The sequence below is a fragment of the Streptomyces sp. NPDC090127 genome (assembly GCF_044746945.1).
In the GTDB taxonomy this organism is placed as follows: domain Bacteria; phylum Actinomycetota; class Actinomycetes; order Streptomycetales; family Streptomycetaceae; genus Streptomyces.
The window spans coordinates 1-56,599 of sequence record NZ_JBIVDE010000002.1 but is presented as its reverse complement, the minus strand read 5'-3'; the positions used below and the strand labels follow the sequence as shown (position 1 = coordinate 56,599).

At 69.4% G+C, this 56,599-nt stretch carries 49 protein-coding genes and 7 pseudogenes (1 of these 56 cut by a window edge); 24 read left to right on the top strand and 32 right to left on the bottom strand.

The genetic code is table 11. From position 1 onward, the window contains the following. Together ACIPPS_RS05905 and ACIPPS_RS05900 are read right to left on the bottom strand one after the other, a co-directional pair. On the bottom strand, nucleotides 1–431 hold the 5' portion of the coding sequence (locus ACIPPS_RS05905) for a response regulator (RefSeq protein WP_401427357.1). The gene continues 238 nt to the left of window position 1, outside the view; only the first 431 of its 669 coding nucleotides appear in the window; the start codon lies at nucleotides 429–431; the stop codon falls past the left edge of the window. Then, nucleotides 428–1,555, bottom strand: a complete 1,128-nt coding sequence (locus tag ACIPPS_RS05900; protein WP_401427354.1) for a sensor histidine kinase — start codon at nucleotides 1,553–1,555, stop codon at nucleotides 428–430. Before ACIPPS_RS05900 ends, ACIPPS_RS05905 begins: the two co-directional genes overlap by 4 nt. 196 nt (nucleotides 1,556–1,751) lie before the next feature. Here ACIPPS_RS05900 and ACIPPS_RS05895 point away from each other — a divergent pair, with 196 nt between their 5' ends. After that, nucleotides 1,752–2,174, top strand: coding sequence for a DUF6223 family protein (locus ACIPPS_RS05895; RefSeq protein ID WP_401427351.1), 423 nt, complete (start codon nucleotides 1,752–1,754; stop codon nucleotides 2,172–2,174). A 264-nt stretch (nucleotides 2,175–2,438) separates the two neighbouring features. Here the strand turns inward: ACIPPS_RS05895 and ACIPPS_RS05890 are convergent, their stop codons facing one another. From ACIPPS_RS05890 to ACIPPS_RS05855, 8 genes are all read right to left on the bottom strand, one after another. After that, nucleotides 2,439–3,710 (bottom strand): APC family permease, encoded by a 1,272-nt coding sequence (locus tag ACIPPS_RS05890; RefSeq protein ID WP_401427348.1) that lies wholly within the window; start codon nucleotides 3,708–3,710, stop codon nucleotides 2,439–2,441. A gap of 172 nt (nucleotides 3,711–3,882) precedes the next feature. Next, on the bottom strand, nucleotides 3,883–5,400 hold the full coding sequence (locus ACIPPS_RS05885) for a SpoIIE family protein phosphatase (protein ID WP_401427345.1): 1,518 nt from the start codon (nucleotides 5,398–5,400) through the stop codon (nucleotides 3,883–3,885). A 247-nt stretch (nucleotides 5,401–5,647) separates the two neighbouring features. Beyond that, on the bottom strand, nucleotides 5,648–6,091 hold the full coding sequence (locus tag ACIPPS_RS05880; protein WP_401427343.1) for a hypothetical protein: 444 nt from the start codon (nucleotides 6,089–6,091) through the stop codon (nucleotides 5,648–5,650). Nucleotides 6,092–6,616: 525 nt separating this feature from the next. Beyond that, entirely contained in the window at nucleotides 6,617–8,842 is a 2,226-nt protein-coding gene (locus ACIPPS_RS05875) for an FG-GAP repeat domain-containing protein (protein ID WP_401427340.1), read from the bottom strand. Between the two features lie 502 nt (nucleotides 8,843–9,344). Next, complete coding sequence (locus ACIPPS_RS05870) at nucleotides 9,345–10,577, bottom strand: aromatic acid exporter family protein (RefSeq protein ID WP_401427337.1); 1,233 nt, start codon at nucleotides 10,575–10,577, stop codon at nucleotides 9,345–9,347. Between the two features lie 8 nt (nucleotides 10,578–10,585). Next, nucleotides 10,586–11,770, bottom strand: a complete 1,185-nt coding sequence (locus ACIPPS_RS05865; RefSeq protein ID WP_401427335.1) for a zinc-dependent alcohol dehydrogenase — start codon at nucleotides 11,768–11,770, stop codon at nucleotides 10,586–10,588. Between the two features lie 271 nt (nucleotides 11,771–12,041). Then, nucleotides 12,042–12,266, bottom strand: a complete 225-nt coding sequence (locus ACIPPS_RS05860) for a DUF6480 family protein (protein ID WP_401427332.1) — start codon at nucleotides 12,264–12,266, stop codon at nucleotides 12,042–12,044. Nucleotides 12,267–12,466: 200 nt separating this feature from the next. Continuing rightward, nucleotides 12,467–12,955 (bottom strand): hypothetical protein, encoded by a 489-nt coding sequence (locus ACIPPS_RS05855; protein WP_401427330.1) that lies wholly within the window; start codon nucleotides 12,953–12,955, stop codon nucleotides 12,467–12,469. Here ACIPPS_RS05855 and ACIPPS_RS05850 point away from each other — a divergent pair. After that, a complete protein-coding gene (locus ACIPPS_RS05850; RefSeq protein ID WP_401427328.1) occupies nucleotides 12,916–13,479 on the top strand; it encodes a pentapeptide repeat-containing protein in 564 nt (187 codons plus the stop codon). The genes ACIPPS_RS05855 and ACIPPS_RS05850 overlap by 40 nt on opposite strands. A gap of 468 nt (nucleotides 13,480–13,947) precedes the next feature. On the opposite strand, the gene ACIPPS_RS05845 is transcribed toward ACIPPS_RS05850, so the two are convergent. Next, a complete protein-coding gene (locus ACIPPS_RS05845) occupies nucleotides 13,948–17,850 on the bottom strand; it encodes an SNF2-related protein (protein ID WP_401427326.1) in 3,903 nt (1,300 codons plus the stop codon). A gap of 685 nt (nucleotides 17,851–18,535) precedes the next feature. Next, nucleotides 18,536–19,180, bottom strand: coding sequence for a hypothetical protein (locus ACIPPS_RS05840; RefSeq protein WP_401427324.1), 645 nt, complete (start codon nucleotides 19,178–19,180; stop codon nucleotides 18,536–18,538). A 222-nt stretch (nucleotides 19,181–19,402) separates the two neighbouring features. Here ACIPPS_RS05840 and ACIPPS_RS05835 point away from each other — a divergent pair, with 222 nt between their 5' ends. Further along, a complete protein-coding gene (locus tag ACIPPS_RS05835; RefSeq protein ID WP_401427321.1) occupies nucleotides 19,403–19,891 on the top strand; it encodes a GNAT family N-acetyltransferase in 489 nt (162 codons plus the stop codon). Here the strand turns inward: ACIPPS_RS05835 and ACIPPS_RS05830 are convergent. The 5 genes and pseudogenes from ACIPPS_RS05830 to ACIPPS_RS05810 form a co-directional block, all read right to left on the bottom strand. Next, nucleotides 19,875–20,273 (bottom strand): annotated as a pseudogene (locus ACIPPS_RS05830) (hypothetical protein); the annotation flags it as partial. The gene ACIPPS_RS05835 and the pseudogene ACIPPS_RS05830 overlap by 17 nt on opposite strands. Nucleotides 20,274–20,315: 42 nt before the next feature. Then, nucleotides 20,316–20,726 (bottom strand): RidA family protein, encoded by a 411-nt coding sequence (locus tag ACIPPS_RS05825; RefSeq protein ID WP_401427319.1) that lies wholly within the window; start codon nucleotides 20,724–20,726, stop codon nucleotides 20,316–20,318. Between the two features lie 292 nt (nucleotides 20,727–21,018). Beyond that, on the bottom strand, nucleotides 21,019–21,480 hold the full coding sequence (locus tag ACIPPS_RS05820; RefSeq protein ID WP_401427317.1) for a DUF4279 domain-containing protein: 462 nt from the start codon (nucleotides 21,478–21,480) through the stop codon (nucleotides 21,019–21,021). A gap of 597 nt (nucleotides 21,481–22,077) precedes the next feature. Next, the gene (locus ACIPPS_RS05815) at nucleotides 22,078–22,338 is read right to left on the bottom strand and encodes a hypothetical protein (protein WP_401427315.1); all 261 of its coding nucleotides are present in this window, start codon (nucleotides 22,336–22,338) and stop codon (nucleotides 22,078–22,080) included. A gap of 759 nt (nucleotides 22,339–23,097) precedes the next feature. Then, nucleotides 23,098–23,544, bottom strand: a complete 447-nt coding sequence (locus ACIPPS_RS05810; protein WP_401427313.1) for a PRC-barrel domain-containing protein — start codon at nucleotides 23,542–23,544, stop codon at nucleotides 23,098–23,100. A 352-nt stretch (nucleotides 23,545–23,896) separates the two neighbouring features. On the opposite strand from ACIPPS_RS05810, the gene ACIPPS_RS05805 reads away from it, so the two are divergent. After that, a complete protein-coding gene (locus ACIPPS_RS05805; RefSeq protein ID WP_401427310.1) occupies nucleotides 23,897–24,316 on the top strand; it encodes a PRC-barrel domain-containing protein in 420 nt (139 codons plus the stop codon). Between the two features lie 178 nt (nucleotides 24,317–24,494). On the opposite strand, the gene ACIPPS_RS05800 is transcribed toward ACIPPS_RS05805, so the two are convergent. Then, the gene (locus ACIPPS_RS05800; protein ID WP_401427308.1) at nucleotides 24,495–24,824 is read right to left on the bottom strand and encodes a hypothetical protein; all 330 of its coding nucleotides are present in this window, start codon (nucleotides 24,822–24,824) and stop codon (nucleotides 24,495–24,497) included. A 154-nt stretch (nucleotides 24,825–24,978) separates the two neighbouring features. Here ACIPPS_RS05800 and ACIPPS_RS05795 point away from each other — a divergent pair, with 154 nt between their 5' ends. Then, entirely contained in the window at nucleotides 24,979–25,818 is an 840-nt protein-coding gene (locus ACIPPS_RS05795) for a YihY/virulence factor BrkB family protein (protein WP_401427305.1), read from the top strand. A 355-nt stretch (nucleotides 25,819–26,173) separates the two neighbouring features. Here ACIPPS_RS05795 and ACIPPS_RS05790 read toward each other — a convergent pair whose 3' ends face one another. Beyond that, nucleotides 26,174–26,683, bottom strand: a complete 510-nt coding sequence (locus ACIPPS_RS05790; protein ID WP_401427303.1) for a MarR family transcriptional regulator — start codon at nucleotides 26,681–26,683, stop codon at nucleotides 26,174–26,176. A 53-nt stretch (nucleotides 26,684–26,736) separates the two neighbouring features. Between ACIPPS_RS05790 and ACIPPS_RS05785 the strand changes: the two genes are divergently transcribed. Continuing rightward, nucleotides 26,737–27,915: a PP2C family protein-serine/threonine phosphatase gene (locus ACIPPS_RS05785; protein WP_401427301.1), complete on the top strand. Its 1,179-nt coding sequence runs from the start codon at nucleotides 26,737–26,739 to the stop codon at nucleotides 27,913–27,915. A 105-nt stretch (nucleotides 27,916–28,020) separates the two neighbouring features. Here ACIPPS_RS05785 and ACIPPS_RS05780 read toward each other — a convergent pair whose 3' ends face one another. The 5 genes and pseudogenes from ACIPPS_RS05780 to ACIPPS_RS05760 all read right to left on the bottom strand — a co-directional run bounded on the left by ACIPPS_RS05780 (nucleotide 28,021) and on the right by ACIPPS_RS05760 (nucleotide 32,958). Beyond that, complete coding sequence (locus tag ACIPPS_RS05780) at nucleotides 28,021–28,455, bottom strand: STAS domain-containing protein (protein ID WP_401427299.1); 435 nt, start codon at nucleotides 28,453–28,455, stop codon at nucleotides 28,021–28,023. Between the two features lie 44 nt (nucleotides 28,456–28,499). Continuing rightward, nucleotides 28,500–28,856 (bottom strand): annotated as a pseudogene (locus ACIPPS_RS05775) (cobalamin-binding protein); the annotation flags it as partial. A 50-nt stretch (nucleotides 28,857–28,906) separates the two neighbouring features. Next, on the bottom strand, nucleotides 28,907–30,487 hold the full coding sequence (locus ACIPPS_RS05770; protein WP_401427297.1) for a PP2C family protein-serine/threonine phosphatase: 1,581 nt from the start codon (nucleotides 30,485–30,487) through the stop codon (nucleotides 28,907–28,909). Nucleotides 30,488–31,002: 515 nt separating this feature from the next. Next, a pseudogene (locus ACIPPS_RS05765) lies at nucleotides 31,003–31,083 on the bottom strand (plasmid stabilization protein); the annotation flags it as partial. A 315-nt stretch (nucleotides 31,084–31,398) separates the two neighbouring features. Continuing rightward, entirely contained in the window at nucleotides 31,399–32,958 is a 1,560-nt protein-coding gene (locus ACIPPS_RS05760) for an FAD-dependent oxidoreductase (protein ID WP_401427294.1), read from the bottom strand. A gap of 294 nt (nucleotides 32,959–33,252) precedes the next feature. Here ACIPPS_RS05760 and ACIPPS_RS05755 point away from each other — a divergent pair, with 294 nt between their 5' ends. Further along, nucleotides 33,253–33,390, top strand: a complete 138-nt coding sequence (locus tag ACIPPS_RS05755; RefSeq protein WP_401427292.1) for a hypothetical protein — start codon at nucleotides 33,253–33,255, stop codon at nucleotides 33,388–33,390. A gap of 26 nt (nucleotides 33,391–33,416) precedes the next feature. On the opposite strand, the pseudogene ACIPPS_RS05750 reads toward ACIPPS_RS05755, so the two are convergent. Continuing rightward, nucleotides 33,417–33,464, bottom strand: a pseudogene (locus tag ACIPPS_RS05750) (hypothetical protein); the annotation flags it as partial. Between the two features lie 890 nt (nucleotides 33,465–34,354). Then, entirely contained in the window at nucleotides 34,355–35,164 is an 810-nt protein-coding gene (locus ACIPPS_RS05745; protein WP_401427290.1) for an SDR family oxidoreductase, read from the bottom strand. Between the two features lie 671 nt (nucleotides 35,165–35,835). Here ACIPPS_RS05745 and ACIPPS_RS05740 point away from each other — a divergent pair. The 5 genes from ACIPPS_RS05740 to ACIPPS_RS05720 all read left to right on the top strand — a co-directional run bounded on the left by ACIPPS_RS05740 (nucleotide 35,836) and on the right by ACIPPS_RS05720 (nucleotide 40,022). Beyond that, a complete protein-coding gene (locus ACIPPS_RS05740) occupies nucleotides 35,836–36,417 on the top strand; it encodes an SMI1/KNR4 family protein (protein ID WP_401427287.1) in 582 nt (193 codons plus the stop codon). An 80-nt stretch (nucleotides 36,418–36,497) separates the two neighbouring features. Then, nucleotides 36,498–36,701 carry a cold-shock protein gene (locus tag ACIPPS_RS05735; protein ID WP_030556983.1) on the top strand — a complete coding sequence of 68 codons (204 nt, stop codon included), beginning with the start codon at nucleotides 36,498–36,500 and terminating at the stop codon, nucleotides 36,699–36,701. A 378-nt stretch (nucleotides 36,702–37,079) separates the two neighbouring features. Further along, nucleotides 37,080–38,312: a PP2C family protein-serine/threonine phosphatase gene (locus tag ACIPPS_RS05730; protein ID WP_401427285.1), complete on the top strand. Its 1,233-nt coding sequence runs from the start codon at nucleotides 37,080–37,082 to the stop codon at nucleotides 38,310–38,312. Nucleotides 38,313–38,919: 607 nt separating this feature from the next. Next, nucleotides 38,920–39,135, top strand: a complete 216-nt coding sequence (locus tag ACIPPS_RS05725; protein WP_401427282.1) for a hypothetical protein — start codon at nucleotides 38,920–38,922, stop codon at nucleotides 39,133–39,135. A gap of 611 nt (nucleotides 39,136–39,746) precedes the next feature. After that, nucleotides 39,747–40,022 carry a hypothetical protein gene (locus tag ACIPPS_RS05720; protein WP_401427280.1) on the top strand — a complete coding sequence of 92 codons (276 nt, stop codon included), beginning with the start codon at nucleotides 39,747–39,749 and terminating at the stop codon, nucleotides 40,020–40,022. 379 nt (nucleotides 40,023–40,401) lie between these two features. Here ACIPPS_RS05720 and ACIPPS_RS05715 read toward each other — a convergent pair whose 3' ends face one another. Next, complete coding sequence (locus ACIPPS_RS05715) at nucleotides 40,402–40,911, bottom strand: hypothetical protein (RefSeq protein WP_401427277.1); 510 nt, start codon at nucleotides 40,909–40,911, stop codon at nucleotides 40,402–40,404. Between the two features lie 728 nt (nucleotides 40,912–41,639). Between ACIPPS_RS05715 and ACIPPS_RS05710 the strand changes: the two genes are divergently transcribed. The 6 genes and pseudogenes from ACIPPS_RS05710 to ACIPPS_RS05685 all read left to right on the top strand — a co-directional run bounded on the left by ACIPPS_RS05710 (nucleotide 41,640) and on the right by ACIPPS_RS05685 (nucleotide 46,392). Next, nucleotides 41,640–42,716: a lipocalin-like domain-containing protein gene (locus ACIPPS_RS05710; RefSeq protein ID WP_401427275.1), complete on the top strand. Its 1,077-nt coding sequence runs from the start codon at nucleotides 41,640–41,642 to the stop codon at nucleotides 42,714–42,716. 30 nt (nucleotides 42,717–42,746) lie between these two features. Continuing rightward, nucleotides 42,747–43,775 carry a zinc-binding dehydrogenase gene (locus tag ACIPPS_RS05705; RefSeq protein WP_401427273.1) on the top strand — a complete coding sequence of 343 codons (1,029 nt, stop codon included), beginning with the start codon at nucleotides 42,747–42,749 and terminating at the stop codon, nucleotides 43,773–43,775. Between the two features lie 50 nt (nucleotides 43,776–43,825). Beyond that, nucleotides 43,826–44,464, top strand: coding sequence for a TetR/AcrR family transcriptional regulator (locus ACIPPS_RS05700; protein WP_401427271.1), 639 nt, complete (start codon nucleotides 43,826–43,828; stop codon nucleotides 44,462–44,464). A 158-nt stretch (nucleotides 44,465–44,622) separates the two neighbouring features. Beyond that, nucleotides 44,623–45,201 carry a VOC family protein gene (locus tag ACIPPS_RS05695; protein ID WP_401427269.1) on the top strand — a complete coding sequence of 193 codons (579 nt, stop codon included), beginning with the start codon at nucleotides 44,623–44,625 and terminating at the stop codon, nucleotides 45,199–45,201. Beyond that, nucleotides 45,198–45,449 (top strand): annotated as a pseudogene (locus ACIPPS_RS05690) (sigma factor); the annotation flags it as partial. The gene ACIPPS_RS05695 and the pseudogene ACIPPS_RS05690, both read left to right, overlap by 4 nt. Before the next feature lie 412 nt (nucleotides 45,450–45,861). Continuing rightward, nucleotides 45,862–46,392 carry a hypothetical protein gene (locus tag ACIPPS_RS05685; protein ID WP_401427266.1) on the top strand — a complete coding sequence of 177 codons (531 nt, stop codon included), beginning with the start codon at nucleotides 45,862–45,864 and terminating at the stop codon, nucleotides 46,390–46,392. A 487-nt stretch (nucleotides 46,393–46,879) separates the two neighbouring features. Here the strand turns inward: ACIPPS_RS05685 and ACIPPS_RS05680 are convergent. The 3 genes and pseudogenes from ACIPPS_RS05680 to ACIPPS_RS05670 all read right to left on the bottom strand — a co-directional run. Further along, a pseudogene (locus ACIPPS_RS05680) lies at nucleotides 46,880–47,003 on the bottom strand (excisionase); the annotation flags it as partial. After that, nucleotides 46,996–47,307 (bottom strand): replication initiator, encoded by a 312-nt coding sequence (locus ACIPPS_RS05675; RefSeq protein WP_401427264.1) that lies wholly within the window; start codon nucleotides 47,305–47,307, stop codon nucleotides 46,996–46,998. The pseudogene ACIPPS_RS05680 and the gene ACIPPS_RS05675, both read right to left, overlap by 8 nt. After that, nucleotides 47,304–47,576 carry a replication initiator gene (locus ACIPPS_RS05670; RefSeq protein ID WP_401427262.1) on the bottom strand — a complete coding sequence of 91 codons (273 nt, stop codon included), beginning with the start codon at nucleotides 47,574–47,576 and terminating at the stop codon, nucleotides 47,304–47,306. Before ACIPPS_RS05670 ends, ACIPPS_RS05675 begins: the two co-directional genes overlap by 4 nt. A gap of 587 nt (nucleotides 47,577–48,163) precedes the next feature. On the opposite strand from ACIPPS_RS05670, the gene ACIPPS_RS05665 reads away from it, so the two are divergent. Further along, the gene (locus tag ACIPPS_RS05665) at nucleotides 48,164–48,967 is read left to right on the top strand and encodes a DUF6042 family protein (RefSeq protein ID WP_401427259.1); all 804 of its coding nucleotides are present in this window, start codon (nucleotides 48,164–48,166) and stop codon (nucleotides 48,965–48,967) included. A gap of 363 nt (nucleotides 48,968–49,330) precedes the next feature. Here ACIPPS_RS05665 and ACIPPS_RS05660 read toward each other — a convergent pair. After that, nucleotides 49,331–50,175 (bottom strand): IS5 family transposase gene (locus ACIPPS_RS05660; protein ID WP_401429481.1). Its coding sequence is split into 2 segments (ribosomal slippage): nucleotides 49,331–49,846 and nucleotides 49,849–50,175, totalling 843 coding nucleotides; the frame shifts between segments, so codons are not numbered across the junction. A 979-nt stretch (nucleotides 50,176–51,154) separates the two neighbouring features. Here ACIPPS_RS05660 and ACIPPS_RS05655 point away from each other — a divergent pair. The 4 genes and pseudogenes from ACIPPS_RS05655 (at nucleotide 51,155) to ACIPPS_RS05640 (ending at nucleotide 54,785) form a co-directional block, all read left to right on the top strand. Then, nucleotides 51,155–51,655 carry an IS5 family transposase gene (locus tag ACIPPS_RS05655; protein ID WP_401427257.1) on the top strand — a complete coding sequence of 167 codons (501 nt, stop codon included), beginning with the start codon at nucleotides 51,155–51,157 and terminating at the stop codon, nucleotides 51,653–51,655. A 419-nt stretch (nucleotides 51,656–52,074) separates the two neighbouring features. Beyond that, nucleotides 52,075–53,462: pseudogene (locus tag ACIPPS_RS05650) on the top strand (NF041680 family putative transposase). A 121-nt stretch (nucleotides 53,463–53,583) separates the two neighbouring features. Continuing rightward, nucleotides 53,584–54,282 (top strand): hypothetical protein, encoded by a 699-nt coding sequence (locus tag ACIPPS_RS05645; RefSeq protein WP_401427255.1) that lies wholly within the window; start codon nucleotides 53,584–53,586, stop codon nucleotides 54,280–54,282. Between the two features lie 332 nt (nucleotides 54,283–54,614). After that, nucleotides 54,615–54,785 (top strand): hypothetical protein, encoded by a 171-nt coding sequence (locus ACIPPS_RS05640; protein ID WP_401427252.1) that lies wholly within the window; start codon nucleotides 54,615–54,617, stop codon nucleotides 54,783–54,785. Nucleotides 54,786–55,068: 283 nt separating this feature from the next. Here the strand turns inward: ACIPPS_RS05640 and ACIPPS_RS05635 are convergent, their stop codons facing one another. Continuing rightward, a complete protein-coding gene (locus tag ACIPPS_RS05635) occupies nucleotides 55,069–55,554 on the bottom strand; it encodes a hypothetical protein (RefSeq protein WP_401427250.1) in 486 nt (161 codons plus the stop codon). 261 nt (nucleotides 55,555–55,815) lie between these two features. On the opposite strand from ACIPPS_RS05635, the gene ACIPPS_RS05630 reads away from it, so the two are divergent. Beyond that, on the top strand, nucleotides 55,816–56,391 hold the full coding sequence (locus ACIPPS_RS05630) for a transcriptional regulator (protein WP_401427248.1): 576 nt from the start codon (nucleotides 55,816–55,818) through the stop codon (nucleotides 56,389–56,391). Nucleotides 56,392–56,599: the final 208 nt, after the last annotated feature.

Sequence of the window (56,599 nt, the reverse complement as noted above, 5' to 3'; positions counted from 1 at the left end):
GGCGGCTGGCTGACGTACCGGTTGATCAGCCTGCGTGTGATCGAGGGGGCGAGGAGGGCGTCGCCGCGCGCGGCCACCCGTACGGCGTGCAGGAAGTCCTCCGGGAAGATGTCCTTGACGAGGAATCCGGCCGCGCCGGCGCGCAGGGCGTTGAAGACGTGTTCGTCCAGGCCGTAGTTGGTCAGGATGACGACGTGGACGCCGTCGAGGACCGGGTCGGCCGCGATGCGCCTGGTCGTCTCGATGCCGTCGAGGACCGGCATCTGGATGTCGACGAGGGCGATGTCGGGGAGATGCTCTCTGGCGAGCTCCAGGCCCTCCTGCCCGTCGGCGGCCTCGGCCACGACCTCGATGTCGTCTTCGAGGTCGAGGAACGCCCGGAACCCGCTCCGGATGAGCGGCTGGTCGTCGATCAGCAGGACACGGATCATGATGCTCGTTCCACGGGTAGTTCGGCCTGGACGGTGAAGCCGCCCTCGCGTCGCGGTGCGGCCTGGAGATGTCCTCCGAGGGCGTTGACGCGTTCGCGCATCCCCAGGAGCCCGATGCCGGGCTCCGGCGCACTGTCCGGCGCGGCTGTGCCGTCGTCGTCGATGCGGATCGCGAGGGTGCCCGGTCGGAAGTCGATGTGGACCGATGCCGCGCCGGCGTCCGCGTGCCGGGCGATGTTGGTCAGCGATTCCTGAACGACCCGGTACGCGGTCCTGCCCACTGCGGTGGGCACGTCGTGCCGCTGCCCCTCGATCGTCAGCGTCGCCGCCAGGCCCGTCCTGCCGGCCCGCTCCACCAGTTCCGGGACGTGGTCGAGCCCCGGTGGAGGGGCGGTGTCGTCGTCGCGCAGGGCCTCCAGAGTGGCGCGAAGCTCCCGGGACGCCTCCCGGCCGGCCTCACGGATCGCCAGGAGGGCCTCGGGGACCGGCTGTCCGCGCTTGCGGGCCACGTGGACGGCGGCCTCGGACTGCACCTTGATGACCGAGATCTGATGGGTGAGCGAATCGTGCAACTCCCGGGCGATGTGCAGCCGTTCCTCGTCGGCGCGGCGCCGCGCGGTCTCCTCGCGGGTGCGTTCGGCCTCGTCGGCCCGCTGCTCGGCCTGCCGGAGGGCTTCACCGGCGGCGCCGGCGGCGATGAGCCAGGCGATCTGGAGGGCGCCCCGGGCCTGCGCGAACGCCTCGCCCGTGTCGTGCAGGCCCGATATCAGGGCCGCGAGGGGGAGGGAGGCCAGGACGGCCACGCTCACCGCCGCCGTCACGATGCGGTGTCCGGCCCGCATGGCCGCGTACACCGCGAAGAGGAACGCGACGGCGGCCACGTCGAACCCCACCGCCTGGTAGCCCACCGCGCAGAGCCCGGTGACGGCGAGGACGGCGACCGGAGCCCGGCGGCCCGCGGCCAACGCCAGGCCGCCGACCGCCAACAGCACGTAGCCGAGCAGGGCGAGGCCCGTCGCGGAGCGCTGCCCGGAGAGACCGGTGACCAGCAGCGCCGCCGTCACGCCTACGGCGATCAGCCAGTCCCTGACACCGGCCCGAACGCGGAACCGTCCTCTGTTCATGCGCGCACCGTAGCCCGTGGCCGCCGCGAGCGAATCCCGCTCGCGGACGAGCGGCCGACTACCACGGACGCAGTAGCTCCGCGGCATCTGCCGCGTCCGTGGGAGCGCGAAGTGTCTGCGCCTGCTGGACGACCCGCCCTGTCCTGTCCGAGATGCTCGAACCACATCCAGTCGTGGGAAGAGAAGGAGCCATCTGATGTCCGCTCGTCGCCTGTTCGCCGCCGCCGCGACCGCCCCGTTCGCCGGGCTCGGTCTCGCCGCACCAGCGGCAGCGCACGCCGCCGTCCAGCCTCTCGCCGCCACCGTCACCGACTTCAGCATCGGCCGGCTCGGCGCCACCACCGGCGGCCTGCTGGGGCTGGCCGCCGTGGCCGTCGCCGTGCTCGCGATGACCCGCCCCGCCGGTCGTCTCGGCATCGCCCACGGGCGGCTCGGCGCCACGGCGGCCGTGGTCGCGGGACTGATCGCCATCGCCCTCGGCGCCCTGGTCGCGGCCACCGCCGACGGCGGACTCGGCACGGGCAACGGACTGGGCGGCGCGTACGTGGCCCTGCTTCTGGGGCTGATCGGCACCCTGCTTGGCCGGCGGGCTCTCTCCCGCTCCCGCCGCACCGGCTGACCCGCGCGGTCCCGCCCTGCCGACGTAGCGTCAGGGTACGTACGACCGGAGGCCTGGTCAGCCGCTCTGGTCACCATGCGGCGATGCCCGGCGCATCGGGGTTCGGGCCGCCGCCAAGCCTTGCGAGGCAACTGGTTCGGGCGTCTTGCACGGCAACAGCCGCTTGGCCGACCCGGCGCCGCTCGCCGACGATGTGCCGGCACTCTCGGACGAGGAGTTGACGAGGAGGCCCTCCCACCCGGTGACGGCGGCCCGTGAGGGAGGTCAGGCCCTACGAGCGATCACCGCCCGACGCACCGCGTAGGCAGTGGCGCCTACCGACAGAACCGCCGCACCGGCGATCACTGAAGAGGCCGGGAGGGCGAAGGCGAGAACGAGGCACCCGGCCAGCCCGGCGACCGGGATGATCCTCGCCGGTCGGCCCTCGCTCGGGGCGAGCGTCCAGGCGGCGGCGTTGGCGACGGCGTAGTAGGCCAGCACCCCGAAGGAGGAAAAGCCGATCGCCCCGCGCACGTCGGCGGTCGCGGCGAGTACGGCCACGACGGCCCCGACCACGAGTTCGGCGCGGTGCGGCACCTGGAACCTCGGGTGGACGGCCGCCAGGACGTGCGGGAGGTGCCGGTCGCGGGCCATGGCCAGGGTCGTGCGCGAGACTCCGAGGATCAGAGCGAGGAGCGAGCCGAGCGCGGCCACCGCGGCACCCGCCCGTACGACCGGTATCAGCCAGTCCGCCCCCGCGACCCGTGCCGCGTCCGCCAGCGGAGCGGTGGCGTCCGCCAGGCGTTGCGGGCCCAGCACGACCAGGACGGCAACGGCCACGGCGACGTAGAAGACGAACGCGATGCCGAGAGCGAGCGGGACTGCCCGCGGGATGGTGCGGGCAGGATCGCGGACCTCCTCGCCGAGCGTGGCAATGCGGGCGTAGCCGGCGAAGGCGAAGAACAGCAGACCCGCCGCCTGGAGCACCCCGCCGAAGGTCGCGTCGTCACCGATGCCGAGCCGGATGGTCTCCGCGTCGGCGGCGGTCACCGAGGCGACCACCACGGCGGTCAGCACTGCCAGGACCACGGCGACGATGACGCGGGTGAGCAAGGCGGACTTGTGCACCCCGGCGTAGTTGACGGCGGTCAGCGCCACCACGGCCGCCACCGCGACGGCGTGCGCCTGGCCGGGCCACACGTAGGAGCCGACGGTCAGCGCCATGGCCGCGCAGGAGGCGGTCTTCCCGACCACGAACGCCCATCCGGCGAGGTAGCCCCAGAACTCGCCCAGCCGCTCGCGCCCGTAGACGTACGTTCCTCCGGAGGCGGGGTACCGGGCGGCCAGGCGTGCGGAGGACGTCGCGTTGCAGTACGCCACCACAGCGGCCAGCGCCAGGCCGAGCAGCAGACCCGACCCGGCCGCGTCGGCCGCCGGAGCCAGGGCGGCGAAGATTCCCGCCCCGACCATCGACCCCAGGCCGATCACCACGGCGTCGAACACACCCAGGTGCCGTTTCAACGTTCCCGTGCCGTCAGATCTCGCCACCGCACCCATCGCCTCCCCCACACTCCGCCAGAACTACCGGCGCACCGTATAGGAACAAGATGTCGAGGTGAGTGCGGAAACACGCCGAAGGACGTACGGGAGAGGTCGGCCCAGGTCCGTGGAGTTGGCGGCACGTCGTGTCCCGGCCCCGCGCCGTCACTGACCCTGCGCCACACCGACTTCAGTGCTCACCGATCGCGCTGCTTGCCGGTCCGTTGTTTGCGCGGGCGATCAGGAGGGCCACGTCGTCGTGGTCGCCTTCGCTACGAAGGGTGCGCAGAAGCAGGTCGCACGTGGCGTCAAGCGATCGGTGGGGGTCGTCGAGGACGTCGAGGAGAATGTTCAGGCGGGCGTCGATGGCCTGATCGCGGGTTTCGACGAGGCCGTCGGTGTACAGGACGAGCTGGTCGCCCGGCCCGAGGCCGACGGAGGTGGTGTCGAAGGGGATGCCGCAGCCGCCCAGAGGTGCGCCCGTCGGCAGGTCGAGCAGCTCCCGGGTACCGTCCGGGTGGAGCAGCACGGGTGGCAGATGCCCGGCCAGGGAGATGTGGCACCGCGCCGCGCCGGGGTCGAAGACGGCGTAGACGCAGGTCGCGATGGTGCCGAGGCCGTCCGTGATGTGGTCGAGATGGTGCAGGACCTGGTCGGGAGGCAGATCGAGATCGGCCAGCGTCCTCGTGGCCGTGCGCAGCTGCCCCATGGCCGCTGCGGCGGTGACGCCGCTTCCCATCACGTCGCCGACGACGAGGGCTGTCTTGTCCCCGTTCAGGGGGATGACATCGAACCAGTCCCCACCGATCTCGATCGTGGCCTGAGCGGGGCGATAGCGGAAGGCGATGTCGAGCCCAGGCCGTTGGGGAGGGGGATGCGGCAGCAGGCTGCGCTGGAGGGTGAGGGCGGTGCGGCGTTGTTCCTCCACGGCGCGGTGTCGGTCGGTGACGTCGACGCTGGAGGTCGCCACGCCCAGCACCTTCCCGTTGGGGGCTTCCAGTCGGTAGAACGAGATCGACCAGGCGTGGTCGTTGTCCGGGTCCGCCGCAGTGCGGCCGACGATGTACTGGTCCAGGATCGGCGTCCCGGTGGCCAGGACCGCCCGCATGGCTTCGGCGAAGGACTCGTCGAGGGATGGCAGCACCTCGTGGACGTGCCTGCCGACATGCTCGGCTGCCGGCACACCGTTCATCCGTTCCTCCGCGGGATTCACAGAGATGTAGCGGAGGTCGGTGTTCAGCATGGCGAGTCCGATCGGTGACTGGGACACCAGCTGGGCGGACAGGGCAAGGTTCCGTTCCACCCGCCGCAGCATCGCCTGGTCCGTGGCCAGCCCCAGGGCCCAGTAGTCGCTCTGGTCGTCCTGCAGCCGCATGTTGCGGAACTCCACCAGGTGCGTGCTGCCGTCCTTGTGCCGGACGGGAAAGACGCCGGCCCAGCTCTCACCGTCCTGCATGACCTGGTCGAACAGCGCCAGCACCGTATCGCGGTGCTCCTTGTCGATCAGCAATTGACCCGCGTACTGGCCGAGGGCCTCCTCGGCGCTGTAGCCGAAGAGGATTTCCGCCTGCGGGCTCCAGAGGTCGACCTTGCCCTCGGCGTCGAGGAGGACAGCGGCCACATTCAGCACGTCCAGCAGGCCACCCGGCGCGGACGGCACCACACCCGACGCTGCGGGATCGTCCTGAGAGGGATCGGTGGCTCCCATTCCTCAGGCTCCTTTCGGCCGCCGATGCAGAGTGCCGTCTGCCGGAGCGGACGATGGCCGGCGCCGTGTCTGCCATCCCATCGTCCTCCTACTCCGCCCGTGCGTGCATCCCAAACGGAGGTACCCCGCTGGGGTAAGCGCAGAGCGTCTACTCGGGCGATGCGGTGAACCGCGCCCTGCGGCTGGCGCCGGAAGTCTGCCCTGGGCAGGCGCGTCCGGGTGGCGCGCACCCGCCGCGATCAAGCACTCAGTGCAGAAACGCGTAGCGGGCCAGGCGCGAGCGGGCAACCTTCTCGGTGGGTCCGAGGGCCTCGGCCACCCGCGAGTCGGGGGTGGCCGCCACGATGATCCGCCGGGTCGCGTACGGGCCGGCCCAGGCCGCGGTGGCCTCGAGGTCACCGACCGTCCTGAGTGCCGCGAGCGGCTCGTCGTTCACCAGCTCGCTTAGGCGCGCGCAGTTGCTGGAGGAGGCGTGCAAGGTCGACAGGCAGGGCGACCGTACGGGCGCGACCTGGTCCGTGTGGGCGTTCCAGTCCTCCTGCGGGGCGGCGGTGTCGTACCCGTCCGGACCGTGGTCCCGGACCTGCTCCCAGTCGATGGGGTACGTGTTCCCGCCGCGCCAGCCGCACTCGCAGCGGCCGCGCATCGACGTCGTCGTCGGCCGCAGGGCCCCCGTTCGTCGTAGAACCACCACGACCTCGACTCGTGGAACTGGCTGCCGCTGCCCATGTCGAGGACGACCGGCCTCGGCTCGCCGCCGTCGGCCGTCAGCACCCCGATGCTGCCATCGTGCGTCTCGAACCCCTCGCGTTCCCAGCTCATCGCGCATCCCCGTGGCCACCGCCGGCCGCCGACAGCCGGGGCCCGCTTCACGATGCAGAATCCGCGGTACGCCCCGTAGCAGAATCCGGCATATGTCAGGGGCGGTTGGCGCACGCGACAGTCACGCCTCCCCCTCGCCGCACACCTCGATCAGGCCGACTTCCTGCGCCGGGAGGAAGCCGGTCCCGCCCAGCCCCGGTCGGATTTGTTGGGCCCAACAAGCCCAACAAGCCCAACAAGCCCAACAGGCCCAACAGATCCGACCGGTGCCGACGTGTACCTACCGTGCTTCGGTAAAGGAGCACCCTGCCGAGCGGAACCGGGCCGGCACCCCCTGCGCGATCCAGGTCCGCCCCGCCGCACTTCGGATGTCCGCTCCGGCGGGCCGGACATGTCAGACGATCGGGTGGCGCGGAGTCGGCGTCGCCGGGTAGACGGAGCTGGACTCGCGCGGGGCGAAGGGCGACGCGGCGACGCCCGTGCCCCGGTAGACGAATGAGCCGCTCTTGCCGTAGGCGAACAGGTCGTTGCGTCCGTCGCGGTCCACGTCGCCCATGCCGACGAGGTGAGCGTACGCGCCCCAGCCCGAGCCGACCCTGACCCGGGTGGCGAACGAGGAGCCGGTCGCGCCCTGGTAGAGCCAGAGGACGCCTGCGGTGTCGCGGGCGAGGAGGTCGCCCTGCGGCGTACCGGCGACATCGCCGACGGCGGTGATCTGGTTCATCCCGCCCCAGCCCCCGCCGACCTTCGTACGGCCCCGGAAGGGCGCGGACCAACTGCCCGTGCCCTGGTACGCCCACAGGACGCCGGACGCGTCCGTGGCGAGCAGATCGGACCAGCCGTCGCCGTTGAGGTCGCTGCCACCGGTGATCGTGTTGTAGCCGTTCCAGCCGGCGCCGATCCTGGTCCGGCCGGCGAAGGTGCCGTCGCCCTTGCCGAGGTACAGCCAGAGGACGCCGGAGGCGTCCCGCGCGACCATGTCAGGGGCGGGGGCACCGGCGACGTTGCCGACGGCCTCGATCTGGTTGTAGCCGTTCCACCCGGCGCCGATGAGCTTGCTCTCCAGCGACCAGTAATCGGTGGAGGACGAGGTCTTCCTGACCTCGTCGCGCCACAGGCGGCCGGAGGCGTCGCGGGACAGCAGGTCAGGGGCGCCGTTGTCGTCGTAGTCGTGCAGGCCCGCCTTGCGGGTCACCTTGAACGTGCCCGTCCTCTTCAGGTCCGGGCCGATGCCGTTGAGCGGCTTGGCGTCGAGCTGCCAGGTGTAGTCGCCGTTGGGGGCGAGGGCGCCGTCGGCCAGGGTGCCCGGCCATTCGCGGCGGACCCCGGCCTGGTTCTCGAACGGGAACGCCACGGACTTGCCGGTGCGGACGTGGCGCAGGGTGACCTTGCCGCCCGCGTTCTCGCGGGACAGCTGCCACTGGAGCGTGACCTTGCCGCCGTTCTTGTCCAGGTCGACCGTGGACGGGACGTCAGTGGAGGTGAGGGCCAGCGCGGTGGGGGCGTCGACGCTGGCCACCAGGGTGGCGACCGGCACGCCGTTGTCGCCGGGGAGGATGTGGTAGATGCCCTCGCCCTGGGCGACCGTGCCGCCGCGCGCGTAGAGGTCGCCGTTGGGGGCGGTGGCCGTGCTGGAGACGTGGTCGAGGAGCTTCACCGTGGTCCGGGGGTCGGCCAGGGAGCGGGCGGTCAGCGGAAAGAGGGCCGAAGTGACGGGGGCGGTAAGGCCGTTGAGCTCGGTGGTGGTCACCCAGTCGCCCACCAGGTTGACGTCGACGTCGGACCGGGTCGAGGCCTGGCCGAGGTCCGTGGTGACCTCAGGGGCGTCGACGCCCCGGACGGCTGTCACCAGCTGGACGCGCTGGGTGTTGCTGCGCTCGATCCAGGCCCAGTGGGTGCGGGAGACGAACGCGTCGGCGCCCATCTGCTCGGAGTGCGTCTGGCGCGGACCGTCGACCGCCTGGCCGGTGGCGGTGTCCACGGCCACGAGGAAGGTGCGCAGTTCCGCACCGGTGCCGGTGGTGTACTGGAGGAGCGCGACGCCGGGGGTGCTTGCCCAGACGCGGCCCATGCGGGCGTTGGCGGGGACGGCGGTGACGTCGCGGATGGTGGTGGTGCCGGAGGCCCGGCTCAGCAGGTTCACGTCGAGTACACCGGTGTCCTCGTCGGTGTACGACATGACCAGCGTCTCGCCGGCGATGCCGCGGAGCGCGTAGCGCTGGTCGTTGTGGGACAGGCCGTACCGGAAGCTGTCGCTGCTGGTCATGTCGTTGATCCAGTAGACGGCTTCCGTGTCCTTGCGGGAGAAGACGATGTCGGACTGGGCGCCCATGAAGCTGGTGCGGGGCGCGGTCAGGGACTTGGTGGCGCCGTCGACGTAGTTGGTCCAGCGGTACTCGGTGCCGGACGGGTACACGACGCGCGTGAGGTAGCCGGTCGCACCGGCGCTGACTATCTCCGTGGGGTGGGGCAGCGTGACCACGTCGGCCGCCTGGGCGGTCACCTGGACAGCGGTCACCGGGGCGGCGGTCGCGGATACGGCCGTCAGCGCGGTGCCGGCCGTGACGGCCACGACGGCGGTGACGGCGGCGAGAAGACGGGTGGACGAACGGTACTGCACGGTGGATTCCCCCCGAGAACAACCGGACTGCGGCGGTCGCCGCACCTCGGTTGGACCCATGATCGACACCGATGGTTGTACGCGGGCGGCCCCCGTCCGACCGCCGCCCCACCCCACCCCGTACGAACGCCGCCGGTCCGCCTGGTCGTCCGCAACCCAATCCTGGGCCGTCATGTTGTTCGGGGCGGGGTCGACGACGAGGAGTCGGGTGATCACCCAGGGCGTGAGGATCGCAGCGCGATGCGATGCCTGCGGCGGTGTGCTGACGCGCGACAGTGCGCAGCGGTAGCGGGGGGGGAGAGACGGACCTCCTCGCCGTTCCGGCCGCCCGCGGCGAGGCGAGCGCGGCCCAGCTCGCCGCCTACGTGTCCGCTCTGCGCGAGCGGCACCGCCTGCGCGAGGCCCACGTGTACTTCGCCATCGCAGCCATGACCTCGTTCGGGCCGGCTGCCGCCTCTGCCTCGCCCCCTCCACCGGTAAAGAGGCTTGAGATCGGGCGGCGTCACGCATCGGTGGTTGTTCTGAGGACGTCGCAGGTGTTCTGGAACTCCTCCATCAGCCGGGTGGCCTCGACCACGAGAACGCCGTACGGGCGGGAGGCGTCCGACAGCGGCAGCGCGTCGTCGTGGGCCACGGTGAGCACGGTGTGCAAAGCGACCTGAGCGGTCGTGGCCAGACGGCACATCTCCTCGGCCTGTTCGGTGAGGGTGTCGGCCTCCAGTGCGGCTATGACGTGGGCGATGCCGCGGAGACTGGCGGCGAAGTTCGCGTACGCGCGCAGGGTGGGCGCGTAGGAGTAGGTGTTCTCCGCCTCGCGCCAGCGTTCCAGGCTGCGCGTGAGGGAGCCCAGCTGGTAGACGGCGCGCTCCAACGCGTCGACGCTCTGTCGGTAGCGGTCGAAGGTCAGGTGCCCGCGGTGGGCGGGGAGCAGGCGGCGCGGGTTGAAAGGAAGGCTGTCCTCCGCCGTGCGCAGCCCTGCCCGGGCTTGGGCGACCGCGCGTTGCGCGCTCTCCCCGGCGGTGCGCCACTGCCGGGCACGGTCTGCGGCGATGTCACCCGTGCACAGCCCGTCGGCCATGTCGTCCAGGAGCGCCTCCACCTCCGCTGCCAGGGCCTGAAGGCCGTGCTCGGCGCCGCGGTACCGCAGGGGCGGCGCGACGCACAGGTTCACGAGCAGGCCGAGACCGCAACCGACGAGGACCAGGACGACGATCTGTCCGAGCCCGCTCACCCTCTGCTCCGTGCCGGCTGCTGTGACATAGGTGGAGAAGGCGAAGAAGGCCGCCGTGGCGACCTGAGAGGGCTGCCCACCCAGCTCCGACCACCGCCCGACGCATACGGCGATCACGGCGACGAGGGCGAACGCGATCAGGTCCGGGCCGGCGACGAAGCCGACGGCCGCCTGCACGGCTACCCCCACGATGACCGCAGCGGTGTAGCGCAGGGCCCGCCACACGCTCTCGTAGATCGTCGCGTTCATGATCAGCACAGCGGAGAACGGCGCGAACGCCGGCGACGCCGCGTGCAGCACGTCGTACGCGATCCACCACGCCAGCGTCGCCGCCAACGCACTCTTCCCCACCAGCAGAGCCGTGTTCCGCTTATGCCCGGGCGCCTTCCACGCCCTGTTCAGCCATGCCTTGCAGGTTCGCATCCACTCCACGTCTCGTGCCCCGAACTCCCACTCGCTGTTCTCGTACGGCAGGGGACCCACCACCACAGGGTCGGCCGACATCCGGATCTTCAGGGTGTGAAGAGGACCTTGATCGCGTTGTCCTGCTTCTTCTGGAACATCTCGTACGCCGCGGGCGCCTCGGCGAGTGGGACCCGGTGGGTGGCGAAGTCGTCCACACCGAGCGGGTCGGCGTCAGTGAGGAGGGGCAGCAGGTCGTCGACCCAGCGCCAGACGTTGGCCTGGCCCATGCGGAGTTGGATCTGCTTGTCGAACATGGTCAGGAGAGGCATCGGGTCGGCCGTTCCGCCGTAGACACCGGAGAGGGAGATGGTGCCGCCACGTCGCACGAGGTCGATGGCCAGGTGGAGGGCGGAGAGACGGTCCACCCCGAACCGTTGCATCATCTTGGCGGCCAGGGCGTCGGGCAGCATGGTGGTCACGTGCTGGGCGCCCTTCGCGAGGGGCGCGCCGTGGGCTTCCATGCCGACGGCGTCGATGACGGCGTCGGGGCCGCGTCCGCCGGTCAGCGCCCGCACCTCGTCGGCGACGTCCTGGCCGTGGGTGGAGAGATCGAGCGTGTGCACACCGCGGGCGGCGGCCCGCCGGAGGCGTTCGGGAACGAGGTCGATGCCGATCACGAGGCGTGCTCCGCGGTGGGCGGCGATGCGGGCGGCCATGTCTCCGATGGGGCCGAGGCCGAGGATCGCCACCGTGCCGCCGGGTGGGATCGCGGCGTACTCGACAGCCTGCCAGGCGGTGGGAAGGACGTCGGAGAGGTAGACGAAGCGGTCGTCAGGCCCGTCGGCCGGTACGGGGATGGGCAGGGTGTTTCCGAAGGGGACGCGCAGGTATTCGGCCTGCCCGCCGGGCACCTGGCCGTACAGCTTCGTGTAGCCGAAGAGAGAGGCGCCGCTGCCGTATTCGCGGACCTGCGTCGTCTCGCATTGGGACTGGAGCCCCTGGCCGCACATGTGGCAGGTGCCGCAGGAGACGTTGAACGGGACGACGACCCGGTCGCCCGGCTTCACGCGGGTCACGTCGGCGCCGACCTCGGCCACGATCCCCATCGGCTCGTGACCGAGGATGTCGCCGGCGTCGAGGAACGGGCCGAGCACCTCGTACAGGTGCAGGTCGGAGCCGCACAGACCGGTTGTGGTGATCTGCACGATCACGTCGGTCGGGTCCTTGATGGCGGGGTCGGGCACGGTGTCCACGCGAACGTCACGCTTTCCGTGCCAGGTCAGGGCCTTCATGGTGCCTCCATGCTTCGGGATGGGGGGCGACGCCTGCCGGCTTCGTCCCTCCGCTTCTGGTCCGGAACGGATTCCGTCCTGGTACCACGTCCAACGCGGGTAGCGGTCTACGCAGCGCACTGCCTCCTGATGCCCCGGCCGCGAGATCAGGGGTCGGCGCGTCCTCGGCTCCCACGGCCGGGCCCCGCGTTCAGCCCCTCCCGGCGGGACCGCAGACCGAGCCCGATGGGCAGGGGGCGCGCCGAGGACGCCTCGCCGTCAGCCGGCGGTTTCACACGGCAAGGACGATCGCGTAGACCAGGAAGAACAAGGCGATCAGAACCGCCACTGCCACGATGATGATGAGCGGTCCTCTGCCCCAGCCTCGCTTGGGCGGACGGTACGGGCCGGCGCCCGAACTCGTGCTCGACTCGGCGGGCGGCGTCTCCCCTGGTTGCGTGCCCCCGTGGGGACGGGGCTCCTTGCGAGGATCCGGGTCGGGGTTGTAGGCGGCCATGACGCCTCCTTCCGTTTCCGGCGCGGGCGGGACACCGTGCGGCTGCCCGCAGAAAAGGGGGGCATGCCCGGCGGCGGCACGCCGCGGTCATAAGCTGCCCGCCCCCTCGGCGACGCCGAAAGCGGCGCGGCCGGCGGCGATGCGGCCGATAGGCAGCACGGTGCCGTCGAGGATCACGTACGCCTTCGTCCGCACGCGGCTCAGCGTTGTTGGCGTCGGGCGGTGCGGGCGGCCCTGTACGCCGCGGCGGGGTCCGGATGGGGAGCGGCGGCTGGCTGCCAGGTTCCGTAGCGGTCGACGTAGGGGTACCAGCGGCCGTCGGTGCCGTGGCGGAGCTGCACGCCCGCGGGCGGATCGGTGAGCTGGTTGTGATGGCGCTCGACGGGGGCGTTCGGGGAGGGGCGCAGCGGCTGGATGGCGGCTTCGGCGTCGGCGAGTGTGCCGGGGTCGGTGGTGTGCGGGGTGAGGTGGGTGCTGACGCCGTGCGGGCCGCCGTGTTCGTACGCGAGGGTGAGGTGCCGCATCTGCAGGGGCGGCAGGCCGAGGTGGTCGGCGGCGGTATGGAGAGTGGCGCCGCTGGCCCCGGTGGTGAACCGGACGATGTCGGTGAGGGTGTCGAGGGCCTGGGGGGCGTGCCCCTGTAGGAGCGATGCCGCGCGCTGGGCGGCGTCCTGGGCGAGCGCCCGCATGGTGGCGAGGGCCGGCAGTGGAGCCGGGGGATCGTCGCTGGCCACGTCGAGGAGCGGCACGGCGCTGCTCGTGTCGATTCGGGGCAGCGGGGGCAGGGCGGCGGTCCGGATGCCCTGAGCGGGAAGGACCGGTACGTCGACGGTCGCTTCGGGAGGCGACGCTTTGGCGACGGTCGTTTCGGGAGGCGAGGCTGCGGCGACGGTCGTTTCGGGAGGCGACGCTGCGGCGATGGTCGCTCCGGGAGGCGAGGCTGCGGCAACGGTCGCTTCGGGAGGCGACGCTGCGGCGACAGTCGCTTCGGAAGGCGACGCTGCGTCGATGGTCGCTCCGGGAGGTGCCGCTGCGGCGCGCGGGGGAGAAGGCGGTGCGATGGGCACGCGGCCATCGCCCGCCGCGGCGGAGGCCGGGCAGTCTGCGCTCTGGGGCCCGCCGACCGACGAGGCGTTGTCGGTCGGCCGTGGTGGGGCGGCGTGCCGGCGCAGGTAGGTGCGAAGCCGGCTGTGGGAACGGCCGCGGAGGGTGAACAAGAGGCCCGGCGCGGTACGGGCTCGGTCGGCGATGAGGTAGCCGACCGCGGCGGTGTGGGCGCACAGGGCCCTCCGGCCGCACGCGCAGGTGAAGTTGAAGCTGCTGGGTGAAGGGATGAGGGAGACGCCGCCTGTGCGGGCGGGGTCGGTGAGCAGGTCGGTGACGTTGCTGGTGCTCGCGGCGTCACGGACCAGCGGGTCCGCGGCGATCGCGGCGTAGGCGGTCGTCCACTGCTGCTCGGTCAGTACAGGGACGGCGAGCCGCGGGCGGATGGTCGCTCCGTCGTGCTGGACGACCACGGTGGAGGCGAAGCCCGCCTGAACCGCGATCGGGCCAGTGGCGCCGGAGGCGACGAGCCGGCGTCCTTCGACGAGGACCGTCGTGGTGGTGGCGGCTGCCTGGAAGGCGCCGGTGAAGGCGGTGGCCCAGCCGGCGGTGGTGTGCTGGTGAGGCCGGGCCAGGGTCATGCGGGTCCTCCCAGACGGACGAGATCGGCGAGTTCGCGGTCGGTGAGGCGGGCCAGGCCGGTGTCGCCGGAGGCGAGGACCGTGCGCTGAAGGGCACGCTTGTGGTCCAGGAGCTGGTCGATACGGTCCTCGATCGTGCCGCGGGTGATGAGGCGGTGGACGGCGACGGTCTGCCGCTGTCCGATCCGGTGGGCGCGGTCGGAGGCCTGGTCTTCGACGGCGGCGTTCCAGCTGCGGTCGAAGTGGATGACGTGGCTGGCCCGGGTCAGGTTGAGGCCTGTGCCGCCGGCTTTGAGGGAGAGCACGAGCAAGGGCGTCCGACCGCTCTGGAAGGCGTCGACGAGGTGTTGGCGCTGCCGGATGCCCAGGGCTCCGTGGAGGAACATCGGACGGTGGCCCAGGTGACTGAGATGCTGCTGGAGGAGCTCGCCCATGGCGACGTAGCTGGTGAACACCAGCGCGGCTTCGCCGCGCTGGACGATTGCCTCGGCGAGTTCCGCGAGAGCTTCGAGCTTCGCCGACCGCCCGGCGAACTGCCGTACGTGTACGGGGCCGGGGTGGGATTCGCCGAGGTAGTGCGCCGGATGGTTGGTGATCTGCTTCAGTGCGGTGATCAGCTTGAACACCAGTCCGGAACGTGCGGCGTCGGCGGAGTGGGCGATCTGGTCCATCGTCTCGCGGACGACGGCTTCGTACAGGGCGGCCTGCTCGGGGGTGAGTTCGACGATCCGTCGGGTATCGACCTTGGCCGGCAGTTCGGGCGCGATCCCGGGGTCGCTCTTGGCGCGCCGCAGGAGGAACGGCGCGATCAGCCGGCCGAGGGCGTGCGCGGCAGGGCCGTCGGGTTCGCGTTCGGCTGCGGCCGCGTAGCGGGAACGGAAGGTCTTCAGTGTGCCGAACAGGCCCGGGTTGGCCCAGTCGATCAGCGTCCACAGTTCGGAGAGGTTGTTCTCCACCGGGGTGCCGGTGAGAGCCAGGCGGGCCGTGGAGGTGAGGGAGCGCAAGTACCGGATGGTCGCGGAGGTGTGGTTCTTGGCGTGCTGGGCCTCGTCGGCGACGACCAGGTCCCATGTACGCGCCGCGAGTTTCGCGTCCTGGCGCAGGACACCGTAGGTGGTGATGACGACCGTGTGTTCGCCGACGGAGTCGAGGCTCCTGTGGGTGCCGTGGTAGCAGATCACGTGCAGGTGGGGGGCGAATCGGCCGATCTCCCGCTGCCAGTTGGTCACCAGCGAGGAGGGGCAGACGACCAGCACGGGGCCGGTGTGCCCGACCTCCTGCCGGTGGAGGGTGTACGCGATGGCGGTGAGGGTCTTGCCCAGGCCCATGTCGTCGGCGAGGACGGCTCCGAAACCGATCTTGCTGGTATGGGAGAGCCAGGCCAGCGCCCGCTCCTGGTAGCCGCGCAGCACGCCCTTCAGCCGGTCAGGAGGGGCGACGGGGGAGATGTGTTCGCCTTGGCGCAGGGTGGAGACGATGCCGCCGAGCTCCCCGACGGCCCGGCACGGAATCTGCTGACCTTCGACGGTGACGGTGCCGGTGAGCGCGGCGGTGAGCGCGTCGATCCCGGCCAGACGGCCGATCGAACGGTGCCGTACCCGTGCGTACACGACGGGGTCGAGCAGGACCCACCGGCCGCGAACGCGGACCAGCGGGCGGGCGGCCTCGGCGAGCTCGTCCATCTCGGCGTCGCTCAGGGTGTCGTCCCCCAGGGCGACCTGCCAGCGGAAGTCGAGCAGGGCCTGAAGGCTGAACCGCGGTACGCCCGCGACGGGCGTTTTCGGCGTGGTGCCGACGACGGCGTACGTGGACAGCCCTTCCCGGAGGGAGCGAGGCCAGCGCACCTGGAGACCGCGGGCGGCCAGTTCATCCTCAGCCTGGAGGAGCTGCAGGATCCCTGCGGCGTCGAGCTTCAGCGCCTCGGGCGACGAGATCAGCCCCGCGAGTACGGCGCACCGTCGCGCGAGTCGTTCCAGCCGGCGCTGGACCTGCTCGCGCGGCTCGTGACGATCAGCACCCCGCAGGTAGGCGCGTCCCGCCCACAGCAGGTGGGCCGGGACCTCGCCGGCTGGGCGCTCCTGCCCGGAGGCGAGCAGGAGCCGCCCGGTCAGTCGCCCGTCCGGGTTCTGGCCTTCGGCCGGTTCGGCGACGTCGAGGACGAGGCCGGGTAGCGGGCCGTCGTCCAGCCGCTCCTCCAGCGCCTCGAGCCACGGCCGTACGGCCTCGACGTCGGTCCCCCGCATACGGAGGCCGTCGGTGGTCAGGAACGGGCCGGAGCCGAACATGGCCGCAGCGGGTGTACGCACCATGGTGTCGGCCAGCGCGTGGAGGAAGGCGTACACCGCTTCGTGCGCCTGCTGGGTTCGTCCGCTGACGGCGACCGCGTGGGCATGGGGCGACATGCGGTGAGCGAGCTCGCCGGCCGCCCGGCGGGCATCGGCCGGAAGGGGGCCTACCCTCCACTGGTCGACCCCGTCGGCGGTGAGCGCCGGGTAGATGAGCCCGGCGGCGACCAACTGCACGCCCAGGCGCGCCGCCTGCTCCCACTCCACAGCCGTCGGATGCCACGCGGCGATCCGGTCCTGTCCGAGGAGGACCGGTACGGCGTGGCCGAGGGGAAGTGTCCACCCCGCAACCGGGATGGGCCTGGCGGCAGCGGGCACCATCAGCGGGTGGAGGGTCGCGGTGAGCGGGGCGGGCAGCCGCACCTCCGGCATCGGCCCGCCGTCGGCCCGGTACAGAAGCACGCCGGCCGGTTGCCTGTCGGTCGCTGGGACCAGAGTGAGAGCACAGCCGGCCGCGAGCGCCTCACTGATCACGGCGGCGGCCGCCAGGGCGCCCTCCGGTGCCGAGGTCGCCTCGGCACCTGGCGGGGACGGTGCGGGAACCTGCCGCGCGGGCCGGGGGATCGCGGGCGGCGCGGGCGGCCCGTCCCCATCCGGGACCGTACTGTTCTGAAGGCTTGGCGTCATGAGGATCCCCGACGAAGGCGCGGCAGCACCCGAAGGCGGCGGGGAAGCCGGGGGAGTGGAGGGCGGTGGGGAAGGATCGACGGGCTTCGCGGTCTCCTGGGTCTCCAGGTGAACCAGCTTCACCAACAGCGCCGCGGCCGCCGCCCTGCGTGCCTCTCCCTTCCCCTTCGCCGCCGCTGTGGCCCGCACCGTCACGCCGGAGGCCACATGTCGGCACGTGTACGTACAGGTGACGGCCCCCGGCCTGCCAGTGAAGGTCGAGTCCGGTTTCGTGATCACCTCCAGCTGCGTGTACTTGTTCACGTACTTCACCGGATCCTGGCCCTCGGGCACGGGCTGGATCGGTGCCGCCGCTTTCGACGCCCGGTCCCGGACCTGGTCCTGCGGCTCCGGAAGCCCGCACAACTGCGCGAGAAGGGCGACTGCCGCGCTGTGCAGGGCCGTACGACGGTCTCCGGCGGCGCGCTCGGGTCCCGCGACGACCCGCCCATCGGGCTCCTCCCAGCTCCACGCCGACCTGAACCCCTGGGGGCAACTGGACGTCGTGTGTTGGGGCTTCGCGCCACATTTCTCGGCCTGCCAGTGCAACAGAGTCGCCGCCGCCGGAGGCATCCGCGCCGCCTGATCCAGCGCGAGCAGCCGCATCTTCTGCCAGCCAGGACCCTTGGCGGAGAAGAGCAACCGCAGCACGTCGCGGTGTCTCAGACGCGATCCGGCCACCCGACGTTCGAGCTCGGCCTGTAGCTCGTCGCCCGGGTCTTCGAAGCGGTCGACCCGTACGGTGAGCAGACCCTCGAGCACCTCCGTCCGCATACCCGGCAGCCGCACCCGCTCCGGCCCGTCACCGCCGGACGTGGACTCCGCGCCCCCGACGCCGGCCAGGACCCGGAGTATGGCGTCGGCCGCGGACTGGCGTGCCCTCGCCATCAGGGGAGCCATGCGTACCGGCCCGGTCAACAGAGCGTCCGCAGGCCCGATGCGGATCGCCGCTGTGTGAACGACACCGCCATGCGGCAGCTGCTCGGATGACTCCCTGTACGTCGGCGGAGGCCAGACCTCCATCTGCGTATGCATCGTCAGCACCTGCTGCGGCACGTCGGGCCGATCGCCCAGGCCCTCGATCGCACGACGTCGGGCGGGCAGCCACCCAGGGTGATCTCCCGTCACGAGCAGGAGGATCCGTAGATCCCTCAAGGTCAGCTCACCTGCTCGCGCGAGGTGCTCCGCCTCAGCGGCGAGGCGGGAGTCGAAGCCGCCGAACGCGACCACATCCTGCGCCCGTTCGTACCACAGCGCTCGGGGCATACCAGCCGAAGACGATGTCACGTCGGCGAACGGAGACTGCACAACCAAGAGAAAGCCTTCCTGCACGAAGCGTGACGATGTGAGTGCGTACAGGATACGAACGCCGACGTCCTCCGTCGCACCGACGCGACAGATCGCCTCCCTCCCCCGATTACCCCATGGCGAGGCACCGGGTCCGCGGGCGACCGTGTTCCCAGGCGCCGGTGGGGAGGGCCGCGAGTGCTTGTTCCGGGACGCGGGTGAGGAAGCCGGAGGGGGCGACTCAGCCTGCGCCCGCCTCACCGTCAGTGCCCCTCGCAGGTGGCCCTCAGTCCGTGAGAAAGGCTCCCTCCCGACAAGGGCGGCAGACGAAGACGTAGCCCAGCTGACCGCCGAGGTTCATCGCGGTCTCCCGGGTTATCCCCTCCTCCAGGTGTGCCGCGAACTCCATAGTGCCGGTGCAGGAGGGACACACGGGCAGGCGGTCGTCGTCAAGGTAGGACGGACTGCCTCCGAGCGACCCGAGCACTTCGCGCTGTTTCCCGAAGCGTTCTTCGGGTTCCCGCTTCCATCCCGAGCGGGCAAGGTCGTAGGCGTCAGGCTCGATACCCTCCTCGCAGGCATCCTCGGGGTCGACCGTCACGACGTGGGTGCGGATGGCCGAGGTGGCGGGCAGCAGCGGCAATCCCGCCTCGGGTACGGCTACCGGCCGAAGTTCCTCCCGGGGAAACAGATAGACCCTGTTCGCGCTGGAGCTCGCGTCCCAGAACTCACACGCCCCGGGGTCGTTCTGGCACAGGAACACCGACAGGACACCGTCCTCGACGGGGAGATGGGCGAAGAACTGCAGCGGTCCCCCGCAGCCGCACAGGGGCCAGGCGAATCCGGCAGGAGCCAGCGGGACGCCCCCGGTACGCAGGACACCGGAATCGGCCGGTGTGGTGCCGTCGTAGATCATTAGCGCTGTCCGCATGGCGAGAGGCTACTGGCCGCCTGTGACAGGCCCGGAGGGAGCGGACACCCTGCGCGGGACACCACGGATCAGCCCTGTCGACTGCCCTTACCCGGCAGTCCGAGCACCTCCCTGACCTCTTCGCGACGAACAGATGCCGATAGACCGTCACCTGGCGCCGAGGGCTGCCACAGAGTGTCGCCTCATCCGCTTCGCGTGAGCGGGCCGGTTAGGGTCGGTGTCATGTCTGCTGAGCCCGCCCTCGTTCTCACACTGCGTCCCGCAACCCGCGCCGACCTGCCTGCGGTGCTCGCTCTCCTCGCCGATGAGGAGCGGGTGGTGGACCCGGCGGCTGTCACGGTCACGGTGGCGTACGAGCACGCCTTCACCGCGATCGACGAGGACCCGCGCAACGAGATGCTGGTCCTGGTCGAGGACACCGACGGCCAGGATGGGGGTGGAACGGTCGTGGGCTGTCTGCAGGCGACGTACATCCCCGGCCTCGGCAAGGGAGGTGCCGAGCGAGCCCTGATTGAGGCCGTGCGGATTCGCGCGGACCGGCGAGGCGGCGGGTTGGGTCGGATCTTGATGGAGCGGGCGATCGCGCGGGCACGCGCGCGTGGCTGCGAACTGGTCCAGCTGACGAGCGACAAACAGCGCGAGGACGCGCACCGCTTCTATGCCGGGCTCGGATTCATCCGCAGCCACGACGGGTTCAGGTTCGGGCTGTGAAGTCGCCGCCAGGAGCGACCATGTGGGCCTCAGGCTGCGGAGCCAGATCACTGCCTCCGCGCAGGTGGAGACCGGCAAGGCAGCTCTGGGGTGACTCGTCGTAGCGCGTGGCGGGCCCTCGCCACGCCTTGATCTTGTCGCACTGCCTTGATGTTCCGAACGCCCACGGAGGCGCGGTTGGCGGGCGAGGCGTACGCCTTGCCGCCGGCGACTGCGTGGGGCCAGGTGCGCGTACGTCCGACGGGACCTGGGGTCTTGACCTTTTGAAGAACCGGCATGAAGCGGGGCTGTCGGCGGCGTGGCCCTCGCTCAGGACGAAGGCGAGTCGGCGGCAATGCGGATCGGAAGCGAGGTGGATCTTGGCAGTCAGGCCGCCCCTCGTCCACGGTCGGTCGGTGTTGTCGAGTGAGGGAGGCACGGGGTCTCAGGAATCGAGCACGGCGGCGACGGCCTCGATCTCGACGAGTTGGTCCTTGTAACCGAGCACGGTGACGCCCATCAAGGTGCTGGGGACGTCATGGTCAGCGAACGAGTCCCGGACTACCTGCCAGGCAGCCACCAGGTCCTCCTGCCGAGCCGACGCGACGAGAACCCTTGTACTGATGACGTCCTGGAGCGACGCACCCGAGGCAGTGAGAGCAGCCTGCATGTTCTCGACGGCTTTCGCCGCCTGGCCCGCGTAGTCCCCGACCGCTGCCGTGGAGCCGTCACCGTTCAGCGGACACGCCCCGGCGAGGAAGATCAGGCGGGACTCGGCGGGCGCCGTGGCCGCGTAGGCGTACTCGGCGACGTCGGACAGGGAGGCGGAGCGGATCAAAGTGATAGCACGAGCCACGGTTGTCGGGGTCCTTTCCTATGGGGGTGTCGAGTACGGGCATCCTGCCAACGCCTCGTCGATTCCCGCTCTCCCTTTTCTTCGCCGCCCTATGGCGGTGCGTCATTTCTGACATCCCCCGCTGCGGCCCCGCAGGCGGTTCCGCACAGCTCGGGCCGCGTCGACGTGTCTCCGGACGCGTGTCGATGGCGGGAGTACCGTCCGGAGTGGGTCGACGGCTGCCTTGCCGGCGCCGGCCTCATCCTCGACTGACCGCCGAGACCGTCGACCCCCGCATTGCCGGAGGCGACGGTCACCCCCCAACGACATCCCTCTCTGACGTGGGCGGATAGAGGTCGAGAACGACGTCGAGCCCCAGCCCGCCGACCTCGGCGAGCAGGTGGGCCGGCAGGACGCAGCCTCCCTGACCGTTCTCACTGCCGAAACCGAGGCACAGTTCCAGATCGCAATCGACAGACAGGCGCGTCAGCTCCTCACGACACCCGTTGGCCAGTCGGACCAGCGCCGCGAGGTGCTCCTCAAGCCGGCTGTCGCTGCCCAGTCCACTCCGCCGGATCCAGACGCTGGTCTCCCGTCGGGCGCTGCTCGGGTTTCGGGGACTCATCAAGCTCCCCTGCTCGAACTGCTCGTCGGGGGCGATCCCCAGGCAAACCGAGATCTCCTCGGCGCGGACCGTCCGGCTCGTGATCCGGATCGATCCGGCCGACCACTTCGTGTCCGGCAACGGCGAGTGCATCGTCAAATGTTCTGGCACGTCCTCACGATCGCAGGCCAGTCAGCGGCAGGCCAGCGCAATTCTCAGGCTCCCCATGCAGCCTGCCCACCCGACATCACCCGATCAAGTTCAGTAGCAGGACGCTGGACCGCGCGGCTGGGGTCCGAGGAGCTCCAGCGGTAGAGACCGCTGACCGGCCAAGAGGACGACTGCGGGGTCGCGTTCCACGACGCCCTGGATGCCGTCCAAGAGGGGTGGGCCGGGTGCGAAGCGCAGGACGAGACCGGCAGGGCCACGAGGGAAGGAATACCCCGGCTCGCCGCAGGCGCCGGAACATCTCGGCTCGACGCCCTCTTCCCGGTAACGGCCCACGTCCGGTCAGCAACGTGGCGCCGTCAGGTGTGCCCGTGCTGAATGTGCCGGGGCTCCGGTGTCTGCAGGGCTCGTGGCACGAACGAAGAAGAGGGCCCCCGTGGACGCGGGAAGGGGTGAGGGCTCGATGGCGTCGGTCCGAACACCCGCCCGAGCACGTTCACCCGTACTCGCCTGGGCACTGTGACCTGTACGCCGCCACGAGCTTCGTTGGTGGCGTTGAGCGTTGCTCGAAATAGGCGGCCCGTGAACGCTCTGTGGTCCTCAGCTGTCGCTGTCCTTGACACCTCCTCCTCGCAGGCCCCACTCATCCAGGCCGGAGTAGATGAACGCAGTACGGCCCCGGGAAAAGGAGAGGGCCTCGGCCTCCCCTGCGTAGACCGCCATCAGCGAGTCTGCTCCGCGCCACCATGTGTCGGACAGGGCCAGCACTTCGCGCACCGGCTCGTACCCGTCCAGAACGATGCCATCGGCATCGTCACCGGTGACCTTGACGATCTGCTCCGCCCACGGTGGCGTGGTCACGCCGCTTCACCGCAGTACGACGGCGGGCCCAGATACCTCGACGCGGACTCACCCGAAGGCTCGTGTTGGTCGGAGAACCGCCCTCCTCATTCTGGGATGCGCACTCGTCTGCCCGGGGACGCCTGTCACAGCCGACCCGTGCCCTTGCCCTCCCGCAGTTGCCATCCCCTGACCGGCGTGGGGACGACGTGAAACCGCTCGGAACCTACTCGAGCAGGGACGTCGCACGGGCCCGGATCGAAGGGGCCCGTCCTCTCCCAGGCTTCAGCGGCGAGCCGGACTGCTTCTCCGTGCAGGAGTTCGTCGTGGACAAGGATGAATGGACTGAGGGGTACGCAATCGACCGAGCCGCTCACTCAGGAGCGGCCCACCAGCGATTCCTGGTGGGCCGCTCTGCTCGTGAGGTCCAACTGTCGACGCCGCGGTGGGGAATCCACGGAACCGAACGGCAACACGATGAATACGGCCAACAGCCCGGCCACCTCTGCCGCGCGATCGAGCGCCGCCAGGACGCTGCCCCTTCGACCGCCGGCCCGTTGCTGCTCGTGCCGGCCGTTGTCGTATCGCTCGGGTGTGCCGGCAGCCGGTGCGACAGTGGCACATCGGCGACCGGGGCGGCCTGGGTCGCCGCGTCTCTCATGACCGGGAAAGCCTCGAGCACCTCCCCAGCCTGCCCAGCCGCCGGGCGTTCCCGCGGACACGCGGCGAGCATGCTGAGGGCGAGCCGGGCCGGCGGCCCGACATCATAGGCGCGCCAACTTACGCCGACCGCATGGAACGTAGGCGGGAACGGTCGCTCTCGTGGCCGTCAGTGCCTTCGCGGATGGCCTGCGCCCGGTCCATCTCTGCCCACCCCGCCCCGCCCTGGGCCTGCGTTTCCTCGCGCACGGCCCTGATTCCATAGTGCTCGAACAGCCCCTGCTCCTGGGCCACGGTCAACACGCCCTCAGGCTCCAACCCGGCGCAAGGCGCATCCTCGATGAGGGCACCGGGATACGGCACCGTGAGGCACCCATCACTCAATACGGCTTGGCGCAGCGGGACGAAAACCCCGCCCGGACCGGACCCCTGCTCAGTGATCCGCGCCCACTCGGGCCTCCCCGTCGTGTCGTCCACGAGGAAGTAGCCCACCACGCCCACTGACTGCCCTTGCACGGTCTCGACCCGGCATCCGCCCATGGCCGCAAGCTGCTGTTCGGTGATCACTACCACTCCTTGCCTGCCCTGCCACGCACCCTGTCACTCGGCGCCTACCCGGGCACACCCGAGACAAAAGCCCCAAGGAGCGTCAGTCGATGTTTGTGAACACCAGGCAGTCCTGCCAGCTGGTGGTGGCCCCTCCCGGTCGCGAAGCGGAGGCGGTGAACGATGACGGACGTGCCCACCCTGCGCGCGCCCGCCAGCTGAACCCACATGGCAGGAATGTGCGGTCATCTGCCGAGCAGGTGACACCACACACCTCACGCTGGGACATGAGATCTGTTTATGCGGGCACAGACACAGCTCCACGGCGCACGCAAGGTGTGGCGCGCTCCGCCCAACGCAAAGGAGCTTCCAAGTGAGCACCAGCCATATTCCCGTCCTCAGCCGGCTTGGCGACTCGGACCAGACGGTCGCCTCACCCGAGGAAGACGTGCGCGGCCGCAGGGTGAGTTCCGCCGACGGCGAGGTGCTGGGAAAGGTGGCGGATCTGCTTATCGATGCCGAAGAGGGCAAGGTCCGCTTCCTCCTCGTGGAACATGGCGGCTTCCTGGGGCTGGGGGAGAAGAAGACGTTCATTCCCGTGGACGCCATCATCCGCATCACTGACCAGCAGGTGTGTGTCGGCCAGTCCCCCCACGAGGTGGCTGGAGCCCCGGCTTACGACCCCGACCTGGTCGACCAGAGCCCCTACTACGACGAGGTCTACGCGTACTACGGCGTCGCCCCCTTCTGGGGGATGGGTTATGGGCACCCAGTCTCGACCTTCCGGCGCTGACGCCTCTGGTCCGAGCCCGGCGTCCGTTGAACGGGTCGGCAACCCGATACGACAAGACCGCCGAGACGTACGAAGCTGCCGTCGCCCTCGCCTCACTTCTGAGCGGGCCTGACATGTGACGACAGAACCGGACGTCGCTGTCAGGAGCGACATGAGGGTGACGGCCAGGGGGCGACGATCAGCGGCGTCCGTAGGACGTGAAGGGCCTGCTCCGTGACCCGTCCGACTCGAACCGGGCGCCGATGAGCCGGCCCTCGTCCACGAAGAGCGTGTCCACCGGATCGGCAGGTCGTCCCCCCGAAGGAGGACGGCGTTGCCGCTGCCGGCACACCGTGCGGGGCTGCAGGCGGCTCGCCCAGGTATCGAGGGCGGGAAGAGCGGTGGGCCAGATCTCGCGGCCGTTGTTCATGTCGATCGCGACGAGATGAAATCCGCGCGCGAGAACGACACGTGAAGGCACGCACGCGCCCGACGTGGAGCGGATCCGTCCGGCCGCCAGGAACGGCACCGCGCTGCAGCGTCTGTCCCTCAGCACGGCGGGTAGGCGAACACGGCCCTGTCGACGTGAACTGGTGAAAGCGGCCCGGATGATCCCCTCTCGCCCCCGCCCATCGGGACGTTTGACTCTCCTGCGGACCCGAACCTCCAAGACTTCCCAGAGCGTGCGAACCGTCCGGCACTGGTGGCCGGCGCTGCGGACGGTCCCCGCAGCGATGTGGCGTGACGACGTGGCCGACTGGGCCGCCGCCTTGACCTACTACGCGATCCTCGCCCTGGTACCTGCTCTGCTCGTCGCGGTCACTCTGACCGGCCTCGTGAGCCCGGAGGCGACAGATCGGCTGATCTCCCAGATAGCTTCATGGGCGCCGGCCGAGTCCGGCGCCACTCTTCAGGAGACGCTGCGGGGACTCGCGAACGAGAGCTCCGCCGCCTGGATGCTGATTGGCGCGGGTAGCGTCAGTTCGCTGTGGTCGGCCTCGAGCTACCTCGCCGTGTTCCGTCGCGCCCTGCACACCATGCACCGTGTCGACCACCGGCGCCCAACCCTGCACACGGCACCGCTCATCGTTCTCAACGCAGCTCTTCTCCTTGGCCTGCTGGTGACCAGCGCCGCCGTCGTCGTCCTCACCCCGCCCATGGCCTCGGCTCTCGCCGACTGGCTGCCCACTTCCGCGGCCGCCTGGACGCTGCTGAAGTGGCCGGCGCTGCTGGGCCTGGTAGCTCTCCTGGTCCTCGTCCTCTTCCGCACCGGCCCGACACCTGCTCGGGCCTCCTCCCACGCCCTGCCGGGAGCGGTGCTCGCCGTACTGCTCTGGCTGGCCGGATCAGCGGCCTTTGCCCTGTACGCCACCAGCCTCGGCACCTACAGCAGGCTCTACGGCTCCCTCGCCGGAGTGATCGTATTCCTCGTCTGGCTGTGGAGTTCCCACCTCTCCCTGCTTGCCGGCGCACAATTCACAGCGGAACTCGCCCACGGCCCTGAGCGGCAACGTCCGGCGTGAGGTGTGCCGGAATACGATGCGGCAGCGGACCGGAGCCGCGGGCAGGCCCCGGCACCGGGCCGCATGCACCGCACCGCAGGCACCGCACCGCATGCACCGCACCGCAGGCACCGCACCGCAGGCACCGCACCACAGGCACCTGACCGTCTCCCACCGCCATCGGCATCACCGCGACCCGTCACCGGCTCTCCCTCCCGGGCCCCGAGTGCGGGCATGGTGTGGCCCGGACCGATACTTGCCATTTGACAAGTGTCCTCATCAGGCGGGAATCTGACGCGGCAGCCGTACGGTGGGGCGACCGTCCTGCGGCAGTTTCAGAAAGGGGAACCGTGGACCGGTCCGGCAGACGTCGGCCTCAGGCCGAATCCGCCTGCGCGGGGGCCTCCGTCGCATGGCTGCGCTCCGCGTCCTCGGCCACACCCCGCACCGCGAGCAGGCCGCGCATCAGCATGGCACGGTCCCTCGGGGCCATCCTGCCCAGCAGCCCGCCCAGGACCTCCTCGCGCCGGGCACGCAGCCCCGCGAGGTAGCCCGCGCCACGGCGCGAGATACGCAGCTCCAACTCCCTGCGGTCGGCACGATTGTGGCTCCGGTCGATGAACCCGGCCGCATGCAGCCGGTCGCACATCCGGCTCGTCGACGACGGCGTCGAGTTCAGCTTCTCGGCGAGCGTCCGTAGGTTCACGATCTGCTCCTGCTCCAGCACATAGAGCACCCGCACCTGCGAAACGGACAGAGGAGCGGGTGAAGCGTTCTCCGCCTGGGACCACATCACTTCGAGCAGCTCCAGAACCTCGCGGGCCGTACTGGCAGCGGCATCCCCCGCGCTGCTCTGCCGCAACGCTTCCTCCGGTCGCCGTGACATGGACGGAGTTCCCCTTCGCAACGCGTTCTTCAACATGAGGCGGTAACCGAACGATGGACAGATTCACCGCGGTCGAGCGCGCCCTGCGCTCCGCCACGCCCGACGCTCTCCCGCACGTCCTCAGCGAGGGCCTGGGCGTGCACTACGGGGCTGCGGACGTGACGCTGCTCATGGCGGACTACGCGATGACCATACTGCAACCGGTCACCACCTTGCCCTACACCACGGAACCCCTCCAGATGCACACCAGCGGCGCCGGCCGCGCGTTCAACTGGCAGCAGCCCCACACCGAGGATTCCCCCGAGGAGGACTCCGTCACCGTGCACCTGCCGGTGAGCGTCCGTGGCGACCGCATCGGCGTCCTGTCCGTGACCCTCCCCGCGGGAAGGCTCGACGCGGACACCGAGCGGGAACTCCTGGAGATCGGTGAGGTACTGGGCCACGAGATCCTGGTGAGCGAGCGGGACACCGACCTCTACCTGCAAGCCCGGCGCGCCAACCGGCTGACCCTCGCCGCCGAGATGCAGTGGCAGCTGCTGCCGGGCCGATCCTGCACGCGGCCCGAATACGAGATCGGCGCCCAGCTGGAGCCTGCCTACGCCATCTACGGAGACAACTTCGACTGGTCGACCTCGTCCGACCACCTCACCGTGACCGTCACCAACGGCATGGGCGAGGGCATCGAAGCCGCCTTGCTGACCAACCTGGCAGTCAACGCCCTGCGCAACGCCCGGCGAGCCGGACTGTCCCTCACCGACCAGGCCTACCTCGCCGACCAGGCCGTCTACGGCCAGCACCGAGGCCGCCAGCATCTGTCGGTCCTGCTGCTCCGCTTCGACCTGGCCACCGGCGCGACCGAGATCGTCGACGCCGGCTCCCCCAGGATGTGGCGGCTGCGGGAAGGCAAGGCCGAGCAGATCGAACTGGACTCCCAACTGCCACTCGGCGCGTTCGAGGACACCCTCTACACCGCCGAGACAATCCAGACCGAGCCAGGAGACCGCCTCGTCTTCGTCAGCGACGGCGTCTACAACGTCGCCTCGCCCGCCGGCGAACGGTACAGCGAACGCGCCCTCGCCCGAGCCCTGGCCCATACCCGCCTGCTGCCCGCCTCCCAGGTTCCCCGTGCCGTCCTCCATGAGCTCGCCGGTCACCGCGGAGTCATCGAAGCCGATGACGACGCCATGGTCGTCTGCCTCGACTGGCACGGCCGTCCCGCCGGCGCGCCGTAGCCCGACACGCCCGGAGCGGGCAGGCCCTCGACGGACCTGACACCCCGCGCCCATGGAGCCCTGGTCCACGGGGGCCGCTCGCAGCCGCTGTCCGCACACGTGGTGTCAGCCGTCCGTGGTGTCGGACCGGATCGATATCGGCTCCTCGGCACCCACGGAGCGCTGGGTCGACGTCGCGACGGTGCCCTGCGCCTCTGCCTCGGGGGTGGTGAGGTAGTCGAGCGTGCCGGTCAGTTCCAGCAGCCGGTCCATCCGCGACGGCCGGTCCTCGAGGTGCAGTCGCACCCCTGCCGCACCGGTCCGACGGCGGATCATCAGCAAGGCCGACAGCCCGGAGGAGTCGACCGCGGTCAGACCCGCGCAGTGCAGGTACACATCCAGCAGGCCGCCGCGCTCTGCCAACACCCGCTCCACCGCCTCCTGCAGGACATCGGCCCAAAAGTGGTCGAGATCCCCGTGCAGTTCGAAGCGCGCGGTATCCGGCCCGTCCACATGCGTCAGGCGGAGCGGCAGCTGAGACGGGTGAGGCAGGCTGGTCATTCGGCGATCCCGGAAACAGTCAAAGGGGTACTGGTCAGGCAAGTGGCACCGGCGAGGAGGGTGCCGGTGGCTCGGGGGGAGTTCTTCAGTCCCCGGGCGGCAAGGGTGTACTCCTGGTCGGTCGGCTGCCGCAGGTCGTCGATCGGCCGGTGATCCGGTTGCGGCCGCAGAAGCGGCCGACCGGCCGGCTCGTCGGCCGCGGCGCGGGCATCCGGGGCCCAGGCGTCAGCGCGGAACTGGCGCGCATACCGGCCGCCGGGGCCAAAGACGGCTCCGCCGACCAGTACAGGAACTCCGACAGCCTGGCGGGCGGTGATCGTCGTGTGCGCGGTGGGCAGACGGGCGGGCAGCACGTGCCACTCGCCGTCCACACACCCGACCGTGATACGCCCGCGGACGGCATCCCGCAGCTCGATGAAAAGCTGGTCGGGTGGGCAGACCGTCACGGGATTCACGCGGTGAACCTGCCCCGCGTGCGGCCGTCAACGGCGCTGAGGTGGTTGGTACGGGGAGCGGCGATCACCACGACCGCCATGTCATCGTGCTTGCCATCGCCCAACCACTGGGAGGCGAGCATCTGCACCCGCTCCACAACGGCCTCCGCAGGCATCCCCGTGCACTCGGACAGAGCCCGGCGCAGACGCTCCTCGCCGAACATCGTGTCGCCCAGCGGACCACCACGGGCCTCGCTGATCCCGTCCGTGTACAGAACGCAGGTCTCGCCGGGGGCCAGAGTGACCCTCGCCGTCTCCGCAACCAGACGGGGAAGCACTCCGACCAGCGTGCCGCGGGTAGGCGCCTCCTCCACCCGGCCGTCGGAACGCAGAATCAAAGGAGCAGGATGACCCGCACTGGTCAACCGCAACTCCACCGAACTCCCCGCCCGGGCCGCGGAGGCGAGCACCATCGTGGCGAAGCGAGCGTTCTCGGTGTTCAGCAGCGAAGTGTTGAGAAGGCTCAGCATCCGCTGATGGTCGTCCGCCATCGGCAGCAACGCGTGCATCGTATTGCGGATCTTCCCCGTCATCACGGCCGCCTGCAGACCCTTGCCACAGACATCACCAAGTACAACGAGGGACGCGCCGTCCTCGGTGACGGACGGGTGGACATCGTAGAAGTCGCCACCGACCCGCTCATGATCCTTCGAGGGCCGGTAACCGCCCGCATAGTCGACGCCCGAGACCTGGCGCAACGCGGGAGGCAACAGGTCACGCATCAGGATCTCAGTTATCGACGCCTGCTCCGTGTACAGGCGGGCGGCCGACATCGCGGCGCCGGCGCGGGCCGCGAACAGTCGGGCGAAAACCTCCTCGCCCTCCGTGAACGCCACCCGGTCGCCGCGCCGCAGCAGCACCAGGGCACCGGCCGGCACACCGTGGCCGGGCAGCGGAGTGATGACGATCGAGCCGACCGCACCGAACCCTTCCGGAACCAGCCAGGCAGGAGCGGCCTCGCGGTCGATCCAGCGGGACGGGACCGGAGGAAAACCCTGCAGCGCCTCAGCCAGACCCGGCACCTGAGCGGGGTCGACCGTCAGCGACGATGCCTGAGGCACACCGCCGCGCACACACGACACCACCGGCAGCACGCGACCCCGGGCGGGCGCGATGACCAAAGCCGCGTCCGCGAGATGCGCCGCCGCCATCTGCGCGGTCACGTCCATGCACCGATCCAGATTCAGCGACGACAGCAGCACATTGGACGCCTGGGTCAAGAACGCGGTGCGCTCCCTCTCCATGTGCAGGGCCTCCCGCGCCAAGCGATGGTCGGTGTCATCGACCAGCCACCACACCACCGTGCCATCGTCCTGGGCGATCGGATGCGCCTCGAAGACGCGCTCCCCGACCGGACCCTGCGCCGTCGGATGCGATCCGGTATCCGGGCGGCGACGAAACGACCTGGTCACTTCCGCGTGGGCCGATGCCAACCAGTCAGGCAGGGCCTCTCCCACGGGAGTGCCTGGGGAGACGCCGGGAAAGACCAGGCCGACCGCGTCGTTGACGAACCGCACAACCGCCCGGTCGTCAGCCACCAGTACGGGATAGGGAGCCTCGGCCCACGGGAAACCCTTCGTGGACGAAGCGGGAACTGCCTGGATGTCATTCACCACACATGGAAGGCCCGCTGCGCGAACCCCTCACCTCATCGCGTCGAAACACTTGCACTCAAGCAACTATCTTCCACCTCGCCCCACGATGGCAACCAGGCTTCCCACAGCGAGCGCCTCCGGCACCTCCCCCACACCGAGCACGCACACCCCCCACACACACACGGACGCAAGCCAGAAAGGTCAACGACCCGCCACCGCACACCGTTTCGGAAGCTCCCGCCACCGACTCCCCACCGGAACGTGACTGCCTCCGGGTGTCGACGGGACAGTCTTCCGGCGTGCTCGCCACGGACTTCGGGGGGCCGGCCAGGACGCTCAGCAAGGCCTCCAGTGGCGCGCCTCGGCGCTCGGCGCGCGACGCCTCAGCCCAGGGTTGCTGCCAGGGGAGTCTCGAGAAAGGGAGCCAGGCGGTGGGGGCGGGGTCGCGCGGGAGCGCCCTCGGAGGTGCCGCGCTTCTCCGCGCCTTCCTTGATGTGCTCGTACTGACTCTCACGCTTCTTGCTGGAACCCTGCGGCATGACGTACTCCTTCCAGACCGGATGCGGTCCACCGGACGGGCTGCCCGACGACCTACGCGGACCTTCCGGTGGGCCTCTCTTTCAGGATCCGGAGTGGCCCCAGCTGACGCGGAGTCCTGGTAGCTGTGCGAGCAGACAGCGACCGAACGGATGAGCGGGGCCCCGGCCGGGCACAGAGAGGGCTGCGGGCGCGCAGCGAGGGCGGCCATTGGCCCCTGGCGCGCCATGCACTCCGCTGGGCCCCAACTCCATTGCAGGGGGACGCCGCCCAGCCCACCCACGTAGGCGACGCCCATCGGCGGCCAGAACAGAGTGCTACTGCTGCGTCGGGTTGCGAGGCGCGAGCGGTTGGGTGGCGGGGCCCTGGAGGACCGATCCGTCCGTGGCGAACCGGGAGCCGTGACACGGGCACTCCCAGGCTGTCTCGGCCGCGTTGAAGGAGACCAGGCAGCCGAGGTGGGTGCAGCGGGCCGAGACGGCGTGCGCGGCACCGGACTCGTCACGGTAGACGGCGCACCGGCTGCCGTCGATCCGTACCACCGCTCCCGTACCCGGGGCGATCTCGGCGACCGAGTCGACGTGGGTGGTGGCGAGGCGGTCACCCACGAAATGACGCGCCACGTCGGCCTGTTGCTTCAGCAGAGCGGGGGCCTCGCGCACCGCGCTCCAGAGCCTTCGCGGGTCGTACAGACCCGCCCACACCGGCTCCTCGCCGTGGATGAGCCGGGTGAGGAGCTGTCCGGCCAGCACCCCACCGCTCATGCCCCACCCACCGAAGCCCGTGGCGACGTAGGTGTGCCGGGCGCCCGGGTGGTAGCGGCCGATCATCGGCACGGTGTCGCTGACGTCGTTGTCCTGGGCCGCCCAGCGGTAGGCGGTGTCGCCCACGGGGAAGCGAGCGTGCATCCACGCGTCGAGGCGCGCGAAGCCGGCGGCCGGGTCACCCTCACCCGGGGTGAAACTCTCACCGGTCACGATCAGCAGCCGTTGTCCGTCGTCGCCGTGAGGGGCGGTGCGTACGGACCGTTTGCCGTCGTCCTGCGTGAGGTACATGCCGGCCGGATCCTGGTCAGCGGCAAGGGGCGCGGCGACGACGAGTTCCCGGCGTGGTGAGAGACGGGCGAACAGCAGGGCCCGGTCGAAGACGGGATAGTGGGTGGCGACGACGACGTCCCGCGCGGTCACCGTGTGCCCCGCCTCGGTAGTGACCCGGCACGGGGTCCCCTCGTGCAGGCCCGTCACCCGGCTCCGCTCATGGATCACACCGCCGCGCGACCGGAAGTCATCGGCCAGGGCGAGGAGGTAGGCCCGAGGGTGGAACTGGGCCTGTCCCTCGACCCGCACCGCTCCCGCCACGTCGAAGGGCAGCCCGGTCTGCTCGACGTACCGGGCGTCCAACCCCGCATCCCGGGCTGCGGATGCCTCTGCCTGAAGTGCGGAACGGTTCTCGGGCCGAGTGGTGTAGGTGAAGGCTGGGCGTCGCTCCCACGCGCAGTCAATGTCCAGCTCGTCGCGGACAGCGGAGATCCGTTCGACGGCACCTTGTTGTGAACGGGCGTACATGCGGGCTGCATCGAGCCCACGGGTACGCAGGAGCCGGCCGTAGACAAGGCCGTGCAGGGCGGAGACCTTGGCGGTGGTGTGGCCGGTGACGCCGGCGGCGATGCGGTCGGCCTCCAGGACGACCACACGAAGCCCGGTGCGGACGAGTTCCCAGGCGGTGCTGAGCCCGGCGATGCCGCCTCCCACGACCACTACGTCCGTCTCCGTGTCCGTCGGAAGCGGGGGCAAATCTGTCGGCGGGCTCGTGGCCATCCAGTACGACTCGTCGAGCCCCGGAAGCGGCTCAGGGACGGCAGCGTGGTGTGCGTTCATGCAATGCGTGTTCCTCGTTCCGTGGGGAAGATGCCGACAGCCACGGGTACGGGGACCACATGGGTGTACTTGTACGCCGTGGAGGCAACTGGGGTTCGCCTCTCACGACGGCGGTGAAGGACCCATACGTGTTGTGCTCCGTCATGGCCGACGCAGCCTCGGGTCCGTCGTGGTCGCGTCGGTTCCGGTGGGCGGGGCGCGTTCCCGACGTGCGGTCGATCGGCTCCAGCGGATCAGTCCGCGGTCTGCGAACGCGTCGAGCCAGTCGGCCATGGGCCACCACCCTCAGCGGCGGTGGAAGATTTCGGCGTCGCGCAGGACGTCGTCGAGGTGCCCTACCGGCGAGCTGAAGACCGGGTGGTGCCGGTGGAAGGCTGGTCGCCGCCCACCCAGGCCAGCGGGGCGCCGGCGGTGCGGGCCCGCCGGCCGTAGTCGGTGTCCTCTCCGCCGTACCCCTCGTACTCCTCGCTGAAGCCGCCGACGGCGTGCCAGGTGTCGGTGGTCAGGGCGAAGGACAGTGACCAGAACAGCGTGTGGTCCGTGCCCTGGTGGGTTTCGTCGGGCGCGGGGGCCGGACGGGCGGGGTGGGGCCCGGCGAGTGTCGGCAGGTCGGTCAGGCGGTAGCCGGCCGGGGGGCGGGGGGCGGCAGGTAGGCGACGGCATCGCAGAGCAGGGAGTGCCGATGGGCGGGGTCGCGGGCCATCTGTGCGTAGCGGTCGAGAAGCCGTTCACCGGGAACGCCGTCGACATCCAGGAAGGCCAGTATTTCGGCGCCGTGCTCCAGGGCGTGGACGGCACCGAGGTTCCGCGCCCGGGCCAGCGGCAGGACCCGTCGTGCCCCGGGCAGTCGACGATCGTCGCGGCGGGCCGCCGGTCGGCGAGGACGGCACGCAGGCCCGCGTCGTCCATGGCGCGACGATGGACTGGTCCGGCGGGCGTGAGCCGGCCGCCGGCCCGGCCTGTTGCGGGGCGAGATGCCGGTGCCGGCCGGCGGCAAGGGTGATCACGGCGGTGCGCATCAGAGGGCTCGCTCTCCTCGGGCTGCGGCGGCAAGGACGGTCGCGGCCTGGGCAGCGCCGTCGCCCCGGCGCCCAGCGTGACCACCGGTCCCCGCCCAGGGCGCGGGCCAGTTCGAGCAGTGCGGGCCACTCCTCGGCCGCCTGCCGCCTGCCGCCTGCCACCTGCCACCGGTCGACGACCGCGGCGAGTCGGCCACGCGTCAGGGCGCGCCCCCTCGCTGTCCGTTCGCCGAAGGGCCGCTCCTGCGAGACGACGATGGCCGGGCGGCGCGCGGCGGCGCACTCGGCGACGGCTCGCGCCGCTCAGGGCATTCCGCCCTACGCGGAATCGGTCGCGCAGCGGGTCGCTCGCTCCGAGCCGGGCCGGCGAAGCAGGTCTAGGGGCGGCGCCAGTCGCCGGAGGGCAGGTGGGATCCCGCCTGCGGCCCCATGCGCAGCATGCCGCCGTCGACCACCCAGGACGCCCCGGTCGTGTAGGAAGATTCCGGGCCGGCCAGGAAGGCGACGACGGAGGCCACCTCCCGGGCATCGCCAGGGCGCCCGAGCGGAATGCCGGGCCGGTCGACAGCCTGAACGTCCGTGTCCTCCTGGCCAGTCATGGGAGTAGCGATCTCGCCGGGAGCCACGGAGTTCACCGTGATGCCGTACTCGGAGAGTTCCAGGGCCATCACCTGCGTCAGCAGGCCCAGCCCGCCTTTGGCTGCGCAGTAGGGGGCCGCGCCGACTCTCGGCTGGTGCTCGTGCACGGAGGTGATGTTCACGATGCGGCCTCCTTCGCCCTGAGCGATCATGCGACGTGCGGCTCGCTGTGAGCAGAGAAAGGGACCGATGAGGTCCACGTCGATGACGTGGCGGACGGTCGTGTGGTCAAGGTCGAGGAAGCGGGTGGACGTGCCTGTACCCGCACAGTTGACCAGCACGTCGACGCGCCCGAGTTCGTCCGCCAGCGCGTCCACCACCGCGGCGGCGTCCGGCAGATCTGACAGGTCCAGAGGGGCCATCGCAGCGCGCCTGCCGGCGGCACGTACCTCGACCGCTGTGCGCTCCGCCCCACCATGGTCGCGATGCCAGGTGATACCGACGTCCATGCCCTGTTGCGCCAGCCGGACGGCTACGGCTCTGCCGATACCCGAATCCGCCCCTGTGACCAGGGCTACAGGGCTGACAGCTGGGACTTCCTCGCTCACGTGCCCTCCTGGCTGGCGTCGACGGTGCTCCCGGATTGCCAGACAGATGGATACCACCGACTCGCAGCGCCAATCCTGACGTCCACCCCGCCGGCCCAGGCTCCCTCAAGACCCGATGGTTGGCACCTGCTAGGAGCCCGCGTGAGGCCGATCCGCTTTTCGAGCGCATTCGGCGAACCTGCCCGCGATGCGGCCCATCAGGCCCTCGAACGCTTCCCACCGGCGGGCCGCGTCCACGCGGTGACCTGCGGCCCACCGCGTGATTCCCGCACTATCTGGAAACCCACCACATCTCGCTGCCCGAGAGGTTCCTCGAACACGTCCGCAGCGCAAATTGTCACGTCGCCACCACCACCGTCGCGCAATCCGCTCCCCACTACGACGAGACCGTGCCCCTGGGCGGCTGGGCATCCGCTGTCCCGTGGCGATCGGCTGCGACCACACTCGTACCTGAGCCACGAGCAGTGACCAGCACAGCCCAGTTCGACGCGGTGATGACGGCCCAGGACCGGAACAGGCCGCACGGCAGCTGGGGCAAGCGGCGCAAACCACCAAGATCGTAGGCTCCAGCAGCCCGGGGACGCTTCGACCGGCCCGCCGGGCTGTCCGGCTACAGTGGGTGAGCCCGTTGAGTGGCATAGCGAATCCGTGCAGATAGGGGCAGCGGGGGAATGAGTGTGGTGGAGAGCTGGTCCCGCGTAATGAATCTCCTCCGGGAGCATGCTCCGGCCGATCACGCGGACCTGCCCGGCCCGGCCACGGAGCGGATGCTCGCGGCCGCCGAGGAGCGTATGGGTGTCTCCTTGCCTCAGGACCTGCGGGTGTGGCTGCTACAGAACAACCTGGATCTTCCCGAGGACGATGTGGACGACGACGTGGCCTGTTGCGGTTACGCCGGGTTCCCGGACGAGGGGAGCTTCTTTCTGGGCATCCGGGCGATGGAGAGGCTCCACGCGAACCACCCCTTGTCCGGTGGGGGCGATTGGCGCGAGGAGTGGATCCCGTTCCTGTCGGATCAGGACGCCTGGACGGGGAAGTTCATCGATGCGACGGACGGACGTATCGGCAGATGGTTCGTGGGCTCGCCCACGATCATCGGCGAGTACGCGTCACTGGCTCACTACTTCGACTCCGTGGCGGACATGCTGACGAGGATCGGCGCGGGGGACCGCCGTGAAACAGAAGTGCCCTCCGAAACCGAAGAACGGCCGGGGGGCACTTCTCATGGTCCGGTTACGGAGTGGGTGCGGTGAATCCGTCGAGGTCGACCCAGTAGCCGTCGTCCTCCATCAAGATCTCGCGGACGGCGTTCATCGACCGGAAGGCATGAGACATGGCTACAGGAACTGTGAAGTGGTTCAACGCGGAGAAGGGCTTCGGCTTCATCGCCCAGGACGGCGGCGGCCCGGACGTCTTCGCCCACTACTCGGCGATCAACTCCACGGGCTTCCGTGAGCTCCAGGAGGGCCAGATGGTGACGTTCGACGTCACCCAGGGCCAGAAGGGCCCCCAGGCGGAGAACATCAACCTCGCCTGACCCGCCCGACACCCCGCCGGGGGCACCGGGTCAGTGCGCGCCGCTGCTCCGCGCGCTCCCACTTGAGTGCGTCCGGCACGCACTCACGGTGTTGTCGACCCCGTAAAAACAGCGGACGGGCGGGGCCCCGCGATGCCTATGTGACCTGACGCAGAAGGCGCTGGTCGAGGCGAGCGTGCGCCGGTCGCCGAGCTGCATCGATGTTTTCCGCGGCCCTACACGCCAGTAACCTGCCGCGCCGCGCTGCGGAGCGATGCGGCAACCTGTGGCCGCCTCTCTCCGGGTGGATGATGTGTAGGTGAAGAGCCTGGCTGGTAGCGCTCACCCCGGCGGATCGCCGGGTCGGCGCAGGAGGGGCTCGTCGAAGGGACCGTGCCGGTGAGCGATGGGCAGAGTGAGCTTCCCCGGCTTCTGACCGCAGCGGAGACGGCCGCGCCGGTGGAGGCCGTCGACGTCGTCGCGCGGGATCTGCGACGGCGGTTCGGGGCCGTCGAGGTCTCCTTCCTCATCGTGGACCTGACGGGCAAGGCGGTGGCCCGGCTGTCCACCACCACTGTGGGGGAGAGCGGCCAGGAAGCGGAACGGATTCCACTGCTCGGCAGCGTGTACGAACATGTGATCCGTACCCAGCGGCTGTACCAGGAGGTGACCCCTCGCGGACACCGCGTGATCGCCCCGGTCACCAACCGGGGAGACGCGATCGGACTCCTGGAACTCCTTCTGCCGGCCGGACCCGGCGAGGACACCCTCACCGCGGTCGGCGAGGCCGCGCACGTCCTGGCCTACGTCGTGATCGCCAACGGCCGCTTCACCGACCTGTACACCTGGGGCAAGCGTTCCAGGCCGCCCACCCTGGCCGCGGAGATCCAGTACCAGCTGCTTCCCCCGTCCCTGTCGTGCGAGGCGGCCCAGTTCACCCTGTGCGGGAGCCTCGAGCCCTCCGAAGACCTCAGCGGCGACACCTTCGACTACATCCTGGACCGCGACACCCTGCACGTGTCGGTGACCGACCCCATGGGGCACGACATCGACGCGGCCCTGGCCGCCACCGTGCTGGTCGGCGCCTTGCGGGGCGCCCGTCGCGCAGGGGCCGGCCTGGTGGAGCAGGCTCATCTGGCGGACCAGGCCCTTGCCGACCACGGCCAGGGCCACGCCACGGGGCAGCTGTTGCGCATCAACCTCCACACCGGGCGGGCCCAGCTCGTCAACGCCGGCCACCCCTGGCCACTACGACTGCGCCAAGGGGTCGCGAAGGCGATCACCTGCGAGGTGGACCATCCCTTCGGACTGTCCGTGCCCATGCCCCACCCCTACCGCGCCCAGGACATCGACCTGTGCCCCGGCGACCGACTGCTCATGTTCACCGACGGCATGCTCGAGCGCCATGGAGAGAAAGTCGATCTCCTCGACCTGCTGGAGCGCACCCGGAACCTGCACCCCCGTGAGACCGCTCTGGCAATGACTTCAGCGGTACGGGGCGCGGCCGGCGGCCGGCTCGAGGACGATGCCACCGTGATGTGCCTGGACTGGCACGGTCCGCAGGAGACCCAGCGGCACGTCAGCTCCGGGGCGGACACCCATCAAGCCTCGGCCGACCGCCCAGAGCCGTAGGCTCGGCCATCCGCTGCCGTGGACGCTCCGGGAACGGAGGTCGCCTTCGAGCGACTGGCGGTGACCGAGCAGCAGACCGCCGACCACGAGGTGCCCACCGCGCCGCCGAAGGTCAGTGATCATCGCTCGTTCAGCGGCACCCCCACCACCAGGCCGAGGCCCTGCGGACCGACGTCCTCGCCGGCGTGCTCAGGACCGCGATCACCCCCCACTGAGACGTGCGCGTCCTGGCGGCACTCCTTGAGGGCGAGGAAGACGAACGGGTGTCGACGCAGTATTCGTACACACAGCCCAGCGAGCCCGCGAGTCTCCTACGACGACGGAACGCCGTACTACGCCTGGTGGGTCCGCCTGCCCTGCAGCCGAGCATCCCGACTTGCCACGGACGGCCTCCCGCAGGCGCTTGGCCCGCCGCGCCAGTACCTGACCACCCAGCTTCCCGACGGCCTCCTCCTGGTCGGCACGCTCGACCTGTTGCTGTGCAACGATCCGGACCGCCCGCACACATGGCTGGTGGTCACCGTCGGGCTGTGGACCGAGCCGCAGCTCTTCGACGAGAAGCCCGCCGCCCGCCTGGGCCACTTCGATTTCACCCCCGCACCACCCCTTGCTGTTCCTGCTCCGCCCGCCCGGCCCGGCGACCTTCACCGCCCGCGCGGAATCCGGCCCGTTCCCCAGCCAGAGCGGCTCCAGGCCGAAGGCCCCCGGCGCCATCGGGACAGCTCACCAGTGGACGACCCACGACCCCGAGGTCCTGGCCGAGTGGCCCACCCACGACCTCAAGCTGCTGTGGCCACACCTCACCGGCCCGGAAAAGAGCTGACAATGGCCTCGTACGCGAAGGACCCGCGCTGCACAAAGTGTGGGGCGAGCAGGGCCCGGCCCCTGTCCAGCGCGGCTCGGTCGCCCTGATGACTCAGGAATCTCGGGCGGCCGTGGCCACGGGCAGCGCCTGACGCTGTTCGGGCACCCACCGCGGTCCTGGTCGCGGTCTGCAACAGGATCTCTGAGACACGGGGGACCACAGTGTCCGCGTTGCGCCCCTGACCTGCGAAAACATCAAACCGAGTGGGACGGTGGGGCGTGTTGGACGGCGGTGTTGCACGAGGCCTCACAGGCCGGCAGCCAGCACGAGACCCCGGGAACGTACGCCGTGACGTCCCGGGATCTCTGTGTACTTCGCTTGACCGTCCGATTGAACGACCGGTCGTAAGCCGTGTCACGCCCGCTCCAGGCTGAGGAGGTGATTTTGAAGGTACGGGGTCCTGCTGTTCGCTGATGGCTCCGCCCGCGTTCTCCACCTGCTTGAATGCGAGAGTGATCGAACTAACGATTGGTGTGGTCGCTGCAGCCCTCGTGGGATGACTGATGCGTCGGAAGCGACAGCAGAGGTCGACCGCGATATCCGCCGAGGAGTCGGCCGGGGTGCCTTGCATGCTCAAGTGGCCCACTCAGGGCTCTCGCTGGCGGGCGGGGCACCTGCTGATCGGCGATGGCCCCCTCGTCTGGAAGCCTTCCTTCGGTAAGCGGGAAGCCGTTCTGCCGGCCGATCTGTGTCAGGCCGGGGTGCGCTCGCCCTCACTGCGTGAGACGGTGGCGGTCAACCCGGGATCCCGGATCGTGGAATGCGATTCGTCCGTCGGGGAGGTTCTGATCGCGGTCATGCCGCTGGAACTGGACCATGTGATCAAGGCTCTGGAGAGCGCGTAGCCTGCTGCTCATGCTGTCGGCTGAGGAGTAGTCAGCCGGCGGGCCGGTTCTTCTTCGTCCAGCTGTCGGTGCGGGGGCCCTTCCGGGACAGGCGCCGGGTCATGAGGGTGATGAAGGGGCCAGTTCAGATGGGCTTCTGCGTGCCGGGGCGGGCGCTCGAAGTCCCGGCAGTTGCGGCGGCCGTTCATGATCCAGCCAATGGACCGTTCGACCTTCCAGCGCCGGGGCAGCACGGCAAACCCCTTGACGCCTCGGGGGCGGAGGACGGGCCGCAGGGTCAACCACTGGTGATCCTGCGTCCAGGAGGGCAGCAGGAGGCCCGTGGGTTCAGGGAAGCCGAAGTCTGTTCAGCGGGAACTCGCGGGCCGGTCCGTGTGCATCAGCCCGGCGAATCCGTGGGTTCGGCACGAACCGTGGGGTGGGCTGCGAGGCGGCGCGCTTCGACGGTGACCTCGGCATTGACCTGGTCCACGGTTCTGTCGCCGTATTCGAGGGTGTCGTACTTGTCGTCGAGTTCGGCGAGGCGCTCGGTCAGGGGCAGCTCATGTCCGTGGCGCTGGTGAATCCGGAAGGTGAACTCCCGAGGCGTGAGCTCTCCGGCGAGCATGCGGCGTGCGAGGGCTCGGGCGGCGGCTTCCTGACCGGCCTCGCTGCCGACCGGATAGAAGGCGAGGCCGAGTTCGTCGAGTGCTGGGGGAAGCAGGTCGTGGACGTCGTAGTCCGCCTCGGCGCGCGTGCAGGCGGCGAGCATTCGAAGGCCGGGGGTGTCGAGTCCGGCTACGAGCGCATCACAGGCGGCATTCACCACGTCGCTCGCGCGGATGTCCCCCATGCTCCAGAGAGCGGCATGGTCCTGTAGAGCGGATGCTGCTGCTTCGGTCGACGTCACTCGCCCATGATTTCCTTCACGGTGCGTCCAGGTCGAGCAGATTTCATCGACGGTGCTGTTCAGCGGCCTGTTCCAGCAGGGCTCGTGCGGAGTCCGCGTAGCGCATCGCGGTCTTCTCGCCGAGCCCGGAGACCTCGGCGAGATGCAGTGGGTCAGGCCCGTGGGTCAGGGCCTCTTCGAGCTGCCGGTCAACACGGAGCCTTCAAGGGTGGCGTCCTGTCCACGCCCTGCGCCCCATGACCAAGGTGGCGGCACAAGGTCGCGGGGCTGGCCCATACCCGTGATCACGGCCCCATCCAATACCTGCCCGCACGCAAACGTGCAGGTCAGCGTATTGAATGGGGCCATTTCTCTGTCCATGGTGGGACCGCTTGCCCAGGAGCACCGGGGCAGCGAGGGCTACATGGAGCGGACGGGCGTGCTGTGGCCGGCCCCGAAGGGCTGGCTGGCTGACCTCCTGGTCGACCCGCACGGCGGCCACGGCGACGGGGCGCCCGGGTCCGCCTGGCGTGCGCCCTCGGGATGGCCTTCGGCGGCGGGCTTCGGCGATCGCGACGCCGGCTCGGGCGGTTGCCGTTCGCTCAGGGTTGCGGTGGTCCCCACTTGCTTTTAATTGACAGTTGCCCATTAATAGAACCGGGGGGTGGGTGACCGAGGACCCTCAGCGTGCGCGACGCACGCCGACCGACAGTGAGGTGCAGACCGTGCCCCGTACCGAACCGTGCCGTATGGCGGACAGGCCCGCCGAGTACCAGCGCCTCGGCCTGGCCAAGGGAGATATCGCCCAGTGGGAGGACGGGTTCCGTTCCGCCCCGGGGGGCCCTGGCACCTTCGAGTGGTGGTACTCCGACTACGTCCTCGACGACGGCTCCACCCTGGTGATCAACTTCATGGCCAAGGACTTCCGCAGCGCCAAGGGCGTCAACCAGCCCGCAGCCCCGGTCGTCACCTTCGAACTCGACCGACCGGACGGCACCCGCATAGAGCACACCTCGAAGCCGCACCCCGACGACTTCTCCTTCGCCACCGACCGGTGCGACCTGCGGATCGGGAAGAACACCTTCGCCGGCGACCTGCACACCTACCGCATTCACGTGGACCTCGACGGCATCACCGCCGATCTCACCCTGACCGGCCAGGTCCCCGCCTGGCGTCCCGAGACCGGGCACATCCTCTTCGGCGACGGGGACAGGCAGAAGTACTTCGCCTGGCTGCCGTCCGTGCCCCAGGGCACGGTGGAGGCGACGTTGACCCTCGACGGCGTCACCGAGACCAGGACCGGCACCGGCTACCACGACCACAACTGGGGCGACGCCGACATGGCCCGCCTCATGCACCACTGGTACTGGATGCGCGCGGAAGCCGGCCCGTACACGGTGATCGCCTCGCACATCACCGCGGCGAAGAAGTTCGACTCCGCCGAGGTCCCGATCTTCGTACTCGCCAAGAACGGCGAGATCCTCGCCGACGAGGGCTCACTGGTCCGCTTCACCAAGAGTGACGAGCAGACCGACCCGGTCACCGGCAAGCCCGTCGCCAACACCGTTGTCTACGACTACGACGCGACCCAGGCGGGCGGTGACCGCTACCGGGTGACCTTCCGCCGCCAGTCCACGATCGTCCAGGACCGAATGATCGAATCCCTCAAGGGAGCCAAGCGTCTCCTGGCCGCGGCCGCCGGCTTCAACGGCGCCTACCTCCGCTTCACCGGCCAGGTCAGCGTCGAACACCTCACGCCGGGCACGGCCCCCGAGAGCCTGGAAGCACCCGCCCTGTGGGAACTCATGTACTTCGGCAAGCACTGAACCAGTAACGGAGAAGAGATGAAGAGAGCGATGCGAGCGGTACGGATCAGCGGGTTCGGCTCTGCCGGGGGCGTCCTCGACTACGCCGACGTGCCTGTCCCGCGCCCACCGGGCAAGGGCGAGGTCCTGGTACGCCTGCGGGCCACCTCGGTCAATCCGATCGACTGCCGGCGCCGCGGCGGCTACGGCCGTGCCCTCCTGCGCCTTCGCGGCATCGGAGGCTTCCCGCAGATCCTCGGCAGCGATATTTCCGGCGAAGTCGTGGCTGTCGGCCCCGGAGTCAGTGAACTCCAGACCGGTGACGCCGTGTTCGGCGCGAAAAGCCCGTCCATCCACGGCACCTATGCCCAGTACTGCCTGGTCAAGGCTGCCGAAGTCGTACGGAAACCTGCCTCGCTCTCCTTCGCCGAAGCAGCCGCTCTGCCCTATGCGTTCCTTTCCGCGTGGGCGGGGCTCACCGACGCGGGCTTCCGCGCGGAAGCCGCCACAGGCCGACGGGTCTTCCTCCAGGGCGGCACCGGTGGCACCGGCGTCGTCACCCTCCAGGTGTGCAGGGCGCTCGGCGCCCACGTCGCCGTCACGGCAGGCCCGCAGGGCATCGATCTGTGCCGCCGTCTGGGCGCCAACGAGGTCTTCGACTACCGCACCCAGGACTTCAGCCAGCACCTGGACCGCTACGACTTCGCGATCTGCCTGGCCGACCAGGCCGAAGAAGCCAAGATGATCTCCATCCTGCGTCCCGGGCCCGGCGCCGGATACGCCACGCTCGTCCATCCCCTGATGAGCCTGGTCGACGCCAAAGGCCTGCTGCGCGGTGGAATCCAGGCAGTCCGCATCTTCCTGCGGGAACGAAGCAGTCAAAAGCGCCACCGCCGCGCGTACGCATGGAGCCTGTTCCGCCCCGACCGCGCGGCTCTTGAGCTGCTCGCCGAGCTGGCCGAGAAGGGCACCGTCCAGGCGGTCATCGATCGCACCTACCCTCTGTCCGCGATGGCGGAGGCCCATGAGTACTCCGAGAGCGGCCGCGCCAAGGGGAAGATCGTGATCGAGGTCGAATGACGACTGACCGGAATACCCGGACCCGGCCATCACGTGCCTACGATGAACCCATGGTCAAGGCAGCACGCACCCGGGGTCGCCCGCGCAAGGACGAAACCCCCGCCCCCGCGGAAGAGGTGCTCCAGGCCGCGCTGCAGGCGTTCGCCACCCATGGGTTCCAAGGCGTTTCGCTGCGCACCCTCACCGAGGAGCTGGGCGTCAGCCACAACCTGCTCCACCAGAGGTTCGGCTCCAAGCAGGCCTTGTGGAAGGCCGCCGTCGACTGGGGCTTCGGGCTCCTGGTCGCCGAGCTCCTCGCTTCCGACGACGAGTCGGCGCCGCCGCCGGACCGCCTGCGTACCTTCGTCCGCACCTTCGCGCGCTTCTCGGGCCACCACCCCGAGCTCCTGCGCCTGATGAACATCGAAGGAGGGCACCCCGGCGAGCGACTCGACTACATCACCGACACCTATACCGTCCCCGTCGTCGCACGCTTCCTGCCGATCCGCGACGAACTCGTCCACCACGGTGAGATCCGTCCCGTTCCCGCCGAAGTCATCTTCTACATGATCACTTCCGGCGGCGGCGCGATGTACGCCAGCCGTGCCCAGGCCGAACGCCTCTTCACCGCCGCGCCACTCGCGCCCGACCACATCGACGCGTACGCCGACACCGTCGCCGATTTCGTCATGAACGCCCTGCGCCCCTAAGGCGGACGCTGCCCGCCCGAACCCCGCGTCCTCATCACCCCGCCCCGCGGCGGCGCCGAGCGCCCCACGCGGGTCGAGCAGCAGCCCTCGACGACCGCCCGGCCGCGGTCGCATCCCGTCCGCTCGAACAGGGATCCGCCGACCCCGAGCCCATCATCGTGAACATCGCCCTGCCCTCACCCCAGCAGGACGTGGGCCTCAGCGACGGCAACCGGGCCCTTTGCCGAGCCGCACCGCTTGCGCCTGGCATGCGCTCGGGCCGACCGGCCCTGTTACCTTCTCCCGCCGGCATTCGTCATGGGTGTGACGGCCGAACACGAACGGTCGTTGCCAACGAGGGAATTGAGAACAGGATGCTGACCAACATCATGTACGTGACGATCTACGTCACCGATCAGGACCGCGCGCTGGAGTTCTACACCGAGGGACTCGGCCTGGAGAAGCGGCTCGACTTTCCGGGGCCCGACGGACGTTTCCTCACCGTCGGCGTTCCCGACAGCCCGGTGGAGATCATCCTGTGGTCGCATGCGCCGGCCGCGGGACAGCCGGGCGGCGCGGGCGCGCCGGGCCCGCTGATCCTCGAATCCGAGGACTTGCGAAAGGATTTCGAGATCATGCGCCGACGCGGCGTCGTCTTCGAGGAGTCCGGACCCGTGGACTATCCGTTCGGGGTCCGCGTCGAGGCGGTGGACCCGGACGGCAACCGGATCTCGCTCCGTCAGTCGCGCAAGCCGTGACCTCCCATCCGTCCGGCCTCGTGACCGAGGCGTTCGAGGCCCAGCGCGACCGGCTGCGCGCCGTCGCGTACCGCGTGCTGGGCTCCCACGCCGATGCCGAGGACGTGGTCCAGGAAGCCTGGATGCGCCTCGCACGCCAGGACGCGGCCACCATCGGCAATCTGGCAGGCTGGTTGACCACCGTTGTGGGCCGAATCAGCCTGGACCTCCTGAGATCCCGTCAAGCCCACCCTGAAACCGCCTACGAGGGCGGCGATCGGGATGATGATGACCGAGCGCGGCTTGGTCGCCCCGGCTGCCGGCGGCAGCGTCCTGGCCCAGTGGGAGACCATCCGCACCACGGCCGCGCCCGAGCTCACCGGGCACGTGAAGGCCGTGTCGTTCGACGAGGAGACTGGCCGCCTGGACGTCGTTTCCTCGGCGGCCGCCGGCGACCCGGCCCGGCGAAAGCGGCCGACGCGCTCTCCCGCGTCTTCACAAGCCCAGCCGGAACGACCCGCTGCGCCCGCATACCCGGAGCAGTGACCCCGCCGGTTCAGCTCACCAGCCGCCGAACACCGCCCGGAACCAGACAATCGCACGTCAGAGGCATTGTCAGTGGGGCCCTGTAGGGTCCGCGGTCTACGCGGAAACCACTCTTTGATCAATGACGGAGCCCTCGTGCCTCTCATCACCGAGTACAGCACCAGCGCCCGGCCGGATCATGGGCTCGTGGAGGTGTACGACTCGGACGCCTACGTCGGCAGCGACGAGGCGTACTACCGGTCGAGGACCCAGGTAGTCGCCGGAGACGGCTATCACCTCTACTTGCAAACCCGCCAGCCCGACATCGCGGTACAGGTGACCATCAGGGTCTGGGACACCCCCCAGCAGCCCCCGGAAGACGCGGAGGGCACGGTCCCTGTCTCTCTGGAATCGGAGACGGGCCAGCTCGTCATCAGCCAGGTCACTTTCGGGCCGGCGGGCGAGATGGCCTTGCCCCGACCTGGCGTCTACGACGGCCACGCGGCATGGAGCGGGCGAGAAGCCACAGCTGCCTACTACAACACGTGTACCCAGCGCGGTTCCCAGGAGCAATCGGACGCGGAACAGATTGGAGCAGCGTGGAGACAGTGCCCTACGACTGAGCAGTACATCCTCGACCTGTGGTTCGTACGTGAATCCGAACCAGAGGACGACGGGGACCAATAGCCTGCGCCCACCAGCGCGTCGAGCGCCCTTTCCAGCCCCTCCGCGCCTGCGGCCGCGTCCGGACCAGGGATCGGCGACGGGCAGGAGTTCGGGTCGCGGGTAGGTCCGCTGCAACCTCGCCCGCATCGTCGGCGAGACGGACGCGTGATCGGCTGCATAGCCGACAGGTGTGGTGGCACGCTGAGCTGGGATGAAAGGTGGGGGTCCGTGCGGAGTGACAGGCGGCAGATTCAGACGGCAGTTCTGGGTAGCGCGGGCTCGGAAGAGCCGCTGATGCTGCCGCTGGAAGCGATCGAACTGGACGCCTTCCGCCGGCAGGACGACCACGACACGTTCTGGTGCGGGCTGCTGCTCGGAGGCTGTGGTCGTCTGGTGACCACCAAGCTGTATACCGACCGCGTCTGCCACTTCTCTCACTTCCGGAACCCTGACGGGCACCCTCACCTGTGCGGACGAAGCACTCGTGGCGTGGCGAGCGCCGACCATCTTTACTTGCGCGGCCGATGGTCAGGGAGGCCAGGCGGCGGGTGCGCAGGAGGTCGTAGGGCGGAGCGGCCGATCTTGAGGCGGGCCATGACCTCGGGAACGGTGAGGAGTTCGTCGTCACGCACGAGTCGCTACCTCCTGTTCGCCCGTCGGGCCGCCGCCGATGAGTGCGGCGAGGCGTTCGAGGTCAGGGGCCAGGCCGGTGCCGTCGTAGGCCCAGTGGGCCAGGACGAGGGTCGTCGGGGCGGCCGGAGGGGTGTGGCGGCGATGCCAGGCGGCGCGGGCGGCCCAAAGGGCGCCGAGGGTGGTGGAGTAGGCGCGGGTTGTGGTGGAGAAGTGGCCGCGGAAGCCGAGCATGTGGGCCCACTTACGCAGGCTCAGGTGCTTGAGGTCGTCGCGCGCGCCGAGGGTCCAGGCAAGGCGGATCATTCGGCGGCGTGCTCCGGCATGGTCTCCAACCAGAGTTCGGAGACCCTCTTCAGTCCGTGGTCGAGAGTGCCGGTGGCGGCTTCGGAGCCCTTGGTTGCGTACTTGGCAACGTATCCGTCGACCTTGCCCTCGGTGAACATGATCCCGCCGTGGAAGGCGGAGGACCGGATGCCCCTGGTGTCGATCTGCTCGCCGAAGGCGAAGGGGTGGGCACGCCGTCGACCTCGGGCCCGTCGATGTGGGCCGGGTAGCCGCGAGACGGATGGCATCGCCGAGGAGATCGAGCGTTACCCAGCCGGGCGGCGGGGTGTAGGACCGTCGTTGCGGATAACGGCGTGGAAGTGGATCAGTCCGCGCTGCTGGTACTCGGCGACATTGGCGTACGAGACCCGGACGACCTTAAGGAGTAGTTGTTGCGGGACACCGGCTGCGGCGGCGATGGTGCGGGGCGGATGGAGCATGAAGGGGGCCCACAGTGCCGGGGCGTGCGCGTTCCAGCCGGTGTATTCGTGCCGCTCGGAGCGAGCGGGGTGCCGAGGAGCGGGTCGCCCTTGGTGTGGGTGCGTCCGCAGCGGCAGTGGGCGGAGCCTCCGGTGGGTCGGCCGTGGACCGGGCCGTACGACGGTGCGGCGAGCGCCTTGTGACGGCGCTCCGCGCTGGGCTTCGCCCATCCTGGGCAGCTCGCCCCGCCCCTGGACCTGGCTGGCTATCGGGCGGCCCCTCCCGAGTGGCGTCCGTCCGCAGGCCAGTGGCTCGGGATGGGGAAGCAAGGTGACGGGTGGGACGTCTGTGAGAACCTGCCGCGTCTCGCTGCGTACGCTGCGAGCATCGAGGTGTTTTCGAGGAAGAGCTGCGGATGACTGAGAAGGCGTCTGTTCCCGGGTCGCGCCGGGACTTGGCGATGCACAACGACTGGTGGGTGTCGGGCTGGGAGCACGTCCTGCCCCGTCAGGGCTTCCCGCTGACCATGCTGATCGGGACGGCGTGCCAGCCCGGTTTCACCGGCTCACTGGACGACCTGGTGCACGAGATCTTCGACGGGCACTGGGACATGATCGGCGGCAACCTCGACGGCCCCCTCACCTTCTCCTGGCCGGATGAGGAATGGGACTACGAGGCCGCGCCGGAGGGCCGCGAGGCGTGCGAGGCGGCCCGCTGGGAGCAGTTCAGCGCCATGCTGACGACAGCCGGGTTTCCGGTGCCCAGCACCGTGCGGGAACTGTCCGAGCTCTACCTGACGTGGGGCCTGGCCAGCCGCGAGGAGATGCCGGAAGGTACCCGGTGGTCGATGCCCGCCGCGCTGCCGCTGCCCGGCGATCTGCTGCCCCTGGACCCCGAACTCACCGAGCGCCTCGACGGGATCCGCTGGACGATGCGCACAGGCCCGCTTGTCAACACCCTCATCGTCCACCTGGTCGATGATCTGGGTGAACCGACAGAGACCCTCACCTCGCTGGACCGGCTTGCGGCAGCCACGGACCAGGACGTCGACGACGTTCGGCTCGCTCTCGCGGAGCTCGTGAAATCCGGCAACGCCACTGTCCAGCGCGGCGAGGAGCCGGCCGACGCGGAGCGCCTGGAGGCCCACCGCCGCTTCCGCCTGGTCATGGACTGGGAGCACTTCCACGAGAACCGCATCCAGGTCAGCCGCGGTGACTGACTGATCGTTTCAGAATGAAACGCTTGGCCAGAGAGTTGCGCGCTGCGATGATGCGGACTCGACTGGGTCGTGGGGGATGGGGACACCAGATGACGCGATGGCAGCTCTTGCATGGAGACGTCCTGGTCGGTGAGCTCAGCGAGTACGGCTGTGATCAGCCATTCTTCCTAGCGCGCTTCGCTTCGGGGCCGGGCTGGGAAAGCGTGAGGTCGTTGTTCGAGGCATGGGCGGCCTACGAAGGCCCTGACCCTGATGGGCTCAGGTTCGTCGCCCTGGCCAAGCCGTTGCAGGATCTGGGGCTCACGCTGGCTCCAGTTGACGGCCACCCTCCGTTTCAGCTCTTCAAGGACTGCATCGTGCGTATCAACGGGTCTGAGGCCCGTCTCCGCTACTGGCGCGATTGACCGCCCGCTGGAGCCGGTGCAGGCATATGAGGCTGCAGGCCAGTTCGAGCAGGCCCTGGTGGAGATCGGCGCGTCGTTCGTAGCGGGTGCGGAGTCGCTTGAACTGGTGCAGCCAGGCGAAGGCTCGCTCGACGACCCACCGCACTTTGCCCAGTCCGGAGCCGTGGGCGACGCCACGTCGGGCGATCACGGGTTTGATGCCGCGCTTCCACAGCAGGCGGCGATACTTGTCGAAGTCGTAGCCACGGTCGGTGTACAGGCGCCGGGGCTTGCGGCGGGGACGTCCGCGCAGTCCCCGGATCGAGGGAATGGCGTCGAGTAGCGGCAGGAGCTGGGTGACGTCGTGCCGGTTGCCGCCGGTGAGCGTGACGGCGAGCGGGGTTCCGTAGCGGTCGACGATCAGGTGGTGCTTGGAGCCCGGGCGGGCACGGTCGACAGGCGAGGGGCCGACATGATCCCCCCTTTGAGGGCCCGAACATGAGAGCCGTCCACGGAGCAGTCGTCCAGGTCCAACGAGTCCGCGCGGCGGAGTTCGGCCAGCAGAACGGCGTGCAGGCGTGGCCAGACACCGGCCTCGGTCCAGTCCCGCAGCCGGCGCCAGGCCGTCACCCCGGAGCAGCCCACGGCCTCGGCCGGGACATCGCGCCACGTGACACCGGTCCGCAGCACGAACAGGATTCCGGCGAGCGCCACACGGTCGGGAACACGCAGCCGTCCGGGATACCGGCGGCGCCGTTCGGGAGCGGGCGGCAGGAGCGGAACCACCCGCTCCCACAGGACGTCAGGAACAAGATCAGCACGCACCCGGACACCCTGCCGACCAAGATCGTCGGACACAAGACCCACAGCTCAACTCATTCTGAAACGATCAGTAAGGCGGGCAAGGCAAGTGAACGAGTCGGAGGTCCCGTGGCAGGAACCGGTCAGGCTGGTGGCGGCGAACGTGGTGGCCTGGCGCCGGTGCGGGACCGGCGGCCAGGAACTGCGCCCGGGGACGAAGTTCTTCAAGGGCGGGGCGAAGGTGTACGTGACCGGCGTGTACTGGGGGCCGGGAGGCGAACGGGTCACGGTGATCGGACGTGAACGGCATACCAGCCGGTGGATCGTCATCGACACGGCGACACGCCACCTCCACACCTTCCGGCCTAAGCTCGTCCACACTCCAGGCCTCCTGAAACGGCTGCACGAGACAGGACACGGGCACGGGCTCGACGCGGACCACGCGGCGGACGTCTCCGCGACGCTGGAACGGTACGCGCACCAGTACCGCGCCGCTACGGCGCCGGGCAGTCCGCACCCGGACCGATGCCCGTGCCACGCCTGCCTCACAGGTGAGCCCGGTGGTCGAGGGCACTGCGCTTGATCGACTGATCAGTGGATTGAATACACCCGCACGGTCAGTGATCACTGATGCGATGTGGGGCCAAACCTCACGGACGCGCAGTGGGCGGTGCTGGAGCGGCTGTTGCCGACGGGCGCCAGGGCGGGACGGCCGCCGGTCTGGCCTCGGTGACAGTTGATCGACGGCATACGGTTCGGGTCCGGACCGGAGTTCCGTGGCGGGACGTGCCCGTCGCGTACGGTCCGTGGGGCCGGATCTGCGACCTGTTTCGCTGATGGCAGCGGGACGGCACCTGTCACCGGATTCTCACCCGTCTTCAGCCCCTGGCCGACGCGGAAGGTGCTATCACGTGGACCTGAGCGTCGACTCCACGGTGTGCGCTCATCAGCATGCGGCCGGGCCCGCAAGCAGGGCGACCTGCAGAAGGAGCCGCCGGGCAGCGTGTCTACCGAGCCCGGTGATCACGGGCTGGGACGCTCGCGCGGCGGGTTCACCACCAAGCTGCACCTGGCCGTCGAGCAGGGCCAGAAGCCCATGTCGATCGTGGTGACCGCCGGACAGCGCGGGGACTCGCCGCAGTTCGAACCCGTGCTGGAGAAGGTCCGCGTGCCTCGCATCGGACCGGGCCGGCCACGCGTCCGCCCCGACCGCATGAGGGCCGACAAGGCGTACGCCTCCCGCGAGAACCGCGCCTACCTGCGCCGCCGCGGGATCCGCTGCACCATCCCGGACAAGGCCGAACCAAGCCCGCAATCGCCAGAAGCTCAGCTCCCGTGGAGGCCGGCCGCCGCGCTTCGACCCCGCCGACTACCCGAGCGCCATGCGGTCGAGCGCGGGATCAACGGCCTCAAGGGGAACCGCGCTGTCGCCACGCGCTACGACAAGCTCGCGGTCCGCTATGAGGCGACGGTGCTGGTCACAGCGATCAACCGATGGCTATGAGCCTGTCTCGCGCGTCATCACGTAGGTGTTCCCGATGTCGGGCTCGCCGTAGAAGAAGAACAGCTTCAGCTCGTCGTTCTGATCGCGGTCCACGTAGAAGGACCACGAGTATGTCGATGGGGGTTCAGGAGTCGAGGTGTCAGTGGCCGTCGCGGGGGAACGGCTCTCCACTCGGGTCCGGGCTGTCAGCGCGAGCCGGACGACCTGTCCGCCGTCGTCGTCAGCAGTTGCCAGGTTCCCGTACCGGAGAGGCGCCACCCGTCAACACGGCCTAGGCTTGTTCTTTTTCTTCCGGTCTCGAACGGTGTCTCGAACTGAGTCGCTCACCTGGGGGTTCGCCGGACGTGGGGGCGGCCTTCGTCTGATCACGTGCTCCGACCAAGGTGCACGTGACCAAGACGAAGGCTGTGAGGGGGAGTCTGCTGCCTGATGCTGTTCGGAGGGAAGCGTTCGCGGAAGCGTCACGCTTCCGGGGAGAGGTCTACAGGTGTCTGACCGCCCGGCGTGACGAGTTGTTCGACCTGGCGGACGCGGTGCTGTGTGCGGACGGTGCGGTGAAGTCGCCGGTGGACTTGACGCTGCTGCGGGAGCATCGTCGTGGGCATGGAGCGATGTACGGCGGCCTGAACCACGGACGGGTCGACGTCGTTCGGCTGCGGAGGCTGCTGGCCGGGCTGTCGTTACCGCGTTTCGAAGGCGGGCGCCTGGTCCTGGCGGTCGATGTGTCGCCGTGGCTGCGTTCGGACGCTCCGTGCTCGGCGGAGCGGCTCTTCTGTCACGTCTACAGCCGGGCGAAGACGGCCTCGCAGTTCATTCCGGGCTGGCCGTACTCCTTCGTGGCCGTGCTGGAGCCGGGTGCCACGTCATGGACCGCGATCCTGGACGTGGTCAGGCTCGGCCCGGTGCCGGTGGACGACGCCACCGCAACACCGCGGGCCAGCTCCGCGGAGTCGTTGAACGGCTCATCGCCGCGGGCCAGTGGCAGGCCGGGGACCCGGCCATCGTGATCGTGAGCGATGCCGGCTATGACGTCACCCGTCTGGCCTTCCTGCGCGATCTGCCGGTCGAGCTCGTTGGCCGGGTCCGTTCCGACCGGGTCATGCGGCTGCCGAAGCCACCGCGGATGCACGGCGTCAATGGCCGGCCGCCCAAGCACGGACCGGAATTCCGCTTCACCATGCCCGAGACCTGGCCCGAGCCCGCGATCACCACGGTCACCGATACCACCAACTACGGCAAGGGGAGACCCAGGCGTGGGACCGGTTCGACCCCCGGCTCACCCACCGCTCCTCCTGGCTCGACTATGACGGGGAACTCCCGTTGGTTGAAGGCACGTTGATTCGGTTGAAGGTCGAGCACCTGTCGAAGGAGCGGGATGCCCCGCCCGTGTGGTTGCGGTCCTCGAAGATCGGTGCAACTCCGGACGATGTGGACCGTTTCTGGCAGGCATTCCTCCGCCGCTTCGATCTGGAGCACACCTTCCGCTTCGCGAAGCAAACCCTGGGCTGGACCACTCCAAAACTCCGTACTCCCGAGGCTGCGGACCGCTGGACCTGGATCCTGATCGTCGCTTATACCCAGCTCCGGCTTGCCCGGCCGCTCGCCGCGGACCTCCGCCGGCCCGAGGGTTCAGGAACGTCCGCGCTCACCTCGCCTGCCCGACCCGTGTTCCCAAACCCCGAGGCGCCGGCCCCGGACGGCCACCCGGCGCCAAGAACAACACCGGGCACCCCGCTACGACGTCGGCAAGACCGTCAAACGACCCGAGACCCTCAAGGCCACCGGCAAGCCCGGAAGATGTTGGTAGATGACCTCTCGCAGTGAGGGTTGAGCGTTCTCACCGAAGGTTGGTGAGAACGAGGTGTTCGCGCCCACGGTCGAGTGCCTGGAATCTCTTCTCTTGTACCGGATCCGCGAAGATAGGGGACATGGAAAGCTTTGCGCCGCTGAGCGTCCTTATCCTTCGTCCTGTCCTTCCGCATCCGAAGGCGATGAAGAAGGGGGCGGGTATACGTCCGCTGATCGATGGCCGCGACGTGTTGCAGGAGAGCCACCCGGATGGCGATTCGAGTTGCTATCAGGAGAGGTGGTTCGGTTCGCCCGAGACGTGGCCGCTGTGGGCCGGCGACGAGCCTCGGCGTGTCGAGCTGTCGAACAACGACTGCGACACCGGCTGCTGTGGAGGAGTGTTCGTCACCATCCAACGCTTTGGCGATCTCGTCGAGTGGACAGACTGGGAGAACACTAACGACAACCGGGTCCCGGTCCCGCCCGAGATCCACTTCGACGCCGCGCAGTACGACGCCGAATTGGTCAGGGTCGTAACGGACCACGGCTGGGAGGAGCCCGTCGACACCGCAGCACGCCTGCTGGCCGAACGGATCGCGGCCTCCGACTGGTGTGAGCGGTGGAACTGCGAGCGGTTCACGCTCGGCATCCGTGTCAGTGAGCGCGGGGATTCTCCTAAAGTGATCATGCACTTCGTGACCGACGGGTTCGGTCCGGGCGGGGTGTCCCGCTGGCATGTGATGCCAGTGTCCATGCAGGAGCCCGTCGGCGACCAGGTGCGGCGCTTCGTTGAGCAGATCACGGCCACGGACCCCCGCGAGAGCGCACAAGGCCGCTGACACATGGCGGGTGGGAACCGCCCGCCGACCGAGGCCGCCAGGTCACAGCCACTCAGACTGCGATGAGAACGCTCAACCTGCGAGGGCAGAGTAGATAAAAAAACAAACTAAAAGAGCGTTTTGTCCCGGCAGGGGTGTTCGAGAAGTTGACGGGTTGGTCGCCGTTCGGGACTGCTCTGACCCCAGGAGGGGCACTTCTGACAGGATGACGTCATGTTCGATTTCAGCATCGCGGGCTACCAGCCAGCATGGTTGGACGGCCGTAGTGAAGTCGTGCAGGAGCATGGAGTCGTCTGCGCGGTCTTGCTGGCCGGAGGCTCACGAGAGTCTGGATGGTCTGGGACCTCAGGGATGACGAGTGGTTCTGCGACTGCCCGGTGCTGTTCGACTTCGATGGCGAGCAGGTCGAGATCAATCATCAAAAGCTCGGCGAGCTCTCCCTCACGTTGAACATGATCGACCCCACCCGACCAGTCCGGTGGCCTGGCTTCGACCTGCAGTAGCGCCCCGAACCTTTCCCCGGACTGCACGCTCTGCTGGGGCTGCCCCTCAAGGGGGCCGAACTGCTCGAATGGACAGGCGGGGATGCCGCCCAGGGAAAGGTCGACATCAGCTTCGCCTTCGGTTCGGGTCGCGTCACCGTCTTCAACGCACTCGACGAGAACGGGGTGAGCTTCGACCCTCCCGGTCCGAGCCACCGGTCCCACCCGTTGCACCGACGCGGTCGGTGTTCAGGCATCACGCCAGTTCAGGGTGGATTCCCTAGAGTCATTCCGTTATGAGTTCTTACTGTGAGAACGCGTAGGTTCGGACGGGGTCGAGGTGCAGTTCGTAGGGCCCGAAGCAGTCGGCCGCGAGGGTCGCGACCGGAGCGCCGCAGGGGCAGGCTCGGTTGAGCCCCTCGTCGCCTGTCGGTCCGCAGCACCCATTGCTTTTCTCCCAGTTGGGCAGTGGCTGAAGGCCGGCGGCGTCGTCGGGGTGCACCAGCACTGTGTGTCGGCTGCCCGCCGAGATGACGAAGCCTTCTTCACGGCAGACCACTGGCCCGCGCGACTGAGCCGGCTGCGGGTGCTCCTGATCGTCCTGCACGACGTAGGGAGGTCCCCAGGGCTTGGGATCGATCGCGTAGTGGCCCCGCGGAACGGTGGAAGGTGCCCGGCGTCTCTCCTCGTTCCGGTCGCGCTCGTCGTCGGAGACGTCAGGGATGGCGGCAAGCTTGGCCAGCTCCGGCGTGATCGCGGTGCCGCACTTGGAACAGAGGAATACGGTCATCCCCTCGTTGTAGTGCTCAGGACTGCCGCTTCGCATCCTCGTTTCGCTGCTCGGAGTCGCTGCGCGCGTGTGGCGCTGGCGGACCGGGCCGCTGCCGTCCGCGCATCCCGGGCACGTCATCAGCGGTTGGCAGGAGCCAAACTCGATTCTTTAAACGGAATTCTTTTACAGAAATCAATTTTGATGGCACGTCAATTAGGCGCCCTCTACTGGTAGTATTTGAATTGCAGTTATGGCTTGCTTGGTGGGAGGGCGGCGGGGGTGCCGGAGCGGAGTATTGAATTCGGTAAGTTTGGTGCTCGTGGTGTGAAGGGGCATGAGTTGGTTGCCCGTCAGTTGGATGAGTTCGCGGGTTTTGTGGCTACGCCTGTGGAGCAGCGTCGGGGGTTTCTGGCGCGGTTGAATTATCTGACGCGGAGTGAGCATGCGCGTCAGGCGGCGCGGGTGGCCGGCCTGACGGTCACGGACCGCACGATCAAGGCTTGGAAGGCCGGCGAGCGTGCGCCTTCCCGGCGGAACCTGGAGCGGGTGGAGGCCGCTTACCTGGCTGTTCGGCGTCAGAATGTGGCCCGCTACCTTCTGGCTCGGTTGAACCGGCAGGGACGCGGTACCAGGGTGGAGCTCCACCCGCTCGTGCAGTCCCAGGTTCCGAGGCCCCATCAGAGGTACGTAGAATACCGGCACTTGAACGTTCGCCGCTGGGACCGAATCGTCTCAGCCTGGGCCGATAACGATATTCAGCGCATGGATGATGTCTGGGTCAGCGATGTGACCCAGGATCTCGGCTCGCAATGGGGCCAGTACGAATACGTTTCCAGTATCGGCTTTTCCGCCTGAATTCCAGAATTCGGAAAACCGAAGCACCGAGCCACCCCACCCCTAGCCAGCCGCTTTTCTGGAATTCGCGGAGCGAATTCCAGCGATCGGATCGCGGAGCGATCCGATCCAGCGTCACGGAGTGACGCTCTATCAACTGCCCTGCGGAGCAGGGCAGTTGAACCGCCGCGTAGCGGCGGCGCGTCGCGTCTGCGGAGCAGACCGCGCG

Coding starts and splice junctions, on each gene's coding strand:
- ACIPPS_RS05835 (WP_401427321.1), top strand. CDS start 19,403: ATGTCTGCTGAGCCCGCCCTCGTTCTCACACTGCGTCCCGCAACCCGC.
- ACIPPS_RS05640 (WP_401427252.1), top strand. CDS start 54,615: ATGGTCTGGGACCTCAGGGATGACGAGTGGTTCTGCGACTGCCCGGTG.
- ACIPPS_RS05635 (WP_401427250.1), bottom strand. CDS start 55,554: ATGACCGTATTCCTCTGTTCCAAGTGCGGCACCGCGATCACGCCGGAG.
- ACIPPS_RS05865 (WP_401427335.1), bottom strand. CDS start 11,770: ATGAAGGCCCTGACCTGGCACGGAAAGCGTGACGTTCGCGTGGACACC.
- ACIPPS_RS05760 (WP_401427294.1), bottom strand. CDS start 32,958: ATGAACGCACACCACGCTGCCGTCCCTGAGCCGCTTCCGGGGCTCGAC.
- ACIPPS_RS05885 (WP_401427345.1), bottom strand. CDS start 5,400: ATGGGAGCCACCGATCCCTCTCAGGACGATCCCGCAGCGTCGGGTGTG.
- ACIPPS_RS05670 (WP_401427262.1), bottom strand. CDS start 47,576: ATGCCATCCGTCTCGCGGCTACCCGGCCCACATCGACGGGCCCGAGGT.
- ACIPPS_RS05785 (WP_401427301.1), top strand. CDS start 26,737: ATGGACAGATTCACCGCGGTCGAGCGCGCCCTGCGCTCCGCCACGCCC.
- ACIPPS_RS05735 (WP_030556983.1), top strand. CDS start 36,498: ATGGCTACAGGAACTGTGAAGTGGTTCAACGCGGAGAAGGGCTTCGGC.
- ACIPPS_RS05710 (WP_401427275.1), top strand. CDS start 41,640: ATGGCGGACAGGCCCGCCGAGTACCAGCGCCTCGGCCTGGCCAAGGGA.
- ACIPPS_RS05700 (WP_401427271.1), top strand. CDS start 43,826: ATGGTCAAGGCAGCACGCACCCGGGGTCGCCCGCGCAAGGACGAAACC.
- ACIPPS_RS05900 (WP_401427354.1), bottom strand. CDS start 1,555: ATGAACAGAGGACGGTTCCGCGTTCGGGCCGGTGTCAGGGACTGGCTG.
- ACIPPS_RS05645 (WP_401427255.1), top strand. CDS start 53,584: ATGGAAAGCTTTGCGCCGCTGAGCGTCCTTATCCTTCGTCCTGTCCTT.
- ACIPPS_RS05780 (WP_401427299.1), bottom strand. CDS start 28,455: ATGACCAGCCTGCCTCACCCGTCTCAGCTGCCGCTCCGCCTGACGCAT.
- ACIPPS_RS05870 (WP_401427337.1), bottom strand. CDS start 10,577: ATGTCGGCCGACCCTGTGGTGGTGGGTCCCCTGCCGTACGAGAACAGC.
- ACIPPS_RS05850 (WP_401427328.1), top strand. CDS start 12,916: ATGCCGCGCGCTGGGCGGCGTCCTGGGCGAGCGCCCGCATGGTGGCGA.
- ACIPPS_RS05855 (WP_401427330.1), bottom strand. CDS start 12,955: ATGCGGGCGCTCGCCCAGGACGCCGCCCAGCGCGCGGCATCGCTCCTA.
- ACIPPS_RS05675 (WP_401427264.1), bottom strand. CDS start 47,307: ATGATCCGCCTTGCCTGGACCCTCGGCGCGCGCGACGACCTCAAGCAC.
- ACIPPS_RS05790 (WP_401427303.1), bottom strand. CDS start 26,683: ATGTCACGGCGACCGGAGGAAGCGTTGCGGCAGAGCAGCGCGGGGGAT.
- ACIPPS_RS05740 (WP_401427287.1), top strand. CDS start 35,836: ATGAGTGTGGTGGAGAGCTGGTCCCGCGTAATGAATCTCCTCCGGGAG.
- ACIPPS_RS05895 (WP_401427351.1), top strand. CDS start 1,752: ATGTCCGCTCGTCGCCTGTTCGCCGCCGCCGCGACCGCCCCGTTCGCC.
- ACIPPS_RS05860 (WP_401427332.1), bottom strand. CDS start 12,266: ATGGCCGCCTACAACCCCGACCCGGATCCTCGCAAGGAGCCCCGTCCC.
- ACIPPS_RS05840 (WP_401427324.1), bottom strand. CDS start 19,180: ATGCGGACAGCGCTAATGATCTACGACGGCACCACACCGGCCGATTCC.
- ACIPPS_RS05665 (WP_401427259.1), top strand. CDS start 48,164: ATGACTGAGAAGGCGTCTGTTCCCGGGTCGCGCCGGGACTTGGCGATG.
- ACIPPS_RS05720 (WP_401427280.1), top strand. CDS start 39,747: ATGCTCAAGTGGCCCACTCAGGGCTCTCGCTGGCGGGCGGGGCACCTG.
- ACIPPS_RS05845 (WP_401427326.1), bottom strand. CDS start 17,850: ATGGCGAGGGCACGCCAGTCCGCGGCCGACGCCATACTCCGGGTCCTG.
- ACIPPS_RS05705 (WP_401427273.1), top strand. CDS start 42,747: ATGCGAGCGGTACGGATCAGCGGGTTCGGCTCTGCCGGGGGCGTCCTC.
- ACIPPS_RS05890 (WP_401427348.1), bottom strand. CDS start 3,710: ATGGGTGCGGTGGCGAGATCTGACGGCACGGGAACGTTGAAACGGCAC.